The following is a 57,671-nucleotide window of genomic DNA, read 5'->3' as shown; positions in this document are numbered from 1 at the left end:
CCCGCAGCTATCGCTAAAACAAGCGGCGCCCTTTGAAATTTTTCATACTTAGCCATCGAACCGGCCTCTTTTCGTTCCAAAGAATCGCGGTCTGAAATCAAAGAAGGCGCCGACTCCATCAGCGAAGGCGGCGCCTTAAATGATCGGGAGCTGTATCCCAGACCGCTACCTCAAGCTATTACTCAAACCACAGAGGTTGAGCGCGGTCACCTTGATGCAGGCCATAGGTCCAACCTTTAGTCCAGTCGGTACCATCCTGCTCAAGCGCTCCCAAATAGGCGCGACCCAGCTCGGCAGAAACTGTCGGTGCAATGCCATCTATCATTTGAGCAGATTCGTCAACGGTAAATATCGCAGGAGAACCGCCGAGCAAAACAAAGTCTGTATCGGCGTCAGAGGTTGGGTTAACTTCACCGGAGATGGAGGCAAATTGATTGCCCCCATCTACAGCCCAAGTCTCCACATCAAAACTATCTTCATCGGTTTTAGTTCGATCTTCACAAGCAAAAATATTAGAAGTCAGGGCCACCTCGGTGCCTGCAGATGCTTCATCCCGTGTCTGAGAGCTTTCAACACGTAGGCAGTAGTTATCCCCGGCCTCTCCGGTCTCATCAGCGAAGAAGGAAGCAACAATTATGGAGTTGGTGATCATCGGGTAAATTCCCTCACGCAGACGCCAACCTGCGCCTGGATCATGGGTACCCTCTTCTTGAGCGGAAATAATGCAAGTCAGGCCGTCAATTACCGGTCGACTATTTAACCCCTGGCCAATCAACGAGGAGTAGTCAGTAGCATCGCTGTAGGATCCAATTCCATCGGCCTCAATACAGTGATTGCCGTCGGTCTCACTTTGAATCACCAACGCATTGGTAATACTTCCGCGATAACCTTCATCGATATCAATAGAGTCATCGCGAACATACAGCGCAACATAGTTTTCTACGTCTACGGCACCGCCGAAGAATTCGATACCGTCATCATAAGTGGAGTAAGTTTGAAGGTTGCGAATGGTTGTTCCATTACCCACGGCGTCAAATGCAATTCCGTTCAACTCATCACCACTGGCAACTTCAGCACCCGTGTGCTTTACAACAACATAAGAAAGCTCGCCAGAGCTGTCGGCATTATTGTCTCCACCGTAATAGGAGGTGTTGTCATCGGTGGAACCTTCAGCAGCTACGTGACACTCACCAGCAAGGGCTAGATTGCCGCCATCAATAGAGCCTGTGTACTGGCACTTATTGGTTACACCAAAGCCATTTATAACCATCCCCCCCCACTGTGAAACGTCTTCGGGACCTACAGTGCCGAGGACATCAGTCTCTGAGGTGAAGGTGATTGGTGAAGTTTCAGTACCGCGAGCAAATACTTGTGATCCACGGTTTACAACCATAAATGCTGAATTATCTTTAAAAGCGATAGTGGCGCCCGCTTGAATTTCCAGCTTAACGCCATCACCGCCCTCAGAAATCCCTGCTGCAGTCAGGTCAGAGTCGCTGGAATAACTTTCACCAACAAACAGACTGCCACTAAAGATATGAGCCCCATCGTTATCCAGCGCAGCCAAATACAAATCTTCAGTCAAGGGGTTTGCTGCAGAAACAAAGTCAGCAGTGTAATAGCAGTTACTATCGCTATATTCACCTTGTACACTAGAACTTTCTATAGTTGCACATGGATTCTCATCTGAAGAATCACCACCTGGATTGGTGATAGAATTATCCACCGAGTTATCTACTGTTTCCGGCTCGATACTCACACCGCCACCGTCACAACCCGCTAATAGCGCAGCAATCGCAGCTGCCAGTAAGAGCTTATTCTGTACTCGCTTCATGTTTCCCCCTATAGGAATTTCAATCCAAAACTTTAATTGCTTCAACTCCGCCATTTTTAAAAAAAATAAATGACAACAACCAAGCAAATAAAAACTATATTTTTTTGTTTCGCCGTAGCGATTTGGACGGAGGGAAGTTTAGAAATGCACTGTTGCGGATTTGTTACTTATTTAGATATTTCCGTAAATTATCGAATTAATATTCTATTCCTTTCAGAACAAATACACTTATATTTCCATAAGATTTCAAACACTATTTTTTTAATAGAAATGAAATACAGCAACACCACAAATAAATAGTACGGACATGTATATTCCCGGGCTATTTTCCGGATTCAAGCAAGCACCGGCACAGTCAAGTATAAATTCCACAGCGGTAATCAAAATACAGAAGCGATAGTGGCATCCACTAAACAGTTTGACACCAAAGATATAAATAAGGAAAGTTCGTCGAGAAAGTAAAGTCAGGAGCTATAGGGTCAAGCAAGTACTTTCTAAACTCGAACAGTGAGGAGCAAGGCTATGAATTAAAGCCCCAGCTACAAATCAGCGCTGAGGCGCGAGGAATCCGCCAGCAGGAACCGGGAGCTGTCTAATTGCAAGAACCCAGCAGGAAATCTTTTCCGTCACTTTGCACAAAAAGCTTATCGGTATCGCGACCCCCTTCAAGCGCCCAGTCTACCAACTGGTAAAAAACATCACGGGAAACGCGAGCCTGTAACCCCCCTCGAATCTCCAGGTAGGGGATTGGCTGCGGCGGAGCACCAAAGTCTCTCAGTTGCCACTGCCCCTCTTCCGACAGCTCAACAACGTCGCCCACATTTGTGGTGAAAAGTAGCTGTTGATGAGTACTTCCGGGGTTGCGGGCCACCTGAGTGATTACAAATGGAACATCCTCCACTGTGATTCGCAGCTTTTCGACAGGGGTGACAAGGAAGTATTCATCCCCCTCACGCTTCAAAATGCTGGCAAACAATTTCACAAGAGGGTGACGACGAATCTCTGTTCCCTCGTGGATCCAACGGCCATCAGATTTGATGACCATATCCATGTCCCCACAAAGCTCTGGGTTCCACCTTTCTACAGGTGGATGCCCATGAAATTCAGCCTGTAATTTTTGCAGCTGCTGGAACAGGGGCTCAGCCAAGGGCGGACCCCGCAGAATCGCTGTGATGGCTTGTCTGGCTTCCCTCTGGCGTTTTGCGAGAGGACATATCACCGATATGCACACCCACATCCATAATAAACTCCATCAAACCTTCCCTGTCCTCTATTACATTGGCAAAAGACTTGGAGTGATAAAGCTCTACCGCCCCTTGCACAAGCGCCCAGTATGTTGAGTAATAGAAGTATGCAGGAACGTTCTTCAGCATGCCCTGCTCCATACGGCGCTCAAAGACCCGATTGAGAGAGGTGGCATTGGAATTACGAATATTGTGGAGCTCCGCAATCATTTCTGGAGCCAGGTTCAACGCGATAATCTTCTCCTCCAGGCGCTGGAAGAGTCTATCTTTGCCAGGATCGGCCATACGAGATTCAAAATAGGCGCGGGCTGGAGCGGTGATATCACCTTGCTCGGCCAGGGCTACAGCGGTCTTGAGACGTTCAGCGAGGGATTTTTCATAATCCATCAGCAAACGCATGTAGATTTCTGTCTTGGAAATGAAGTGCTTGTAAATCGTGCCCTTACCGATATCCACACGCTCGGCAATCTGTTCGACCGTGACTTTCTCTTCACCGTGCTCCAACAGAAGCTCCAGAGCCGCATCCAGGATACGCTGCTCCCGCGCGCGGAACCGCTGAACCTTCTCTTTTGCCTTATCCATACTTCCGACCTTCTTTGCCCGTAAAAATGGGGACTGAAATTGACTATTCATTCATGAATGATAGGCAATTCAAGTCGGTTGGAAAAGTAAATCGGGGAATTAGACTGCCTAATATTAAAAATATTAGGCCATTTTGCTCAAAATTCACCCAAAATGAGCCAATTTTAAGCTGAGAGCAGACCTTTTATTTTAGCATGTGGTGACGCTTGGCGAGCCCAAGCATTGCACATAACACAGAAAATTCGACGATTGAGTGATTGCGGGGTAGTCCATTACCCCAATACTTCCGAATGAAATCAAGAACTACACCAGAACACAAGAAGCCACTATTAAACGGACTTCAGCTTTAGCTCCAACAGAGGCGCGACTACATCGTTGTCCTGCGTGCGTATCCAGAGCATTTCCTCCTCTGAGTAGAGCTCTGCAACAATCGCATTCGCTAATTCACAATCATGAGAAATCAAATGCTGCGCCAACCACTCTGCAGCAAAGGTACGTTTTTTACCGAGCGTACCCTGTGAACGCTTGTACAGGTTTTTTACTGCCTTGCGCGCATATTCCACTGAGGCAATTCCCGGAGTCGCTTCAACCATCTTGCGATGCAACTTTTTGCTTTTCTGTTCGATGATATAAGGAAGCACTTGGCCAGAAACATAGTCGTGGGCGACCGATCCTTTACAAGGACAGCTATACGACTTCCTGTTTTCGTAGATTTTTTTCAGAGCATTGAGGTGATTATTGGTTTTGTATGCGGATCGGGCCGCCAAACCAGCGTAACCAATGGATAATGCTGTTCCAGCAACAACCAAACCAATACCCGTCGCAGAAGTCGCAGCCGCTGCACCGGTAGCCAGGCCGGTTAGTGTGGCACCCGTAGCCGTCTGTGCACCCCACACCCCATAATAAGCAGCAGAGCCAACCCCTCCAGCCACAGCCTTTGCGGTACGGTGCCGACTGACAACCTTGCCGAAGTTCAGTGGTGGACGTATATCAATATTGTTGTGTGGCACCTGTGGTATCTCCTACTTCTCTTATTCAATCTTTGTTGGATAGCTGCAAACAAATTAGTCCAACTGTCCCAACAACTATTGGCGCTTTATACCACAGAAATAAGTAAGAATTCGACAAGTCGCAATAGTCAATAGCACAGAGTTTCAACTTGACTGAGAAAATCAGTAGCTAGTGTATGGAAAAGAGCTGGACAGCTATACGAGGTGGCACCTGTGACCAAAATGGGCCTAACGTTCAAAATATGAATGGGGTTAAAGGGATTTGCTGTTATTATCCTTTTGATTAAGAGCGCAAAGCTCCCCATCTGCAAACTCTGTTAAGTGGAATAGGTAACGGGCAAAATCCCTTATGTTGGAAAAATTAGGTAAGTTATTGGATGTTGAAGAGCTGGATCGAAATCTCTTCCGCAGTCGTCATCACGTTGAAAATTATCGTAAAGTGCTTTTTGGCGGGCAAGTTCTGGGCCAAGCACTGATGGCAGCAACTCGTACCGTTGAGCATCGCCTACCCCACTCCCTGCACGCCTACTTCCTCCGCCCAGGCTCTAGTGAGCTGCCGGTGATCTACGAAGTAGACCCAATCCGCGATGGCGGTAGCTTTACCACTCGTCGCGTAGTCGCCAAGCAGCGCGGGCGCGCGATCTTCAATATGTCCGCCTCCTTCCAAATTCGGGAACCCGGATTTGACCACCAGGCCGACCTGCCTTGTGTCGAGATTCCCTCTCCTGAGAGCCTGAAAAACACCCAGGAGCTGGCCCTGGAAGCTGGATTGGTTAGCCCGCAGTACGATCAGCGGCGCTATATGATCGATTTTCGTCCGGTAGACCCGCAAAGCTACTTTGGCGCTGAAACCCGCGAAGCCAAATGCATGTTCTGGCTGCGGGCAGAGGGCGAGATGTCGGACGACCCGATGGAGCACCGAGCAGCACTTTGCTATGCATCCGATATGGGACTCCTGGGTACCTCCCTACAGCCGCACGACATATCCTTATTCGACCCCCAATTGATGCCCGCGAGCGTTGACCACGCGATGTGGTTCCACCGCGATTTCCGCCTGGATCAATGGCTTCTCTATGTAACGGATAGCCCTTCGGCAACCGGTGCCAGAGGCTTTACCCGCGGCCAGATTTTCACCCGCGACGGAACGCTGGTAGCGTCTACCTGCCAAGAGGGACTGATTCGACAAATAAAAAATTAAATCAGTGGTTTACAGCAGAAAAATTGCTGCTATAGTGCCGCCCCTTCGCAAATGATGCGAAACAAAAAACGGTGAGTAGCGCAGCCTGGTAGCGCACTTCGTTCGGGACGAAGGGGTCGGAGGTTCGAATCCTCTCTCACCGACCAGATTTTCAAAGCCCGCTTTTAGCGGGCTTTTTTGTGCCTGAACTCTTTAGCTTGAGCTGACGATAAGCCGTTCAGATTGCCCCTTACTTTCCCTCAGCACATCGCACCTGGAAAAAGTGCAAGCAACTCCTACTTGTACCTTGTTGGGGGCCCACCTTAGACCACTTGCTATTCAACTTCGTCAAATCAGGGGCTAATGCGGAAGCAAACTACAAAATTCAGATGCGATGGGGACAAATAAAGAATGGGTTTCAGAAATACCGACGAGGCTTTGAGTATGGCTGACTTAACTATTTATACCGATAAACAACCAAGAGACTACACCCTCAAGGCAGCTGTGTAATTACCCATGTAAACCTTTAGAGTAAAAGCTCTGCCAGGAATGAAATCATAAACACAAAAAAGCCCGCTAAAAGCGGGCTTTTTCTTTTTATATGGTCGGTGAGAGAGGATTCGAACCTCCGACCCCTTCGTCCCGAACGAAGTGCGCTACCAGGCTGCGCTACTCACCGAGGCCGCGAATACTACTCATCCATTTTTCAAAGATCAAGTAATTTTTGGCGCGAATGTCATCATAGGTCATTTTGCCGACACAACTGGTCTTTGAGTTGTCCTCAAAGGCAGTCTAATCCGCATTATAGCTGGACCTCCCCGGCTCCAAGCGCCTCTTTCTACATTGGAGATTCAAGCTTTACGGTTGCTAGTAATTGCCCCAATCTCCGACACATCCATGTAGTCTGCCAACTAACAACCAATCCCTTGTTCTCCCTGGGGTCGAACACTTTCCACCAATCTACCCACTCTCTGAAACCCTCTTCACGTATACGACAAACTATGGTCGCCAAAAAAATACCGATATTACTTCTATCCACTTCTTGTATTTACGCATCTTCAACGACTATCAAGTACTTTTAGTTTTGAGAGCACACGTATAAACAAATGCAAAGCTCTCCACAGAGGATGCAAGAGTTTGGAGCAGAAAAAACCAAGAAGGGCATACAGCGCGAGGCAATAGCAAATTACATTGAAAAGCTGCTAGATATCGTTTTTTGATATTTTGAGTAAGTAGACCTTTACATAAAAGCGAACTGACAAGCTCGTTAAGCTGCTTTTCCAAGACATCGATATAAACAGTTACCTTTAAATTCCAGTTCGCTATTTACGGATATTTCTACAAGTGCCGCTATTTTTCACCGGGCACCCGAGGGGATTTTCCCCGAGCCCTAACACCAACACAAGGGAGCAGCACCCTGCACGCCACAAGAATATTAACCACTCATTTAAGTAGCAAATCCCGAGTAAGACTTTATTTTTTAAAAAATATTCCTTTTGGGAAAATTACAGAATTTTAAGAAAAATGGTGACTACAATTGCGCCCCCATTACCTTTTTGTTTCCCGCTCCATTTTTTTTCAAACTTTCCCTGTGCTTCTGAAAAGCTTCTCTATACTCAGATCAGCCGGCTGAGTGTCCGTCGCAAGATGCAACAACTCGAAAGCTCATTACCGATTTATTATCAGCAGGCTGATCCTAAAAACGGGGCTCTATCAAGCTCCAAAATTCTCACCCGTAAACCATGAAATAACCTGGGCGATAGCCCCCTATCGTCATTGGTCTACTCGAGGAGTACGTTCATGTACCAACCATATGCATATGCTCAAGGGATCTTTGGACAACCACAAAACTATGCCGTACCTCCGATTAATCCGGTCGTCGGACTCACTCCCCCCCAGCCATACCTACCGCTTCAACAGTTAGCACCACAAGGATTGCTGGGAGAGTTTATTAGCCGTGCAGCCCCGGTAGTTGGTGGCATTGTCGGTGGACCACAAGGTCAATTGATCAATGCACTCGGCGGATTGGCCCAAGTACTGCCCTTCCAGGCCGCACCGCAGCTTCCACAACAGTTAGCGCCCCACATTCCTCAGCAGCTTGCTCCACAAATTCCACCTCAGTTCGCTCATCAGTTTGCCCCCCAAAACTATCTCAGCGAATTGATAAACCGCGCGGCCCCAGTTTTGGCCAATTACATCAATAACCCTCAGGCACAGCTAATCAATGCAGCCGCCCAACTAGGGCAGCTCTTACCCTATCAAGCCGCTCCGCAACTGCCACCGCAAGGTCTCCTCGGTGAGTTGATTAGTCGTGCCGCACCTGCTCTTGGCAACTACATTGGCGTACCTCAACAAGGTCAACTCCTTAACAACTTGGCGCGCCTCAACCACCTGCTGCCCTACCAGGCCGCACCGCAATTCACGCCACACCTCGTTCCTCAGACCTACATCGGCCAACCGGTAAATCAACTGGCACCTGTGGCTCCGGAGCAGTATGGATCGGTTCCCCCGCAGGCTTTTGCACCACTGAGCCAACCGGTGCCATTCCAGGCTTTCCCGCAACCACCTCAGCAACCCCTCCAGAATTTGAGTGGCATCGGGCAGCCACTGCCCTATCAGGCAATGCCGCAACCCAACTCAGCCTTTCAGCAACAGGCTTATCTGCACTAAAAATGCAAAAAAAGGGGCTTCACGCCCCTTTTCCTGGGGGTGGGTTCGACCCTGCCCTATTTTGGATGGCGCAGTCACAATGAGAAGAAAATGAAGAAGTTTGAGCAATATGTAGCCGTACCCAATCGTAAGGTATCAGCTAGCACTCTGGAGCTAGAGGAGCTGGTGAAGGAAGCTTCAAATTGCCCCGATGTTAAGGACGTTACTTTGCGCAAAAGCAACGTCACCCTTGTGGCTACACCCGATGCCGTCGACGACCTAAGAAAGAAATTGAGAGGCAAAGTAATTATTGATCCGGATCAACCTGTCCACCCTCTCAACTGAAACTGAAACCCACTCGATTCACCACTTTCAGACGTTTCACACGCGTACTAAATCAGTACCGCACTGAAAGCGAAGGAACATGAACATGACTGAATCCCGACAAGAAAAGGCCGCAGGAGAACCTTCGGTCGAGGTTGCAGAGAAAGTCGAGCTACTTATTTCACCCCGCCGCAGCCTGATGGCTAAATCCATTGGCGTGCAGCCATTGAGCTCGGGCTCAATGCACCATGTGATTTCCACTATTGCCAGGCAGGCAGGTTGTGAGGTGCTTCGTGAAATACGCCCCGGCAGAAAACTAAAAACGCTGTCTTCCGCCGATGAGGCCACCAATATTTACAAAGTCCGTATGGATGTGGATGCTGCTGCGGCACTTTACCAGACCACTCCACCAAACGTCGCCGTTGAACTGGACTCACTTCTCTCTTACGGGCAAGCGAGTTATTCACCGACCTTTTCCGCAGTTTTTGCACAGCAACCCGGACTATTGCGCGAATACCATGTCCAGGCTCAGCAGGTGCACTTCCGCGTTATCGGCGCAAAAGGTGAGCCCATACGCGACGCTCAAATAATTGTTGAAAGCGCGGGCTTTCCCCAGGAGGGGGTCACTAACAATAAAGGGGAAGTTGCGCTCAGTATTTTTGCGCAAAGCGGCGGCGCTCAAGTGAAATCACTTCTGATCCGTCCCGCCAAAGATTTCTGGAACAAATATATTCGCAGCCCTTCCCTGTCGCTCACCGGTGTGAACCTGGTGAAACTCCAACCCCTAAGCGAAGCCATACCTAACTTCCCCAATGATGCTTCCTATGGCTGGGGTCAAAAGTACATGGGCCTGGACCAGCTACCCGATGAATACACAGGCAAAGGTATCAAAATCGCAATCATCGATTCCGGTGCGGACAATAAGCACCCGATACTGAGCCATTTAAAGAATGGTATCGATGTCACCAATAATTACGATACCAATAGCTGGGTAGAAGATATCGTCGGCCATGGAACCCACTGTGCGGGAATTATTACAGGCCAACCCTCTGGCTCCGAGGCAATACGCGGATTTGCTCCTGAGGCCGAAATCTATGTATTCAAAGTTTTCCCCGGCGGGCAATTTAGTAGCTTGATTGATGCGCTCTCACATTGCATAGAGCTCGGCGTTGATGTGGTAAATATGAGCCTGGGCAGCTCTGATTCATCAGAGGCTGTTGAGCAGCAAATCGAGGAAGCGGTCCAACATGGTATCGCCTGTATAGTTGCCGCAGGCAACAATGGCGGGGCAGTCCAGTATCCAGCCAGATCCCCAAATGCTATGGCTGTAGGCGCTCTTGGAATGCTCAATGAATTCCCCAAAGATTCCTGGGAAGCGCAAACAGTAATACCCTCAACAGCATCAGCCGACGGTCTGTTTGTTCCTAGGTTTAGCGCTTTCGGCCAGGAAATTTCTGTTGCCGCACCTGGTGTGGGTATCGTTTCGTCTGTGCCTGACAAAGGCTTCGATGTTCAGTCAGGTACATCAATGGCCGCGCCGCATATTACCGGTTTGGCAGCACTACTACTTGCCCACCATCCATTATTTAAAGGTGCGCTCCGGCAGAAAGATGTATCCAGAGTGACCGCCTTATTCCAACTGATCCAATCCTTGGCCGCACCAATGCCCCTCGGGGCAGAGAGAGTTGGCGCAGGTGTTCCCAAGCTTTTCGGTATCAACTCCGCTTTTGAGTCCGCTAAAGAGCAAGCAAGGGCCGCGGGTACTCATGCCGCAACCGCGCAAGGCCCCTCCCCAGCCACTCCATACTCTGGATTTACCATGAGTCCGTTACAGGGCTACCCCCCTCAAGCTACACCCAGTTGGCAGGGGCAGTTTGTGCCGGGAGGCTATTACCCTTCCGAAATAGCCGCGGTTAACCCCCAGCAACCAATGGTAAGCAGTTTTCCAGATGGATTTGCCCTGAGCGCCTACGGTATGCAGTTCGTTGATCCCCGTGCAATCAGATATTGGTAGCTCTGTCGCCATCATTAGTTAGACTGCAAAAGACTCTTCAAGACCGCAGCTATGCTGCGGTCTTGTTCTTCGTAGCGCTCAATTCCCACTTAGTCAGCATGCCTGCCCACTAACCCAGCCCTCTCAAAAGATGTTTGTGACGGGCCACCCATATCTATCTTCTTGTTTACTTATACGGGAGATGCTCATTAATATGTGCCGTTATATGATAACGACTTTGTAAGTGTATTCTTTTTAAATGGTACATATCTGAAACCAATCCAATGAAACCTGACGGCACAAAACTGTCACCTCATAACTGGCTAGCTTGTGACCAGTTTGCTTGAAGGTGACACAAGGGCACCTGTAGGCTTAGATACTGTCGAAACGACTAATTGTTGGATTTCCCGCTGAAGAAATGATGCTTAAACGATTACTAACACTGCCGCTATTACTCGCCACTCTATCCCCTGCTGTTCAGGCTTATGAGATTCTTTACAGTGCAGAGATCTCACCCAACTCCAAGCTGGCTGAGGTGGAAATGGCGCTCAGCGGTGATGATATGCCAAGTAAGCTCGTTCTAAACTTGCGCTCTGGCCGCTATCAGGACCTGGAAAGTGACACCCCACTAAAGATCGAGGGCGACAAAGCAACCTGGCAACCCGAAGGGAAGAACCCCGTCCTCAAGTACCGCTTTGTCATAAATAACCAGCGCAGCAACGGTGGCTACGACTCACGGATCACCAAAGACTGGGCAATTCTCCGCAGCGATAAATTGATTCCACCGGTATCGGCAACCAGCCGTGGCCGCTCTACCGCCCGCCTTAAGCTGGAACTTCCTGACCAATGGTATTCGGCCCTACCCTACCCTGAGATCGAAGATAACCTATACGAGTTATCTGACCCCAAGCGTAAGTTTGTAAGACCCAAGGGCTGGATGATTGTAGGGAAAATTGGCAGTCGGCAGGATATGATTGCCGGCACTGAAACCCGTGTTGCAGGCCCTAAAAATGAGAACATTCGGCGGCAAGACATCCTGGCCTTCCTAAATTGGAACCTGCCAGAGCTCAATAAAATCTTCCCCCTCTTCCCTGATCATCTATTGATCGTAACCGCTGACGACCCCATGTGGCGCGGTGGACTGTCGGGGACACGCTCTCTATATATGCATGCTGATCGACCATTGATCAGCGGCAACCGCACCAGCAGCATGATCCACGAGCTAGTTCATGTGGGCACTGGAATTCACGGCGACGATGAGAGCGATTGGATTGTAGAGGGACTGGCTGAGTTTTACTCCCTGGAGATTTTAAGGCGAACTGGTGGCATCAGTGAAACCCGCTATCAGGAGGCAATGGATAAACTGATTAAATGGGGTAAGAAGGCTCCCTCACTATTAGTCGAACGCTCGTCCGGCCCCATTACCGCCCGTGCGGCCGGGGTAATGCAGCAACTGGATAAAGAGATTCGCGAGGCCAGCAATGGCAAGGCAAGTATTGATGACGTCGCACGAGAACTGGCTCGAACACGCGGTGAAGTGACTCTGGAAAGGTTTAGATCCCTGTCTGAGAAAGCAGCCGGTAGACCCGTGGATGCATTAGCCACAGAAAACCTGACAGACCGGACAAAAGGCTCCAGTAAATAGCAGACAAAAAAAAGCCCTGACGACGGGGGGGGAGAGCGTCAGGGCCAAGACCATTAGGAGTGAAACTTGGAGGATTTCATCCTTGCTTCCGGGTGGCAGCCATGTGAGCCACCCTACCAGCATTACTAAACACGTTGGGGGAGATGTGTTAGCCAGATAAAGACAGTATCGAACACAGGTCACAGATTGCCAGCACACCTGAAGATTAATTTAGAACAAATGGAAATAGGTTCTTGAGCACCAGCGCTAAAAGTTATTACAGCCCTCCCCCACCATCAGAAGGTAACTTTTCCTACTTTTTTTCACTTGTTTGCAACATTGATGAAAACAATGCTTGACTAATCCTCTAGAGTCCCTAAAATGGCGCCCACTTACACAGCGAAACGCACGTAAGTATAAGAAAACGCTAGGATTTTTCAGATTTATCAGATAGAATTCGCAGCGTTCTTTTCCGCCAAAGGCGGATAAAAAGGCTAGGTGGCAGAGTGGTCATGCAGCGGACTGCAACTCCGTGTACGCCGGTTCGATTCCGACCCTAGCCTCCATTTTCCTCTTCATTGCAGTATCCTGTTGAATGCAATGAAAGTGAGAATGAAGGGCAACTATTAAACATCGCCCTCTCTCGCAAAGGATCTGCCCGGGTGGTGGAATTGGTAGACACAGGAGACTTAAAATCTCCCGGCTTCACGGCCGTGCCGGTTCAAGTCCGGCCCCGGGCACCACTAGATCCTTATAGTTTCACAGTTATAAACCTTACGATATAGGCTTTTTGAGCCGGCACCCCCTCCCTTTATAAATACGAACCTCAGCAGTTAATATTTTTGTTGGCTGGGCAGAGTTCTATAAGTTACCGGCTCCCAACTTTCCCTGTCCGGATTAAGAAACACATTTAGAGAGCGCCCCGCCACCCATCAAAGATTTTCCAGCCGGGCTACCGATCCACGACAACTAACACGACATCGCCATTTACGACCGGGATTTTTCTCACCGCAGGAAGCCAAATATCACCTGTACCTGGGAAAGTAAGATGAAAAGCATTTATTACACTGTGGTTACACTTACCGTTTTCTCGGCAGTCTAGCGAATTTAATACAGGCGCTTAGCCTATATGAGGAGCCCGATTCGAACTAAAGGACGCAGCCGTCGACCAAGGCCACACCAAGAAGGTATTCGTTAATATTGATTGCCGCTCTACCCCACCGCCACTTCAGCTGGCGGCAATCAAACCCATAACGCTTTCACCTGTTTTCAATCTAGAATAACCCTTGAAGACTACAGGGAAAGCGGCAAGCAGATTTACCGGACATCCGAGAAATATCAATCCCGGCAAATAAAACCACTTGAGTTACTACACTCATTGGACATCCGCGGGACTAGATAGACCTGCCTCCAGAACCAGAAATGAAATAGCTTGCACGGATGAGAATAAAAAAAACCGGCTTGGGGGCCGGTTCAAGAAAGGATGGTTGCTGCATAAAAACCAAAGCAGCTACGAATATATTACCCGTCAAATCAAAATACTGTCAATACATACAGCTGTATATAAGAACAGTTTACGGTGATTTATACGCCAATTTAAGGGGCGGGCTTGGGGCATTTAGCATCGAGCTTTACCACTCTTTTGGTGACGGGCTGGGGAGGGCTATCACATTTCAGAACCCAGACACTGTAGTGGGGACAAAATTCTGGCAAACCTATATTTCCTTAAATGAAATGTGTGAACTGGTTTCAATTTAAAGAAATCGGCCCACTCAATACAGCGCTAAAATCTGATTTGTTTAAGGAGGAAAGAGTGCACTTGCATAGCAGCGCTCCGGACTCAGGTATCCCGGAACGCTATTGTTTAACGAGCCAGTATTGTAAAGTGCGAAACTCAGGTAAGCAGTGGAGTGGAGCTACTCTGAGTACAAGAGAGCTTTCGTATCTATCGCCACCTTCAAGGCATACAACTTATATACAGATCTCGCGTAGATTCATCACCTAATATGCACATATGCCCTTTAATGTCTTTGTTCAATTAGCTTGATTTAGCAGGTTATACTTCACCAAAGAGAAAGCGGCTACTCATAAGTTGCAATACACAGTTATCCCAGGAAGCATTTCAAGCTTTGCGTGGTACCCACCAAGGGTAAAAAATGGTCAATCGCAAGATGCAGTGAACCGTGTTTTTATGCATAACTTACAAAAAAGAGATTCCCATGAAGATAAAGACATCACCCATAGAAACGTTAATTTTCGCAATTCTCGCTATTTCACTTTCCAATGCCAGTTATGCAAAGGACGCTGAACAGGTTGAATTTCTGAACCCAACAGGATCAGCCTCAAAGCTACCGTTTTCAGAGGCTGTAAAAGTTGGCAACCAGCTATTTCTTTCTGGCCAAATAGGGCTTTCACCGGAGACTAAGCGGTTAGCCCAAGGGGGATTCGCTGCGGAGACCAAACAGACTCTAGACAACATAAAGCAAACTCTAGAGCGCTACGACTACGAAATGAAAGATGTTGTTAAATGCACGGTCATTTTAACAGATATCAAAAATTTCCCTGAATTCAACAACATCTACCAGAAAGCTTTTGCCTCCCCCTACCCTGCAAGGACTACTTTTGCAGTGGAGTCCCTAGCGCTGGACGCCCAAATTGAAATTGAGTGCATCGCTGCCAAGTAGTCAATATTAAAACTGGGAGTGCCAGACTAATCCCCCTAATTGACTCATTAGGACTTTTACTGCGGTCTAAATTCTCTAGTATACGCTTGCACTTAAACTCAAGGCACAGGGTCGCCTAAGCGACCCTGTGATACCTAGACAATAAAACAACCCCGCTAACTTATCTAAAAGTTGAAATCATCCAGCTTCCACCAGCAGTGCCCATCGCCAGGTATATCAAAGCCAGCTGATGTAATTCGGCCTTAAAGCGGTTGTATCCGTTAAATACAAAGGAACCAAAATTGGGGTCAAAAAGTCTCCAGGTATTACCATTCTGTACTTGAATTGCAATTGCATGGCCGCTGTTGGGGCCCAGGAATCCTATCAATGCAAAGCCTTGATTAAGGCGGGCCATCCCCTGCCGTATCCATCGCAAAAATGTGGAGAAAGGCTCAAATGGATTCAACTGATGCCCACGGGCGATACAGTGCTCGGTATACCCATCTGTCCGACAAATCGTCCTTAACCCTGACGATATACCCATCACATTTCCCTGGATCTGCTGCTGCGCGGAAATTGCCCTTTGCATTGTATAGATAGGCTGCCCAAAGGTGGTGGTCGACCCGCCAACAGCCCTTAAAAACATACCTGGAGTTGCTCTGTTGAGGGCGTTTCCAATTCCCGTATTATGGTAACGCTGTTGCAGTCCTGCCTGGAGGTGCATATTTATATGACCGCCGGGTTGCAAGCCGAGCCTCACCCACATGTAGGATAATGCGTAACAAACTCCGCGCCTGACGTCATTGTGGACACCGGGTTGGATGTAATTTGCCTGATCCAATAGAAATTCTGTTTCTGTTAGTTTCGGATTGAACATGGAGGTCTCCCTATTCTTTAGAGATAGTGGACTTTTGCCTATCCGCGGTATCGCGGCCCATGTTTTATTTTTCTCACCTACAGTTTTATCTCTATCAATTTTCTTGTGGCTTTTTTAGCTTTAAGTCATTTTAAAAAGTAAACCGGAAATTGATTACACTTAATTTCAATTGGCTTTTCAGGACGTTAAGGTCAAAATATGATATAAATTTCCAGTTTAAATTGCGTTTGGATAAGTGCAGAAAGTAAATTTATTTTAATCATATGCGAGCAAGTATTGCGCTGGTAATAACAAACTCATTAGAACAGTGAGCTATCAAATACCAGCGCTAATATATCTGTTGAGAAGGCTGCGGAATCTAAATTCAACCTTCCTATATGATATTAACTGGGAAGTTGAGTAAGGAAGAAATCTCTCAGGTTCTCACCCATTACTTTTCGGATCTCTTCTTCAGTAAACCCTTGCCGAAGCATTTCTGCGGTAAGCACGCCCAGTTCACTTACGTCAAATGCAACCTTTACACTGCCGTCATAATCTGACCCCAATGCGACATGATCCACGCCCAGTGTATCAATGGCATAACGAATGGATTTAACAATGCTCTTGGGGCTTGTATCGCAGACAGCACCAGGCCAGAAACCAATTCCAACCAAGCCTCCTTTACCCGCTATCTCCTTCATTAGCTCGTCACTGATATTCCGGCGTGAGTTACACGCCCCTTGAAGCCCGGTATGGGAAACAATCACTGGGCGCTCGGCAATATCCAAAACTTCGCGGACGACCTGCTCGGAGGAGTGGGCGACGTCAATCACAATAGAGCGCCTTTCCATCTCCTGCACTGCTTCCCGGCCAAATGCGCTCAAACCCTGCCCGCTTTCTCCATGCAGGGAGCCACCCAGCTCATTGTCAAAAAAGTGTTGCAACCCCATCACCCGGAATCCAGCATCGTATAGGTGGCCGATGTTTTCGATCTTCCCTTCCAAAGGATGGGCACCTTCAGTGCCAAGGAGTGCAGCCAAAACCTCTTCGCCCTGCTTCCTTGCTGCAAGCACCTGTTGTAAATCTGCCGCACTTTTGACGATACGTATTTGGTCAGGCGCAGATTGCTGTAGCGCATTAACACGCTCTGCATGATAGAGCGCCCGTTCATACAAGCTGCCCCACGCCTTTACTGGCCACGCCTGAGCAATGGCCAATAAGGTTATATTATCGCCAGCTTTGCTGGAATTCTTTTGATAGTTCTGCCCCCGGGGAGACTTGGTAACTGATGTGAAGACCTGGATACCCAGGTTACCTTCTCGCGCCCGGGGAAGGTCCAGATGACCATAGTCGGCTCGCTTCCTCAAATCCCTGGCCCACAGGAAACTATCTGCGTGGAGATCACCTACCAATAGACTTTGGTGTAGTGCTTTAGCCTCAGGTGACAGCGCTGCAATTTTGCCAGGCTCTACTTTGTTCATCGACTTTTCAATAGCCGGAAGCAAAAGCCATTTCCAGCTGGCGAACAATATCACCACCATTGTTGTCAGAAGAATGAACCACTTGCTCACCTATTGTCTCCATTAGTAGAAATCCATGGGAAAGTTTGCACAGAGGCAACAACCTTCTTCGATCCATCAGGATCGCAGAATGAAGCAATTCGAGGGGCTGCTCAATAAGCAAGCAAGAGAAATAAAACTGTGGTGGTCGTGGAATAAGCGCTGGGACACCAACCTCGTATTTATCAGAAGAGAGAAAAATGAAGGACAAGCAGTGATCAAACTTTTACAACTGAACTTACTCGTATTATTCGCTCTATTCATGGGTGGTTGCGCCGCTTTATCGCCCAATTTTCAGCAGCCCGAGGTTGAGATTATTGGGCTGGAGCCGCTTCCTCCTGCCGTCGGCAGCGATCTACGCTTCAGAATCCATTTGCGCATTTTCAACCCTAACAACCAAGAGCTACCCCTCTCCGGGATCTACTACAAGCTCAGTCTTGCCGGCCACAAAGTGATGACAGGAACCTCAAACAACTTATTGCCCATTGCCCCCTATGGCCAGGATGACATCTCGGTAGACGCAACTGCGAGCTGGATGGGGTCTCTATTCGCCGCCGCTGAATTAGCGAATAGAGGGCAGCAATCGGTACCCTATGAACTTCAGGCAAAAATTGGCCTGAGCAGGTCCATTATGCCTTCCATTACAGTGCAGCGAAGTGGCGAAGTTCGACTAAATCAGAATCTGGGCCTCCACCACTAGTCCAAGCCTACTCACTGTGGAGTTAGCGTTTTAATCTCCCCAGTCGCCGACCTTGTCGGCACCGGGGATCTGATACTCGAGATAGTCTTCAACAGTGAATGGCATCTCACTGATGACTGCGCGCACGCGTTCACCAATAGCCTGTGTCTCAGGGCGCGCATTGGCCAGCCCGGTATAGGGTATGCCTTTGCCGCTGGCTACGTCTGGATATTTACGTTTGAACAAGCGGTGGCGAGCCACCATATGATTGAACTGTCCCTGGGTGTAAATTAACGGCACCAACTGCGGGGACTCCTCCCGGGGGTCCATATATAAATCGTAATAAGCCTCCGGCATCCCCGACCCTGCCACCTCCCCCGCTCCCAGCCAATGCCTCTTATATCGCCCCTTTACTGTTGCCCCCAATTCCTTACCCGTATAAATAAATACATAATCCCGGCGGCCATGAGTATCGCCGTTTAGGAACAGAGCGGTCTGGTCGAGGCCGTCAACGACGCGATCCGTGGGAATAGCATCAGTTGCTCCACCCAAGCGAGCGAAAGTCGTATACAGGTCAGTGATATGAATAATATCTCCTGCCGTTTGTCCCGCTTCGATAGTTCCTGGCCACCAGGCAAAAGCAGGTACGCGAACGCCGCCCTCAGTAAAATCCCCTTTGCCACCCCGATACAACATGGGCAGCATTCCCCACCCCGCCGGCGGACTGTGGACCATAGGGCCGTTATCCGCCATTGCAACGAACAAGGTATTTTCAGCGAGCCCTAAGCTTTTCAATTCTTGCATCAGCACCCCGACAAAGTTATCCATCGCCGGGAAAGCATCAGCAACCATCAGCCCGGCTACCGAGCGCTTGGGGTTGTACATCGCCATGAAATTAAGGAGATTGGGCCAGTAGGCAACGAAAAACGGTTTCTTCTGCTCTGCACTGCGACGAATAAAGGCCAGCGTTCTCTGTTCTGCTTCTGGATCAAACTTAGCGAAGCACTCGTTGGATGTTCCGCACCATTCCCGCCCGGATTGTCCCTTTTTCCCTTCAATATTCATTACCCAGCCAGCGGGAATCAGACCAGGGCTGTCCAACTGGTAGGGATCAGGTGGATAGATTTCGGGGAACATTCCCAGCACCGCATTCGCCACATTTGCCTGGGGGTTAAACAGGGAGGTAATCTGGTTCATCGGAGTGAACAACGCCTCATCGAACCCCTGATTGTGTAAATAACTCTCCTCGATATCTCCAAGGTGCCCCTTGCCGAAAAAGCCTGTCGTATAACCCGCTTGCGAAAGTACCTCGGCAATAGTGACTTCTTCTGCGCGTAGACCGGAAAACTCATGAGGCATACCCACTTCACCCATGCCATAGCGCACCGGTAGCCGTCCGGTGAGCGCAGCAGCGCGGGTTGGTGTGCATGAGGGCTCAGAGTACATGCGGGTGAAGTTGATACCCTCTGAAGCCATCTGGTTTAGATTTGGCGTTGAGTAGCCAAAGTTCTTTTGTAACGCAGGAAAGCCAACAGCTCCAAATGCAGTGTCATCCCACAGCAGAAATACGATATTCGGTGGCTGTCCATATTTCTGCCGCAACTGCTGTAAGCGTTGCTCAAGCTCCGCATCCTCTTGATCCCAACGTTCGCCGTTTTGTATCTTGAGAATATAAAACTCGGCATCGTGTACAACTTGCCCCTCGACATTGAGAGTGATGCAAAGCAGCCAGATCATAATCAGGTGGCTTTTGACGGACATGAGCTTCCTATAGATCGCAGAAAAGTATCTAACAATTTAGAGGAGCGCAGGGGTTTGGAAGAGGAAGAGCGAGTTTAAGCGGGGTAAAGAGCGCCTCGTTTTCCAGCAAATGCCAGAATCGAGGCGCCAGTTTCGTGAGAGAAGTAATTCCCCTCTATCTACTTATCCCGGCTGTCGGCCATAAGGGCCGGCCATGCGGCGCGCAAGTACATCACCATTGTCCACAAGGTGAGGCCGGCAGCGATATAGAGCAGCAGATATCCAATAGTTTCCATCACCGGAAACTCTCTAACATCGAAGGCAAGCAGAACAAGAATTGCTGCCATCTGTGCGGTGGTTTTGACTTTGCCTACATAGGAAACGGCAACACTGCTGCGCTGCCCCAGCTCAGCCATCCACTCCCGCAATCCAGAGACCGCGATCTCTCGACAGATAATCACCGCCGCAGCAATCGCAAACAGCGGATTGTCATGCAGTCCCACCAGCAAGACCAATGCAGTAGCCACCATTAGCTTATCGGCAACCGGGTCCAGAAAGGCACCTAGGGCAGTACTCTGATTTAATTTTCTGGCGAGATAGCCATCAAGCCAATCGGTAATTGCGGCAACTGCAAAAATTGCAGCAGAAGCAATGTAACTCCACTTGTACGGCAAATAGAAAACCAAAACAAAAAATGGGATCAAAGCAACACGTAACAGCGTCAGTTGATTGGCGATTGTCATACTTTTCTCTATTCTTGCGGAGGGCGTACGTTATCAAGCCATCGCGCAAAATGAAACGCTTTGGAAAAAACTGGCCATTTAATCGCCAGCTCAATCCTGTTCTACTCGTGGTGTAGTGCCGAGTATATATCCTGAGCCAATTTCCGGCTGATACCATCCACGCTGGCAATCTCCGTTACTGTTGCGCGCTTTAGCTCCTGCAAACCTCCGAAATGTCGCAGCAGCGCCCTGCGGCGAGTGGGCCCTACTCCTGCAATACCTTCTAAAGGAGACTCCCTGCGTTTTTTATCCCGTTTTGCCCGGTGGCCAGCGATAGCAAAGCGGTGCGCTTCGTCTCGCACCTGTTGAATTAAGTGCAGTGCTGATGAGTCGGCGGAGAGTACAAGCTCTTTGTTACTGGAAACCACATGTAATGTTTCAAAGCCCGCTTTTCGTGTAGTTCCTTTGGCAACACCAATAATTTGCACTCCGACGATGCCCAGCTCATTCAGAGCTTCAACCGCTTGTGTAACCTGGCCCTTCCCCCCGTCGATCAACAGGATATTCGGGAATTTGCCCTCGCCACCGGAAAGGCGCGTATAGCGCCGCTTTAGCGCCTGCCCCATTGCCGCATAATCATCGCCCGCCTGGATACCCTCAATATTGAATCGGCGATAATCCGACTTCACCGGGCCTCCGGTATCAAATACAACACAGGACGCAACCGTGGCCTCACCGGAAGAATGGCTGATGTCAAAGCACTCAAGCCTCTCCGGGAGCTGCTCCAGTTCTAATACTTCCTGGAGCTTCTCGAAACGGTTGTAGAGTTTTTGCTGGGCTGCAGTTCGACTAGTCAAATTCTGTTGCGCTGCCTGTTGCGCCATTTCAACCCAAGTGGCCCGCTTGCCACGCAACTTATGGGTGATACCGACATCGCGACCACACTGCTCGCTAAGAGCCTGCTGAATTGGTTCGAGATCCTGCAAGGCCTCTGACACTAAAATCTCACGGGGGATCTCTCGGGGACTGCCCAGGTAAAATTGCGGGACAAATGCGGAAAGTAGCTCTGGCGGTGTGAGTCCCAGGCGCTCACTGGGAAAATAACTGCGACTCCCCAGAATTCGCCCCTGCCTGACAAACAGAACATGTACGCAACAGCTTCCGCCCTCACTGGCTATCCCCAGCACATCCACATCGCCACTTGCACCCTCAGCTACCTGATCCGCTTGTAGACGACGCAGCGCGGAAATTTGGTCCCGCAGTCTCGCGGCTTTTTCAAATTCCAGCGCCCGGGATGCCTCATCCATTTGATCGGCCAACTCCTGGATAATGCTGTCACTTTTACCCGTGAGAAACATCTCTGCATGGCGAACATCCTGGCGATAGTCTTCGGGAGAAATAAAATCGACACAGGGAGCGGTGCAGCGCTCTATCTGATATTGAAGGCAGGGCCTTGAACGGTTGCGAAAAACACTGTCTTCACAAGAGCGGATTCGAAAAGTTTTTTGCAAAAAGTTCAGGCTGTCGCGAACCGACGATGCATTTGGAAAAGGTCCGAAGTATCGGCCTTTCTTGCGCTTGGCACCACGGTGGAATGCAATACGGGGAAAAGTGTCATTGCTAGAAAGAAAGATATAAGGGTACCCTTTATCATCCTTCAGCATCACATTGTATGGGGGCCGCTGGGACTTGATCAGGCTTTGTTCAAGCACCAGGGCTTCGGTTTCACTGCGCGTAACGGTGACTTCGATGTTGCCAATACGCTGCACCAGCGCCATGGTTTTTGTGGTTAGTCCGGAGCTCCGAAAGTAGCTCGACAAGCGATTGCGAAGGTTCTTGGCTTTCCCTACGTAGAGGATTTTATTTTCGGCGTCGAACATCTGGTAGACGCCGGGTTTGCGAGTTACTGTCGCGAGGAAACGCTTGCTGTCGAACATCTGGCAACCGGCCTCAATATTTTAAGAAATCAGCCACTTTTCAATTAAAGTGCAGCATCTGGGTCGAGAATCTGGTGTTTAACAGCGAGGATCGTCAACTCTACATCACTATTAATATCCAACTTCTCAAAAATCCTGTAGCGGTAGCTATTCACCGTTTTGGGGCTTACCGAGAGAGACTTTGCAATATCCGCAACCTTGGCGCCATTGACAATCATGTCTGCAGTCTGCAATTCCCTTTTAGATAATTTTTCAAACGGAGATTGCTGATCATCCTGGCCACTGACACTGCGCATCGCCATTTTGGTTGCCATGGAATTACTGATAAAAACACCACCTGAAATAACAGTCCGTATCGCTCGAACCATTTCTTCAAGGTCCGCGCCTTTAGTCACGTAACCCATTGCCCCAGCCTGCATCAAGCGGCCCGGGAATAAATCATCATCGAGTGCACTAACGGCAACAACCTTTGCCTCCGGGCACCGCTGCAGCAGCTTCCTGGTCGCTTCAAGGCCGCCCATACCTGGCATTTTTACATCCATCAGAATGACATCAACATTAGACCGGCGAACGAATTCCAGGGCCTCCTCGCCACAGTTTGCCTCTCCGGCGACTTCTATATCCTCAACATCACCCAGCATGCGCGAAATGCCCATTCGCACAAGATCGTGATCATCCACCACTAAGACTTTGATCAAGCTATCCCCAACTACGGATAAGTGCAGTGGCTACGCCGCGTATACATCCCCAACGCACGAGCTCTATAAACTGCGTTCTTCTTTTTAGCTCACGGTGAAACTACCCCGTGTAGGTCCCCCCGGAACCCAACCGCAACATACCAGACAAAAACGCTACTGCAAAGCAGAAGCACCGTTTCAAATGCTGCTGAACAGACATTTGACCACAGGATCTTGCTGCCTTTATAACATTTAATTATAGCGTAAAAACGTACCAATTAATTTTTCTGCGATCAAGATGAGCACTTCCGCAAAATTTGCGATAGAAGATTCATTTTATCGCAGAAAATATTTATGAAAGAAATCGGAATATGAGAAAATGTAAGAGGTTGAATTCGTTATAACAAAATAATCGTCAACAACTAGAACAATTCTCTACTGATATTCAGGCTGAAAACTGCCAACCCCACCCAATAATTTGCACTTTTCTATTGGGTACTTGCTAACTGCAATTCAGTGAAGAATAAAAGAAAGGATTGCCCGCACCCTCATGCAAACAATCTTGAATGGGTTAAGGGTAATAGCGCGGCTCAGGCTCCAGGGTAACACCAAACTTAGCCTGCACATCAGAAGCGATAGCGCGAGCCAATCTTGTCACTTCATCACCTCGGCCCCGGCCGGGATTAACCAAAACCAATGCCTGCTGGTGGTGAACACCAACCGCTTCTTGCCGCCTGCCCCGCCAACCAGCGCGATCAATTAGCCAGCCCGCCGCCAGCTTCCAACCTTCACCGCTGGCATAAGCTACTAAATCGGGATGTTCCAATTTTAGGTTTTGGTAAATGTCCGCATTCACCACAGGGTTTTTGAAGAAGCTCCCCGCGTTGGGAATTTGATCGGGGAGCGGCAATTTACTGTTGCGAATATCGATAACCGCAGCGGCAATTTGCGCGGGTGTTAAGGAGTCACAATCCCATCCTTGCTGGTCAATAAATTGCTGCAGTGCCGGGTAAGCTACCTTGGGCTGCCAATCTTGCGCAAGGTGAAGGTTAACCTGAGTAATAATAAATTGATCGCGCAACTGCCCTTTAAACACACTGTCCCGATAATCAAACTCACAGTCCGATGCGGAAAAGTTATGTAGTGCACCTGTAGAAATTTCCATGGCCTGCAAGCTGCAAAAACAGTCGCGCAACTCTACACCATAGGCGCCGATATTTTGGATTGGGGCTGCACCCACTTTACCTGGAATCAGCGCGAGGTTTTCCAAGCCTCCCATGCCCTGCTCGACAGTAGACATAACCAGCTGGTGCCACCCCTCCCCGGCCGCCGCCTCAATAGTACCGCCACGACCATTGGGAGTAATTGTTAGCCCTCGCAGCCCGACCTGAATGGCAAGCCCGGGAAAGTCTCCCGTCAATACGATATTGCTGCCCCCACCCAACGGCAGAATCGGCAAACGCTTCTGCTGCGCAAAACTCAAAGCCTCACGCAATTCATCCAAGGTTTCCACACGCGCAAAGTAAGCGGTGTTTGCTGAAATTGCGAGAGTATTGTGGGGCTGTAAATCGATATTGACTTCAATCATTAGGTTCTACATCAGGCCAGGGTTTCTCGCATACGCTGAAGATCCTGCTCAGTATCTACGCCACCGGGCACTTCTGCGCAAGCATCTGCTACGTGAATCTCTTGGTCGTGGTAAAGAAAACGCAGCTGCTCCAGAGCCTCGAACTTTTCTAGCGGGGCCATAGGCCAGGAGACAAACTGGCGCAATAGCGCAACACGGTAAGCATAGATACCAATATGGCGACGAGGTTCCAAGCCCCTTGGCAGTTCACTGCTATCCATCGCAAAGGCATCTCTGGGCCATGGGATTGGCGCTCGTGAAAAATACCTGGCCAACCCGGACTCAGTTGTCACTACCTTGACGATATTCGGGTTGCGAAAATCCTCCACTGAGGTGATGGGTTCCGCCAGGGTTGCAACGCCGGCTCGCTTGCTAGCCGCCAGGTTTTCAGCCACTTGATTTATCACCTCGGCGGGTATCAAGGGTTCATCGCCCTGCACATTGACCAAAATGCGGTCCTCGGCAAGGCCCAGGTTCTGAGCCACCTCCTGCAGTCGGTCAGTTCCCGAGGCATGCTCGGCAGATGTCATACACACCTCGGCGCCGAAGCCATGGGCCACCTCCGCTACACGCATATCATCGGTGGCGATAACCACCCTCTGGGCATCGCTCTCACGGGCACGCAAATAAACATGCTCCACCATCGGCTTGCCGCCGATATCAGCCAAGGGCTTGCCTGGCAGGCGGCTCGAGCCATAGCGTGCGGGAATAATGACGTCGAAAGAAGAGTTACTTTTCATTTTCACTAAATTGTTGCAAGTGCTTGTGTACTTTTTGATAAAAAAGGTCTGGCAACTTGGCCCGCACCTCGAGCGCCCACCAGTGACTCTCCCAGAAATCGCGACATTTCACCGCATCTTTCATGGTCATAATCACAGGGGTTTCCCCATCGAAATGCAGTTCCTGGGGGCTGAATTGATGATGATCGTCAAAAGGTTGCTCTGTCACCTCGAACCCTAGCGCTTGCAGTGACCGGAAAAACCGCTTGGGATTACCGATCGCCGCCACCCCGTGGCAAGGCCCCACCTCAGGCCCTGACGGCAGGCGCAATGTGGAGGTTTGATCGAGGTTAAACTGGTGCCAACAGGAAGGCTCGAGCGTCATTTCAAACTCTAAAAGCCCACCGCACTGATCCCTGACTTTGGCTTCTGGCTCTCCATTACTAACCAGCATGTCGACGCTTTGCAGGCGTGTCACCGGTTCCCTCAGAGGTCCTCTGGGCAGCATATGGCCATTGCCCAAACCGCGATGACCATCAACCACACAAATTTCATAGCTGCGCCACAAACTATAGTGCTGCAGCCCATCGTCAGACAAAATAACGTCGCACTGGTGATAGTCGATCAGGGCCTGCGCCGCCTCGGTGCGATTAGGGGAAACCATCACCGGCACACCAGTGATCAAGTGCAGCATCAGCGGCTCATCCCCGGATTCCAGGGGGTGGGATTGGGCAGTCACCTGGTAGGGATATTTTTCTGCGCGACCACCATAGCCACGGCTGATAATCCCCGGATTGCGACCCCGCTCCTTTAGCCAGCGAGCCAGCTCCGCCACCAATGGCGTTTTACCCGCACCGCCAACGGTGATGTTACCGATGACGATGACAGGAACTGATAAGGGCTCCGGTGGCGTGCGAGAACTCATTACCCGGCGCCGCTTGCTCACCCCCCCATAGAGTAATTCCAGCGGGGTGAGCAGGGAGAGCGAGCGACCTTCACCCTTTTCGGGGTACCAGCGCTTGTTAAACCAGTCTTCCAGTGACATCCAGGTGCCCTACCCCATTGTTTGCTGCTGTAACAGAGATGCGTATCGACCACCCTGGGCGAGCAGCTCTGCGTGATTCCCGCTCTCTACAATTCGACCTTTCTCCATCACCAGAATGCGATCGGCATTCTCGATCGTACTCAGGCGATGGGCGATAACAAACGTAGTGCGGTTTTTCATGACTTCAGCCAGAGCCGCCTGAATATGGCGCTCCGATTCATTATCCAGTGCTGAGGTCGCCTCATCCAAGATCAGTATGGGCGCATCCTTAAGCAGGGCACGGGCAATAGACAAGCGCTGGCGCTGGCCGCCGGAGAGCATCTGCGCATTATCCCCCAGAACCGTATTCGCCCCCTCAGGCAGCTCTTCAATAAATTGAGCTGCATGAGCCTGCTCCATAGCACGCAGAACATTTTCCTTGGGTGCATGTTCCAATTCACCGTAGGCAATATTGCGATATACAGTGTCGTTAAACAGCACGATATTTTGGGAAACCATACTGATATGGCGGCGCAACTCTTTAAGTGGCACCTTGGAAATATCAGCCCCATCGACCAGGATACGTCCACCTGTCGGCTCGTAAAATCTAGCCAGCAGACTTACCAGCGTGCTCTTGCCGGAGCCAGATGCACCCACCAGGGCTACCGTTTCTCCAGGATTTACCTCGAAACTGATGTCGGAGAGTACTTTGGGTGCTGCCGGGTCATAGCTAAACTCAAGCCCTTCAAAAGCTACTGTGCCATTCACTGGCTTAGGTAGCTGAGCTTCACCATCCTGAGGTTCTCTGGGAGCATCCATTACTTCAAAGATACTCTCCGCTGCCGCAATACCCTTCTGGATATCGGCAAAAATTTCGGAAAGGCTGCGCACCGGCTTGGCCAGGGATGCAGCCGCACCAATATAGGCGGCAAAAACCCCAGCAGTCATGGACTCAACCATACCCGGTGCCAGAGCCAGCCAGACAATAGTTGCAGTAGACAAACCAACCAGTATCTGAATCACAGAAACACTGGCATTGTTTGCTACTACGAGCTTCATAAACTGCCGACGGTTATTGTCGCTGGCAGAGAGGAAACGGGATTTCTCGTAATCCTGCCCCCCATACATCCGCACCACTTGATAGCCATTGATCGCCTCCTGAGTGACATGGGTAACGTCACCCATGGAATTCTGGATACGATGGCTTAATTTGCGGAAACGCTTACCCACGATGCGCACAATAAAGGCGATCAAAGGGGCAAAAAGGAAGAAGGTTAAGGTCAGCTTCCAGTTCACCAGTAACAGGTAGGTCAAGAGACCGATTACCGTAAACGACTCCCGGAAGAGTACCTTCACCGCCTTGGTGATGGAGTTGGTTACCTGCTCAACATTGTATGAAACCTTTGAGATCAGGTAAGCGCCGGTATAGCGGTCAAAATAGGAGCTGGGAAGCTGGCCAATTCTCTCAAATAGCTGTGTTCGCAATTCGTGGATCACTGCGCGGCCCACATAGGCTAAACCATAGCTGCCGACAAAATTGCCAATAGCCCTAAGGACAATAATCAGCAACATTGCGAGCGGTACAAGCCAACGAGCAGTCTCCTGGGGCATTACTCCGTCGGGGTAATAGGATGCTACAAACTTTGAGAGAAACCCGCGACTCTCCTGGATACCAGCTCCCACTGCATCGAGCAACAGCTCGGTCACAGCAATCAGGCTGACGCCCATGATCGAAAACAGGAAGAAGCCCAGTACCGCAACCCCGAAAATCGCCATGTGCGGGCGGGCATAAGTGAGCAATCGACGGTAAGTTTCCGCCCCATTTTGCGGTTTGCTGGGGGGCGCTTTTACTTTCTTCATACAGACCAATGAATGGACTCGCCCCAACTGGGGCGAGTGGGCACAGAAACCGAAGGTAAGTCAGCTCCCTACAGGGTTCCGCGCTAGTTTTCTTCCGGCTGCCGTGTAGTAATGCTTAGGTTGACAAAGCCTAGCTGTCCAGCGGCATCCATTGCCCGAACCACGGCTTGGTGATGAGCGGTGGCGTCGGCGGTTATCACAAGCGGGCGATTGTACTCGCCTGCGGAAACTTCCGACAGCGCAGATTTGAGGGTGTTGATCTTCTTATTGATCAAAGCTTGTCCATCTACTGAATAAGAACCATCAGCACTGATCAAAATCTCTACAGATTTTGGTTGGTCAACAGACTGAGGACCTGCTGCTTCAGGCAGGTTCAGCTTAAGATGGCTTTCCTTGGTGAAGGTTGTAGACACCATAAAGAAAATCAACAGCAGGAATACCACATCGATAAGTGGTGTCAGGTTAACCCCTTCCTGCTCTGTGGCTTGGCGGCGGAATTGCATCGCTTGCTACCCCGCTCAGGCCGCATCTTCGATTTTACGATCGCTGTGCAGAGCATCCACAAGCTTGACAGCTTCCTGCTCCATTGCCACAACAATCGTGTCAACGCGACGCTGGAAGTATCTGTGTGCCATTAACGCAGGGATAGCGACAGTCAGGCCAGCGGCAGTGGTGATCAATGCCTGGCTAATACCACCGGCCAGTACGCCTGCATTACCGGTACCTTCCACCATAATCGCGGTAAAGACCTGGATCATACCGATCACAGTACCCAGCAAACCAATCAGCGGTGCTACGGCAGCAATCGTGCCCAAAGCACCCAGGAATCGCTCCAGTTCATGCACAACCTGGCTGGCAGTTTCCTCGATGCTATCTTTCATTACTTCGCGACCGTGGCGGGAATTGGACAGGCCCGCAGCAAAAATTTTTCCCAGTGGGCTGGAGTCGCGCAGCTCCTTCAATTTTTCCGCATTGACCTGGTTATTTTTAAGCCAGCCCCATACCTCACCTAATAAAGTACGTGGTGCAATATGCTGCGAGTGCAAAGTCCAGAAACGCTCGACACAAATAGCAATAACCGCTACAGAGCAAAACAGGATTGGCCACATCAGCAGGCCGCCGGATTTTATTATCTCAAACACTTTCTTAGCCCCAGAAAACCAGAGGGAATTTTTGGAAAATTATTACTGCGTCCTCGACGCAGAGCAGCACTTTATCACAGCTGGTGCCGGCGGCTAAGTCCTCCCACGCATCCTTATTCCCTGTTGTGACTCGCATACCAAAACCGTGGTGCCAAACGAGCCTGTAAAATTTGCGGCTCTTGTTCTCCGGCTCGCCAGAAAAATTCTACCGCTCCGCTCTCCGCAGTACTGAAAATGCTGGCACCGAAGTTTTGGTAGCGCTTCACAACATCGGTGTGAGGGTGGCCAAAGTGGTGTCGGAAACCGGCACTAAATACTACCCGTTTAGGCCTGGCCCATTCGAGCAAAGCGACCGATGAGGAAGAGCGGGAACCATGATGGGGCGCAATCAGTACGTCAACAGCGGGAAATTGTGGATACATTTTAGACAGTTGATATTCAACCTTACGACTGATATCCCCAGTAAGCAGTAAACGCACCCCCTGCCACTCAGCCAAAATTACACAGCTGTGATCGTTCTCCTCACCATCCAGTAATTCCTCTCCCTGTGCCGTTAAGGAAGGCCATAACCATCGAAATGATATATCTCCCAGTTGCTCTTCCGTTCCTGCCCGACACTGCTCAGTAATCGTGGCTGGCGATAATGGTAAATTGCTAGCTAAAGTCCCCGGAGCATAGAGCTTTTTTGCTTCAATGTTTCTAAGTAAACCCGCCACGCCGCCGGCATGATCCCTGTCGCCATGGCTGACGATCAGCACATCGAGTTCACTACCTCCGCTACTCATCAAGTAGGGAGCCACTATCGAACCTCCCGCGCTCCAGCCCGAGGGGATTGAAGGCCCTGCATCGTAAACAATACGGCTTTTTCCGGTGCTGATAACTACTGACAACCCCTGACCAACATCCAGCACTGATAATTTCAAACGCTCATCTGCCGGTGCCAATGTAGAAAGCCAGGGCTGAGCAACTGGAAGAAAAAATAACCAGCCCAACTTGCGCCCTGGCAACCCTTTAGGCAGCAAAAGTAGCACTGCGCCAAGCCCGGCAATGACTATCGCCAATGCAGTGGAGGCAATCACAAAACCACGAAACCCCGGTATCGAATGATCGACAATATTGAGCGCAGTCATCAGCAGATCCAATTGCCAACCTGCAAACTGCAGCAGCCAAACACCCGGCTGAGTATCAATAAATACAGCACCTAACATAAGTGATGGCAAAATAGACAGACCCATCCAGGGAATCGCTACAAGATTGACCAATACACCTGAAAGGCTAAAGCCAGAAAAATATATTATCGATGGGATAAACAGGCCAATTGCAATCAGCCACTGGCTTCGCAACAGCTGCCATAACGATAACTGGGAAAATCGGTGCTGCCATGAGGTTACAGCACCAGGGGCCTCAGCCTTCGGCCTCCATTGCGGCTCTCGACTTAAGCTAATTCGCCCACTGAACCCCAAAAGCAGACTCCCGACGGCCACAAAGGACAACCAAAAACCAGCACTGTAAAAAGCGAGTGGCTGCAGGGTAAGCACTATTGCCAGTGCCAATGAAAAAGCAAAACCCGCTCCCAGTCTGCGCCGCCAGTGCCACCCCAGCAATAGCACCCAGGTCATTACAAGCGCACGTTGCGCGGATAGAGGAACGCCGGCGATCAAGGTATAAACAAGGCTCGCCACCAAGGCGAGTCCTATCGCAATACCAAAACGGCTGGTGCCCGTAAAAAGCCCAATCCCTTTTGCCAGTATGGTGCCCATCAACAAAATACAACCGGCCACCATGCCCACATGTAAGCCGGATATGGCAATAAGGTGGCCCGTACCTGTCCTTTTAAGCAGGTCGGTATCACCTTCGCTCAACTGACTGCGATCCCCTAGTAATAGCGCCGCTATCAGGTCCGGTCGTTGGATCGGTAACTGACTAATTTGGGAGCGCAATTCATCCCTTAACTCGATAATGCCATTCCCCAGCCCCAGCCACTGAGGAGGATAGTCGCGGGGGCGAACATACCCTGTTGCCGTAATTCCCTCTCGCAACAGCCAGCCTTCATAGTCGAATGTATGTGGATTCACACTTCCCCTAGGGCTTCTCAATCGCACAGGCAATATCCATTGAGAGCCACCCCGCAGACGAGCCAGAGCCTCACCGTCAACTCGGTACCAGGTTAGGTTGAGAAGGCTTCCGATAGATAGCTCTGGCGGTGCTAACTGGCCACCCTCTTCACCTAAAGAACTGGAAACAATATCCACAACTCGAGCGCGAAAACGCACCGTGTGTGATTCTGAACTAGCGCCAAACCCTCCCCCCTCAGTTAATTCAGGCAGCGAGACCAGGTTCAACTGAAGTACAAAGTCCGCACCGTGTGCACCGAGGGGGAGCCGGCGATCCAGCGATGCTTCATGAGAGTGGAGTGCCCAGGTCGCACCAATAAAGGAGAGAAAGATCAGAGCAAGGGGGCGCCAGCGGCGTATTACCATCCAGGCAAACAAGGCTAGAAAGAGATACAGTGCCCACAGAGTGTTTTCAGCGGGTAATCGGGCAAAACAACCCACCGCGATAATAGAAAGCGAGTAGACCCAAAGGTATATGCTGGGCCCCGTGTAGCCGAGAATGCCTTTCGCCTTAGCCAGCAGGCGAGAAAGCCCGTAAATTCTCTCCCGAAAAGTCCATAATTCCTTCCCCTGCGCCATCCCTTGCACCGCCCTTTTTGTTCAACTATTGACCACCTCTACTTAAATCAACGATGATTGCGGCCCGCCGCTTCAGGCGCCTAAAACCTTACTAAAACTAGCTTACCTGCCATTCATAGCACCGGTCGGTCACATATTTTTAAGAAAAATGCCATTTTTAACATGTTTGTAATATTCAAAACGCAGAATCCGCACCAAATCGAAAGGCAGCCAACTAGGACGACACGGAAGGCACCTTTTAACCCAAAACCATAAACTGTGCGAGACGATTATGAATAAGACCGCTCTCTCTCTGGCCATCGTTGCCATGGTACCTGCTCTGGCCAACGCCCAAGATGAAGGCGATGTACTCGACTTTTACGGCAAAGCCAATGTCACTTTCCAGGCAGCTGACGAAGGTGACGATTCCGTCACTGACGTTCAGAGCAACGCTTCCCGCCTGGGCGTTAAGGGTGAAATAGCCCTGACTGAAGGCGTTAAAGGTATCTACCGTATGGAATACGAAGTAGATATGGACGGTGACGCTGACGATACTTTCTCCCAGCGCAACATCTACGCAGGTCTGGAAGGCGGCTTCGGCCAGGTCATCGCTGGTAAGTTCGACACTCCCCTGAAAGTTGCCCAGAAAAAAGTTGACCTGTTCAACGACCTCGAAGGCGACATCAAGAGCCTGATCACCAACAGCGATAACCGTGAAGAAGATGCGCTTCAGTACACTACCCCTTCTTTCGGTGGCTTCAAAGCTTCCGCTGCTTTCATCAGCAACAAAGAAGAAGTTATTGACGACGAAACTGGCGAAGAACGCAACAACGGCGTATCCATGTCTGTCGCCTACGACAACAACGGTGTTTACCTGGCCTACGCTATGGACCAGGACGTTGAAGATCAGGACGTTGATGTTCATCGTTTCGTAGCCCAGTACAACATCGGCCCCGTACAGGTGGGTGCCCTGTTCGAAGAACAAGATACTGACGACGGCGAAACTGTTGATGGCTGGATGAGTTCTGTTGCTTACAAACTGGACCAGTGGACACTGAAAGCCCAATACGGCCAGTCAGATATCAAAGAAGAAGGCGGTGAGACTTTCAGCCTGGGCGCAGACTACAAATTCAACAGTGCAGCCAAAATTTTCGGCTTCTACACCGACGAAACTGCTGACGACGACTACGATCGCAGCTATGCCGGTGTTGGTGTTGAATACAAGTTCTAATCATTCCTGAGGTGCGGCGATCCAATTTGGGAAGTGCGATTCTGTCGCATAGGGAAGATTGAGCAGTAAAAAAGGCGGCCATTGGCCGCCTTTTTTACTCAGGAATTTCCTAAGGAGCCTTCTAAATAACCAATAGATCCATAAAGCGATTAACTGACAACTGCTTTAATCCTTGAAGATCATTAATAGCTGCAAATATTTTGTTAGCCCGCCCTTGAGGGAATCGCGTAGCTAAATTACTACGGAACTTATCTTCCAATAACGGAATCCCCTCCCGTCGGCGACGGCGGTGTCCCATCGGATATTCAACTTCAATCTTTTCTGATGCGTCACCACTTTTAAAAAATACTTGTACCGCACTGGCTATAGAACGCTTATCTGGGTCTAAATAATCTCTTGAGTAACCTTTATCTTCTATCACTTCAATCTTGTCCCGCAAGATATCGATCTCTTTGTGATCGCGATGAAAATCATCTTCATAAAAACCTGGCTGTAAGTCACCAAAAATAAGCGCCACTGCAACAATATATTGCAAACAGTGATCCCGATCTGCCGGATTATTTAATGGACCTGATTTAGTGATGATGCGAAGGGCTGATTCATGTGTGGTCACTACAACCTTTGTAATTTTATCGATACGCTCTGCAACCTGTGGATGTAAAATAATTGCCGCCTCACAAGCTGTTTGACCGTGAAACTCAGCCGGATAAGAAATTTTGAATAAGATATTCTCCATGACATAGGAGCCAAAACTTCTGGGGAACTGAAAATTGCGCTCTGGTGGTGGTTTCAGTTGCTGCTCAGCATTTGTCTTGCTAAACAGGACATCATAAAAACCCCATTGCTTTGCTGTAAGTACTCCGGGCACTCCCATTTCTCCACTTATCGCCAAATCAGCCAAGCGAACCCCACGGGAACTGGCATCACCTGCAGCCCAGGACTTGCGTGATCCAGTATTCGGGGAGTGCCTATAGGTCCGCAATGCTCCACCATCCGCCCACGCCTGAGACACCGCGGCCATTACTTCCTCCCGCCCAGCACCTTTAAGCCAGGCAGCCACAGCGGCAGAAGCAACCCGCACCAGTAGTACATGATCGAGCCCAACCCGATTAAAGCTGTTAGACAATGCCAAGACACCTTGAATCTCATAGGCTTTGACCATTGCTTCGAGTACCGCGCCCATTTTTATTGGGCTTCCCCCTTTAACTAATCGCCCTTGCGACAGGTGGTCACAAACGGCCAATATTGCCCCAAGATTGTCAGAGGGATGCCCCCATTCAGCCGCCAACCAAGTGTCGTTGTAATCGAGCCATCGAATTGTACAGCCGATGTCCCATGACGCTTTTATCGGGTCCAAGCGAAACCGGGTGCCAGGTACTCGGGCCCCATTCGGCACCCATGTCCCCTCCACCCAGGGTCCTAACAACTTTGTACATTCAGGGAAACTCAACGCCAGAAAGGCACACCCCAAGGAGTCCATCAGGCTTAACCGTGCTGTTTCCCAAGCATCACTGGAACCCACTTTGAAATGAAGCACATAATCTGCGATATCCTGTATCACCTGATCGTAATCGGGGCGGATATTCGGAGCGGGGTCAGCAATCATGATTGAATAGCCCGTAAAATTGTCGGAGGGCAAAACAGATGGAGTAAGATTAGCTGTTTCCTAAACTTCAGATAGCTAAACAAACGACCGAAGAATTCTATATTGTTAGGAATCTCTAAAAACAGGAATCAACCCACTTGCAACGAACTAGCGACCCAATAAAAAAGCTTCGATTCCTCAAAGAAACGGTATTACTCCGACAAGGGGGTTCTGGTTCCCAGGTTTATTTTATTCATGCCGGCTACGTCCTTATCCAAAAAGTGGACTACTGCGGCAACCTAGCCATTATCGATCTCTACGGGCCCGGATCATGGTTTGGACCAGGTCTAACTGGGAAAAATATGGACATTCAAGCAACCGCCAAATCCGGCAGTGAACTGGAAGTTACATCCATTCAACATCTAAACGCCATGATGGAGCGCCAATCACAGACCCACGATGGGCTATTGCAACAACTAGCCACAAGGGAATCTCAGCTTCAGCAACGTCTTTTCCTCCACATCACTGCCCCCTTACCGGTCCGGTTGGCCAATTTGTTAGCACAACTATTTAATTACCGGGGACAACCCTGTGGTCATGGACATCAACTCGACATCAAGTTGACCCAGTCCGAATTGGCCGCCATGGCCGGTGGCAGCAGGCAAACAGTCAGCCAACAACTTAAACAGTGGAAGTCTGATGGAGTTATCGACTATACGCGCCAATATATCTGCCTTCTCGATCAAACCGCGTTAAAAGGCCTGGCAGAGAACCAAATATATGCGCCAGTGTCAGCCAGCTGACAGTTTTACCCTTCCCGCCTTCATATACTTTCCAGCAGCTGAAACCCGGGTATAGCTCTCCCACATCAACAGCAACGGAAAAGGATTATGCGCAGCGCCTACTTATTTACCTCTTTAGTTCTGACACTCGTATTGGGTATTTCTGCAAAGGCCGATGAAAACCTCAATTCAACCTATAAAAGCATGGTTGATAGCCAGGGGAATATTACTTTGCCGGATAATTACCGCCGGGAATGGGTCTTCCTGGGCTCCTATCAGGTAAAGTCCTCGAGTGGCGATGGATGGGATACTCATATTGTTTATACCCAACCCCAGGCAGTAGAAGGGTATCGCAAAAAGGGGAAGTTTCCCGATGGGACAGTTTTGGTAAAGGATGTTAATAGCACCCAATCGGAGCCCTTAACCACAGGGTTGGCTTATTACTCCTCAGACCTTCAATTCACTTTTATGATGGTAAAAGACGATAACAACCGCTTCCCAGAAAACCCGGCTTGGGCAGAAGGCTGGGGATGGGCTTTATTTAAGCCAGGAATAGCCAAAAGTGAAACTGAAACCTGGAAAGGCACCGGGCTTAACAACTGTTTTGGATGTCATTTGCCTGCCAAGAATAATGACTGGGTATACACACAGGGTTATCAGCAGGTCCTGCAGAACTAAAATGTAAACAGCAAAAATCAGAGGTTAGAGGTCTATTATTCGCCTAGAGTAACAGCATAGATTCCCTCCATAACAGCTTATCACCCCCACCCTAGTGCTAATTGATTTATATCAATTAGCGCGATCTTGAATACCGTTAACATGCGGCCGCGTCCGACTATTCCACTATGAGTTTTTCCGTGTTTAAACCTGAGTTACTGTCCCCCGCAGGGACTTTAAAAAATATGCGATATGCGTTTGCCTATGGTGCCGATGCCGTTTATGCCGGCCAGCCCCGCTACAGCTTGCGTGTGCGCAATAATGAATTTAAAAATATTGAAACCCTGCGCCTAGGCATAGAAGAAGCACACCAGCAGGGAAAACAGTTCTATATCGCATCTAACATCGCCGCTCACAACGACAAAGTTCGCAGTTACCTGCGGGACCTGGAAGAAATTGTCGAAATGGGGCCTGACGCCCTGATTATGTCCGACCCAGGCCTGATAATGATGGTAAGGGAGCGTTGGCCTGATCTGCCAGTTCACCTATCCGTACAGGCCAATGCGGTAAACTACGCGACCGTAAAGTTCTGGCATCGCCAGGGGTTATCTCGGGTGATACTTTCCCGGGAATTATCCCTGGATGAGATTGAAGAAATTCGCCAGAGAGTGCCTGAGATGGAGCTGGAAGTCTTTGTCCACGGTGCGCTCTGTATCGCCTATTCCGGGCGCTGCTTGCTATCCGGTTATATGACCCATAGAGATGCCAACCAGGGCGCCTGCACCAACTCCTGCCGCTGGCAATACCAAGCTCATGAAGCCAAAGAGAATGAAGTTGGCGAGTTGATTCATGTGCAAACCCAGGAACCTACCAAGCAACCCACCTCCGCCAGTGAAAGTACTTCCCAGGCCTTTTTACTACAGGAAGAAGGTCGCCCTGGAGAATATATGCCGGCCTACGAAGATGAGCACGGTACCTACATCATGAACTCCAAAGATCTGCGGGCCGTACAGCACGTCAAGCGCCTCACCGAAATGGGCGTTCACTCTTTAAAAATCGAAGGTCGCACCAAATCCCACTACTATGTGGCTCGTACTGCTCAGATCTATCGTCGCGCGATAGACGATGCTGCAGCAGGAAAAGACTTTGACATGAAGATGATGGACGAATTGGAAACCCTCTCGAACAGGGGCTACACGGAAGGTTTCTACCGTCGTCATCCACCAGCAGAATACCAGCAATATGAAAAGGGATTGATATCAACTCCGGGCCAACAGTTCGTAGGCGAGCTTATTGACGGCAGTCCTGAGTATTTGACGATTGATGTAAAAAATCGCTTTGAACGCGGTGATCAATTGGAGTTAATGACTCCCAGCGGTAGCTTGTTCTTCCCCTTGGAGCAAATGGAGAATACGGAAGGCAAAGCGATCGATGTAGCTCCGGGATCCGGGCATATCGTGCAAATACCCCGACCAGAGGGGGTTGATGACGATCAACTTCAACAGGCGCTATTGGTCAAAGCTCTGGGATAACCCTCGGCCTGTAATTTGCACTATGGCTTATCAAGCTCTTCGTTTTGCAAATATATTTTGTTAAAGGTGTAGTGGTTTAGACAATCTACCGGATTCACTAAGCCACGACACCTTTATTCCCACTATATCTCCACAATTTTACTTGTGAACCTATCCTCAAAATGTATTGGGTAATCGTTAAACCTCTCAAGTTACTGCCCACCTCATAATATTCAAACCGTCCTGTATTTCCCCACCATTCACCGCAAGCAACTGGTTCTTGTACCAATTTTCCTGCATTTTCAGCCTCACCTAAAACCCGTTTAAAGCCCTGAGTTTTGATCACAAAAATATGCTCGACAGTACTAATTACAAGATAAAAACCCGCCCTCCCTCGGAGTTCCAACAGGAATACACCCGTTTTAAATAGTTATGATTTTCCACCTCTAACTCGCCCCCGCATCAAGGTTTCACAGTAGAAAAGCGTGCAACGATTGCTTAACCAAGGAAATGCCGCAATATGGATATTATTAAACCTAAGAAACGCCCCCTGATTAAGCACCCTTTAATGCTGGGTGGTGCTGCTCTTGCTTTTGTGGCATTTACCAGCACCCTCCTGTTACTTCCTGACAGCGCCTATAAGGTAGAGCGGGAACAGCTGATGTTGGGTACCGTCCAACGGGGAGACCTGCAGGTTGTGGTAGATGGCTACGGTAGGCTGCGTTCAGACAAGCAGACTTTAATTACCGCCCTAACCGCAGCGAATGTTGAAAAAATCATGTTGCGTCCCGGTGCAGAAGTACAAAGTGATAGCATCATTATGCAGCTGAGTAATCCAGAGTTAATGCGCGACCTGGATGCAGCCGAAACCTCCCTGGAGCAAGAGGAAGCTAATCTGCGCCGGCTTGTTCTGAACAACCAGCGCGATGTTCTCGCGGAGGAAGCCATACTCGCGGAATTGAACTCCAATTACCAAGTGATCAAGTTGCGTCGCGAAGCTGAGGACGAGCTGGTAAAAAGTGGAGTGGTTTCCCAGCTCACCTACCAAACCACCGTCTTACGCCAGGAACAGATGAAAAAACGTGTGGACCTGCAAAAACAGCGTATCAATCACTTGCGCAAAGTCGCCGTCGAATCAGAGTTAATCCAGCGCGAGCAAATCAACCAAGCCCAAACCCAATTGCAAAGTATCCAGCAACGTACAGACCGACTGACAGTACGCGCCGGCCTGAACGGCATACTGCAACGACTACCAGTAGAGCTGGGGCAAGGTGTCGATCCCGGGCAAGAGCTGGCGCTGATCGGCAGCGAGACTGATCTTCTCGCTTTGGTTCAAGTACCACAATCCAAAGCAGAGCAACTGGAGGTTGGCCAGCCCGCTGAAATTGATACCCGCAGAGAAAAGGTCGAAGGTATGGTAACCCGTATTACTCCTGAAGTTCGGGACGGCAATATTGAAGTGGAAATTGCTTTTAGCGCGGGCGCGCCAGAGTCTGCCAGGCCACAGCTCAACGTCGATGCCCGGATATTCACTGCCACGATGGAAAATACGTTGTTCGTCGAGAGACCTATCAATGTGCAGAGGCACAGTGAGGCCAATCTCTTCCTGATTAACGAAAACGGGGAGGAAGCGGCACTCCAGCCCATCAGCTTCGGCGAGGAGTCAGGTCGATATATCCAGATCACCCAAGGCCTCAATGAAGCGGACCGCATCATCCTCTCGGATATGGCCAATTTTAATGAAGCTGAGCATATCCAGATTGTTGACTAAAGCCTGAAACCCAAAGCGAGAACAGGGAGTTCGCTATGTCCAAGCCAATCCTCCATATGGCCGGGATCACTAAGGTGTTCAGCACCGAAGAAATGGAAACTCACGCCCTGCGGGGCGTTGACCTGAGTATTTACCAGGGGGAATTTGTATCTATCTGCGGCCCCTCGGGTTGCGGTAAATCCACACTTCTCTCGATTCTCGGCCTGCTGGACCTCCCCACCAGCGGCAGCTATCAGATTGAAGGCATTGAAGTCGCTCAATTGTCGCTGAGTGAGGCGGCGACTATTCGCAACGAGAAAGTAGGCTTTATCTTCCAGTCCTTTAACCTGATTGACGAACTCTCTGTCTACGACAATATCGCCCTACCCCTGCGATACCGCCACAATCCCATTCCCAAGCCTGAAGCCGACAAAAAAGTGAAACACTGCCTGGAGAAGGTGGGAATGAGTCACCGGGCCTCTCACAAACCTAACCAGTTATCCGGTGGCCAACAGCAGCGAATCGCCATAGCCCGCGCGCTAGTTGGCAATCCATCCCTGCTACTGGTGGACGAGCCCACCGGCAACCTGGATTCCCACAATGGCGATGCAGTAATGGAAATGCTGCGGCAACTCAATAATGAAGGTACCACCCTGTGCATGGTGACCCATGACCCTCGCTATGCAGATATGGCCAGCCGTCAATTGCATCTGCTGGATGGAAAAATCTCAACGCCGCAGCCCATACTAGAGCCCCATGAGATGGCCCTATGATCACCACAAAGGACCTGTCCATTGCCCTCCAGTCCCTCAATCGGGCGCGGAGCTACGCCACCACTATTATTCTGACCCTGGGTATCACTCTCGGCGCCCTGGTAACACTATTTAATCTCAACTACCAACTGTTAGCCGCACCCCTACCCTACCCGGACGAAGATCGGCTGTATGTCGTGAATGGTAATCTCTACCAGAACAAGCAGCTGCGGCTGGAAAACAACAGCCAATACCCTGCCCTGGTTGAAATCTATAAGAACGATAGTTTCTTCGAGTCCAGCGCCCTGGTGTACTTCTGGGAAGATGTGGTTCGCAATTTATCCGGATCACCACGGGTTAATGTTTCCTATGTCTCTCCGGAATATCTCCAGCTGGCTGGAGCACCCCTGGCCCTGGGCAGACAATTCAATGCCGATGAAGGGCTCGACAGCCGAGTCCCTGTGGCGGTTATCAGCTATCAAATCTGGGAGCAGATGTTCCGGCGCAACCCAAATGTCTTGGAGCAAAGCCTGCAATTTGGGGAGGTGGACTTTCGCATTGTCGGCGTCACCGCCAAAGACTTCATTGAACCCCAAATCTATAAGCAGGGCCGGCAAACGGCGGTCTGGCTGCCCTGGGACTTTAACGATACACAAGTAGAGCGCAGAAATAATTGGAGAGGCTTCCTGCCTTTCCGCATGCTCACAGGAAAGCTGAAGCCGGGCATTGACCCCGCCAGTGCGGGGCATGAATTGAGCACATTAATGGATGCTCAGTATCAAGCGGCCCTAGCGGGAAGATCCTCTTCGGTAGAAAGGTCCGTTGAATACCGACTCATCCCCTTCGCCAATAAAATACTTGGCGACAGCGCCACGCGAACCCTAATGGTAATGGGCGGTACACTGGTGCTTCTGTTAATTGCCTGCGCCAATGTTACCAACCTGATTCTTTCTCGCGCAGCCAAACAACAACGCAATATGGCGATACAGGCCGCGCTGGGCGCACATAAAAAACATATCTTTTTGGCCCTGCTATGTGAAATCGGCCTACTTATGTTAGGGGCTGCATTACTTTCTCTACTTTTAGCCCTGGGATCGACGGAAGTATTAAAGGTGATGGCTACGGAACAAATTCCTCGCATTCAAGAGCTCACCTTAAACTGGCAGACACTGGTTTTTGCACTGTTGTGTGCCTTACTGCTCGCCCTGTTCTTCTCAGCCATAGTCAGTCGCCAGGTTAATTACCGCGCACTGAATCAAATGCTGCAGAGCAGCGGCAAAGGTTCCGGCGTACAGATCTCGCCTCTAATCCGCAAAGTCCTCATCAGCAGCCAAGTGGCGATGACCAGTTTGCTTATCGTCGCCAGCTTGCAGATTTTCCTTCAAGCTAACCGACTGATTAACCAGCCCTTTGGCTTCCCCTTGGACAACGTTCAAGTGATGACTCTGAATATCGGCAATCTTAGGAGTGCCCCCACTGCCGAACGAGAGAGTTATCTGAAGGCCATCAGGCAAAGATTGCTGGAGCACCCTAAAGTACAAAATGCCAGCCTGAGCCTAAACACTCCTATCTCCATCAGCCGGCCACTCTGGACCACATCCCTGAGTCATTATGCCAGCCGACAAAACCCGGTGATGGCCAAGACCACAGTGGTCGACGAAAACTACCTTTCCATTTTGCGTATGCCTTTGATAGCTGGCCGCCATATCAATGCGGCTGAATTTTCCGATAACAATCGCATGATGCTCGTCAACGAAACCCTGGCCCAGCAACTGGAGCCGGATGGAGAAGTATTAGGCAATCGCTACTACTGGCGAGGTGACTTGCCCTACCAAGTGGTCGGTGTAGTACGCAACGCAAGCCTGCCCGGCAAAAAGGAACCCGCCCGCTTATTTGTGCGCGGTATCAACGTGAGCTATCCCCTACTCGTACTTAGACATAAGCCTCACCAACCGCTCAGCACCACAGAGATTAATCGGGAGTTTGCCGAAGTAAACAGGCAGTACAAAGTTTCTGAGCTATTCACCCTGGAGCAGGCGCGAGACCTACTCCTAAGCAATGACCGGGTCTCAGTTTGGGTAACCACCGCCCTGACATTACTGGCACTTAGCCTCGCTGCCATCGGTATCTTTGGAGTGCTCAGTTACAGTGTACAACTGCGGCGTACTGAGCTTGGCGTGCGCATGGCAATCGGCGCCCGCCCAGCGACGATTTTCTATCACACCCTGATCGATAGCCTGATTCCCGTCGTTATCGGTATCGCTGTAGCGACTTTGGTCCTCGTCCCTCTGGCGCTTTGGCTTGAGCAAAGCGAGTTCAGTATTGAAACCAGCCTATGGGGCTGGCTGCTACCACCATTGCTTATTATCGGCCTAACCGCCTCGGTGACCCTGCTTTCAGTATGGAAGATAATCAACAAGCCCGCGATTTACGCATTGCAAGGAACAGGATAATTACTTTCCACCTGTAGCCGCTGCTTGAGGTTGCGCGCTCATCGTGCAATCTTTACAGCAAATACAACAATAAGAAATGGAACAGCCAATGCAGCCTCAGCAGTGGTTATCAAACGGAAAGATTTTTGATTATCAAAACCACCAACTCTTCTATGTCGATAGCAACCCAAGCTGCCGACATAAACCAGTGCTGCTTTTGATTCACGGTTTTCCAACCAGTAGTTATGACTGGCAAAAGGTATGGGCCCAACTGACAGCGCACTATCGCTGTATTGCTATGGATATGCTGGGATTCGGTTACTCAGACAAACCCAAGCAGCATAACTACAGTATCCACGGGCAAGCTGATTTACATGAAGCTCTTCTGCAACATTTAAACATCAACAAGGTCCACCTGCTGGCCCATGACTATGGGGATACCGTTGCCCAGGAGTTACTCGCCAGAGCCAATAGCGGTGGTACCACGAGGTATGCCTCAGCATGCCTGCTAAACGGAGGTCTATTTCCAGAAACTCATCAAGCGCGTTTCGTACAAAAACTGCTGCTCTCTCCCGCAGGCTTCCTGATCAATAAACTGATGAATTACCGGCAGTTTTGCCGCAGCTTCAGTGCCATTTTCGGACCAGAGACACAACCCTCTGACAGAGAGTTGCGAGACTTGTGGCAAATTCTCCAATATAAGAATGGCAACCGGCTCCTTTATAAACTAATCAGCTATATGCGCGACAGGCGCCAACATCGTCAGCGCTGGGTCGACGCCCTAAAGCAATACCCCGGCCCCCTATTACTAATCAATGGCTCATTAGACCCAGTTTCAGGTAAGCATATGGTGGATCGATTTCGGCAACTGATAGATCGGCCAACGGATATTGTAGAGCTGGGAACGATTGGGCATTATCCGCAGTGGGAAGCTCCTACTCTTCTAGTCTCGACATATCTAAAGTTTATTGAGGCCTATTCAAACAAAGAGTCTCAAGTCAGCCTATAAACAAAGCCTGGACTGCCAAAACCCACCCAAGTTGATTAAAGGCCAGAATCAATGAAAGAGTTTCCGAGGAATATAGCTCCATATAAGAAAACCCCTGAATTCACTGAGGAGAATATCCCTCCAGGGCTATTGAAAGATCATACTACCAAGGAAGGCGTATGGGGGAAGATAGTGATCCTCTCCGGATCATTGGAATATACGATTCAAGAGCCCGAAGTGGAGATTATTGAACTGAGCCCTAAGAAGTTTGGTGTCGTAGAGCCAACTATAAGGCATCACATAAGACCGTTAGGGGATGTAAAATTTTATGTTGAATTCTATCGATAGAATCAAACTATCAAGTTAGCTAGACCTGGCTAACACTTTACTTCCTCAAGTTTCAGAAAGCTGATAGGCTCAGAAGGTATTTAGTGGCATACAACAAGGTGCGACCTACTATTGGTTAAGAAGGAAAGAATACACTACATTCAGGGGACGCTGTGGATACTTTTCTGTAAGCTTGTAATCGGCATCTATGCCCCATGCAAGTCAAGCGTGGGGCATTCTTTCCTTTCGCCTATCTACCACAAGTATCTTTGTGTAACGAAACATAATAGGTAAGGTTGATTTTAGATTACTACGGACTTGCTATCCCAATAACACATCCTATGTCTAGCACCCTTAGCTGGATAAATTAAATCTAGCTCTTCTTGAGATTTAGGACCTTTATAGATATGCATATTATATCCAAAATTATCCAAGATCTTGGGAGAATATAAGATCATAGAGGTACCCATCGGACAAAACTTAACCCTGTCGGACTCGTCCATTTGGTCAAACAGCATCATCCAAGAAAAAAAGTAAGGCTTTATTCCAGCACTCTTCAAGAGCTCTTCTTGTTTTTTTAAGAAACTTACCTGATACCGAATAGAATCCACACGAGTATCGTTTGTGACATCATAATAATCATTACTTTTAACCTCCAAAATATTTACCAAACCTTGATAGGACGGCGCCCCATGAAAAAGAAGCAGTGCATCATCATGCACGATTCTCTTTTTGGCGGCGGCCATAATATAATTCGCACAAGCAGATGCACATAAATCAAAGCCAACAACTGTGCTTCTTAACCTTGAAATTTCCTCAGCAATATTCACTGCGGGACGACCTTCACCACCAGGGGACCTCACAACAACAATTAAGTCGGAGCCATCTACCAAATTGGAGGTTTTAGATTTAAATTTTAGCTCGGCTTCATTGCGATGTATGGGTCCATCCATACAAATTCCACCAGGGACCTCTTTGATCTCAAACTTAGAGTCTCTTGCATTATCAAAAGTAAACTCCTTTGAATCAAACCAAGCCCCACAATGATTTACTATCTTTTTCTCTATCGCACTATAAGTCGCTTCAACAGCATGGACCTTAACTCCGCCTATACAATACAGCATCGAAAGAACAGCAATATATTTGTTAATCAACAGCGTGAACTCCAACAAAAAAGTTAGTGATAAATATTCTCACAAGCATAGAACCGTTTACTTGTATTGAGTTCAATATTTCTTCAGGCTTTCTTGCGCTGCACACAGAAAAAACATGGCAACCGCCAGCCATCAATATCCGGCCGCAATTGGCCACAGGTAAAGGCTAATTTTTAATTCCCGCTTTTTCCTTATACACCTGTTCCTGCACCTCTTTAATAGCACTGCCGCACCATGTAAAACTCTGTGTTACATTTGGAACCCTCTCAAAACAAGCTGTAATACTCTGCATGCCTGCATAATTGATACAAGCAAGCCAAGTAATGACTTTGACTAGCCTGGCTGCAACAGCAAAGTGATAGTGTGTGAAAGACGGGGCAAAGGCAGATATTCTCCGTGGAAGTAGATTGCTTGTTTCTCCATAATTTACTAACTGAACATACCTGCAACTGCAAATCCTTTGTAACGACTTAATACCTTTCATGTGTTTATGGCATATTTATTCTTTCTCTGTAATTAAGTCACGTGGTTGAATCACAAGGAATTACAGCAGCTACTTACGGCTGGTGGTCAGATCTGTAATATTTCTTAGTTTGGAAAGATCCCTGTCGGAGGTGCCCGATAGTGTGGTGAGTTCGTACCCTTGTTTCATTAAGGTCCCCTCTCTTAAATATCTAAGTAGAGTCAACTCACCACTTATCAAAAAACGAACACCTTGGTTGAATTTTGCTCAGGACTACCAATTTTAGCCAAGCCTATTTGCCATCAATGACACAGAGTTTGGGCGGTCTAAGAATCATATGGTTGCCAAACTTACAAAATTTCTGGATAGTCGTTGGATATCAATAGTCATCAGAGAGCTTCTAGGTCAAAGCTCGCCGACTTTATACTCGGAAACAGTTTAACTACAGTAATAATTTGACTCAGCCATCCAAGATAGCAGTGTTCAAGCCCAAGGAAAAAATGACAACGAAATTAATATTATCTGCTCTAGTATCCCTAACTCTTACTAGTTGCGCACACCAAGAGGACACACTGAACAATGAGCTGTGGCCTGGGGATCTAAGTATGTATCAACTTAGCTACTCTGAAGAGTTGCATCCTGTCAACATTCTGCCTCCTTATAGACAGCCCAGAGTCAAAGAGCGCGATTATGAGAAACACCTTATCTCCGATCTTATAAATTGGTACATCACACCTAGATATATAAAAATCATTTTTTAGTGGCAATTATAGATTTCAACCTTACATTTTACTATTGAACGGAATTTTACTTTAGTGAATAGAACGATAGCCCTTACAGTAATCGCATCGGTTTTCCTTTGTTCGCCCTATTCGCATGCGGAAAAGTGTGATAAAAAATATTTAGAGGAGATGGAATATACAGATATTGAGTGTCAGTTCTACATAGGAACAGCTGCGTATCGACATGAAATTTATTCAGTAGCAGCCTCGCATTGGAAATATATCTTAGAGACGCCTATAAAATATGCAAGAGATGCAGAGATAAAGGCAATGGCGCTAAGTACATTAACTTTTCTCACTTATAACGGTTTAGGTGTTGAGCAGGACCGGGCCGCTGCTGTCGACACATGGAAGCAAGTCGTAAAAAAAGGGGGTTTTGAAGCACGAAGGCACCTCGGTGCTGCCTACTCAGACGACAACTTTAAATACAGAGACCCTGTTCAGGCACTGGGCTGGTATGAGTCTATATTTTTACTCTATCCAAACCATAAAGATCTCAGTGAATCCGATCAGAGTATTTATCTGGATGCGAAGAGAGAGGTTAAAAGATTGAAAGCGCTTCTGAGCTCAGAGGAACAATCAAAAGCTTTACACTTTGCAAAATCAACCATGTAAAACCAATCCGGACTTGCTATGCACCTTTCACTATTGATATATGGTTCTTAAAGAAGAGCATAAAGCTGCAGTGATAATTAATGAATATCAAGTCTGCCCTTTTTGGAGGAAGAGGAAGCTTCCCTAAAGAATTATCACACACATAGAAACTACCAGTTGCCATCACTCCGATGGCCAGACGTGTAGAGTTCAATATGAAATATATCCCACTTAAATATCTATCTCTTTTTCTTGGATTTGTCGCTCATACCTCCCTCGCTGTTGGGACAGAGGAGGGTTACGATTCTCACAACAACAAAGCTACGCCGGAAAATATCCAACTAGCAGAACTATTTAACCAGGATCAAAATGCACGCAATATACCTCACAGTGAAATTGACTGGAGTTCACTCAATAAAGAAGACGAGGATCGACGAAAAAAAGTCTCAAAAATGCTAGCAGAAGGCCGAATCAGAACCTCAAAGGATTACTATAATGCGGCACTTATCTTCCAGCATGGTAATAAATCAGAAGATATAAGACTGGCCCATGCTCTTGCCACTATTGCAGCAACCCTGGCAGAGGATAAGAATAAAGCTAATTGGCTAAAAGCGGCCACTTGGGATCGCTTAATGATGAATCTTGGTCGGCCACAGTGGTACGGCACTCAGTTTGTTAAAGATGACTCTGGGATCTGGAGCCTGTATAACATTGATTCTGATATAATCTCTGATCAGCAGCGAATAGATTGGTCCGTTCGTACACTAGAAGAATCAAAGGCCATGGAAAAGTCGCTAAATAGTAAAAAGAAAAGTAAGCATTAATACAGCTTTACAGAGCCAGCCAGCGGGTATCTGGCTAGTCAGTTCACCACCAATCTCTGGCCAATGCTATCAACCATAGGGAGAGACAACAGTATGATACGAGCAGTTAAGGCTTCTGACTCTGCTGGGATTGCTAAAATCTACAATTACTATGTGGAGAATACCTGTATCACTTTTTAGGTAGAGCCAGTTTCTGCAGAAATTATCGCCGACCGAGTCGAAGAATGCTCAAAAAACAATCTTCCCTGGTTAGTTGCTGAGAATGAGGGCCGTTTAATTGGCTATTGTTATGCCAGTAAATGGAAAGGACGCTGTGCTTACCAGTATTCGGTGGAGGCTACCGTGTACTTGGACACGAACTATTCTTCTAAAGGCTGGGGTTCGAAGCTCTATAATGAACTGTTTAAACAGTTAAGTGAACTCAATGTCCACGCAGTAATCTGCGGCATAGCTCTACCAAATGCAGGCAGCGTAGCACTTCATGAGAAGTTTGGAATGGAAAAAGTTGCTCATTTCAAAGAAGTCGGCCGAAAATTTAGCCAGTGGATAGATGTTGGTTATTGGCAGTGCTTACTCCCCTTAAGAAAGGAGAAAGCATGAAATAAGCACATCATGAGGGAGTACATTTTAAGCAACTTTTATATACCCACATTAACCCCACTAGGGATTTTTAACCTAAATTTTACCATATCCTCTCTAATCTAAGGTCATACTGCGCGCTTTTGCGCAGCAAGGGCTATTACATTGAGTAGCCGAGACTTTATTGAGGGCACTGATTTCCCTCCCAATTTATACCAAAATAAAAGTGGACAACTTACTATAGAGAAAGTTGCAGCAATTACTGGATTGCTTTTAATTTAGCTCATATTCCATCAAAAGTTACTGGCCTATATGATCATTACACTTTTCACCCCGGAACCCTACCTCATTTAATGTAAGATAAAAGCTAAAACCCAGAAAAGGTACGGTAGCTAAAAACAAACATTCGACCACCATCAAACAATTAAATACATTCGCATAACGGATCCAGGTTAGGGTAAGATCACCAATAGAGCCAAAAATATAGGTAATTATAATTAAGGAAGTGATATGATTTTTTCAACTACAGAAACAGTACCAGGAAGAGAAATATCGGAGGTGCTAGATATCGTTACGGGCAACGTTGTTCAATCAAAACATATCGGCCGTGACTTAATGGCAGGTATAAAGAGTATTGTCGGTGGAGAGATACGAGGCTATACGGAGATGCTGACCGAAGCGAGAAACAAAGCTTTTCAAAGATTGAGTGACAGTGCCCAGCAAAAAGGCGCTGATGCCGTGGTAGGAATTCGTTTTACTACAAGTGCAATTATGGATGGCTCTTCAGAAATTCTTGTTTTTGGTACAGCTGTAAAACTAAAAAAATAGGTTGGAATGCCCCTAAAGTTCTACCGCAAACTGCCCCAGTTTTCTCCGCACCGCAGGAATAGAACTGGCGGCAGCGATTAACGCTCGAAATTCAAATCTTGCTTTCAGGGATTGTCCAGTAATCATTTTCCGGCCACGCTCAGTTACTTCAATAACCTTTTTATCTTCTTGATGGCGCAATTCAGAGTAGCCTAGGAGCTGCCCCTCAGTGATTCGTTTTGCCAATTCGGCTGCATCAGCTATCCCAAGGTTCATACCTCGACCTCCAACCGGAGAGTGGCAGTGAGCAGCATCCCCAGCTAGATGTATCCTGCCCTTTGAGTAAGTTTCCGCTTGCCGAATTGAGATTTTAAAGGTTCCCTCCCGCCTAACCCTCTTAACATCCACCTCCATCGGAAATGCTTTAATTGCATTATCACAGCTAGCTACCAGACGGTGTCGACCTTCTCCCAATGGCACCGCAACAGCGACCACGCCAGATTCCATTTTGACCAAGGTAAACTTTCTTTTAGGAGGCCAATCCCCTGTATCAACATCCGCGATTGACCACACTTCTTCCAAATCAAATCCAGGATAACTGATACCTGCAGCTTCACGAACAGTACTGCGAATACCATCCGCTCCTATGACTAGGTCAAATCGCTCCTCTTCACCATTGTCAAAAAAAGCCACTACCCCACTCTTTTCCTCGGTAAGGGTTTTGAGTTCTTTCTTGTATTCAACTTCGACTCCCATACCAGATAAAACCTGAGCCATGAGAGCTTCAGTTCTGTCTTGAGGAAGTCCAAGAATTGCAGGAAAATAGGTCCGATTGGAATGGAGGGGAAACTCTAGTGCTAAATGCGTATTTAGGTAAATGCATGCGCCCTGAACCGCGATCCCCTCAGCAATCAACTTTTCAGAAACGCCAGAGTGTGAAAGCAACTCAAGGCTGCGAGAAGTAACTCCCACCGCTCGACTAAGGGTTGAAGCGCTATCCCGGCGGTCCACAATTCTTGGCAATAGCCCTCGCCGAGCAAGCTCGACCGCTGTTGTAAGGCCCGTGGGCCCAGCCCCAACAATCAGTACTTTCACAGGCTACCTCAAATAACCCCACCTAAAAGTAAGATAGTACATATGAAAGAGTAAGGGTGACTGGCTGGTCCGAGACTCTTAATAAAAAACCTCGGTCGCCATCAGTGATCTCTTCACAGCAATACCAGTCACCGCTTGGTGAGGACGTACTTAAACTTGCGAAGTCGAAACCTCTAATATCTGGTAACGATAGACAAAAGACTCGTCTTGCCGATAATTACCCAATGTCATATCGATATTTTTATATTTCATCTCTTGGGTATAATTTCTAAATGATTACACCACTTTACGATGATGTACATGGACTCGCACTTGAGATAGTCAATAAATCCGCCTCTGGGGATAAAGCTGGGTGCCAAGACTCCCTCAACTCGCTAGAGAGACTATGCGCAAAATATGCCGGAGGCGAGCTAGATCATCCCCTACAGTGGGAGGCTCTGGGTGATTTTTCAGAAAGCTGTGAGGATGCAATACAGGCATACACCCAGGGACTTAACTGCTCCATAAAATTAGATCTCCCTTTGTATTCAGCTTCAATTGCCCTGGAAATGGCTGAACGTTTTTTGATGCTAAACAAACAAGATGAAGCCTTGGAATTTTCCCATAAAGCACGTATCTATTGTGTCAGTGCAGAGGATTACGAACTACAAGAATCGATTAATAATTTCCTTAGAAATCTAACACAGGTTTAGTTTATCCTTAAAAGCCATCCAAATTGAGTTATCATAGTTACCTAAAACAATGATTCTAAGATCACTGATCACTTCTATAATAGTCAGCCTAAGTTATACTCTGGCTACACATTACATCTACGATAGCTATTTTGGTGAAGGTGAAATTCTGAAGCTCCAGGCCTCTATATTGATGTTTCAAGCTTCAGTCGTTTTCATACCTACATTAGCTGCCTGCTTACTAGTCACATTCTGGCAAAGCAAACTCAATAGAGAGACAAAATAAGATATTCTGTATGCCCCCAACTTCAAGCATCATGGCTACCGCTTCAAAAATCAGCCTTTGCCTTATAGCAAGTTCAATAGCAACTCTTATTTCCATTATGGAGTACTGGCGAGGGCTTAATGGTAACGAACTGCTTCTAGCCAAAAGTGTCTCCGCTGTAACAGCTGCCAGGCAAAGCGGCCCCAAGTATTTAGAACCGACGCTAGTTGCCGGAAATGATGGTATTACTGAAGTTCAAGTCATCTTAATGGCTTTAGGCTTATCGGCACTTTTGGCCTTAAGTTCGCTGATAGTGGTGACGATTTACAGGGTCAGGCATGGCCATCACAAACTTTATCTGCCTTTAGCTTTCTGTTCCACAGTTCTATGCTTGGGTATTATTTATGTTGGGTTTAAGTCCGGTATTCAGTATAGTCTTTGAAGTAGGACAAGCTTAGGCTAGAACTGAGGCATAACAAAGGAATATCAAAGTGAAAAGAATTGCCACCGCACTGCTATTTTTATTTGCGGCGATTGCCTGCTACGCTTTCGGAGTCCCTGTGGGAGGAGTAATCTTCCTTGCTCTTGGCATTATCTTTGAGGGAATCTTCTGGATTAAGCTATTTAAACGTAAAAAGAAGCCAACATAGGTGTAGTGATACAACGTTATTTCGGCTAGATTCAATTAAGCTAGTGATTATCGAATAAACTACACGCCTCAACCTGGTACCATAGAGCAGGAAGGTCGCTTACTCCCTAAGCCACCTAATTGCCATCCCATCATTCCATAAATTTATTTTCCAGCCATCAGTAATCCCCACCTCACTATTGGTACGCACTTGCATCAGGAATAGATACCGAGCACGGAAACTATGGAGGAAACTTGAGACATATTTAAAGACGGACTAAATTGTGCGTCGTTAAATGGATTCTATAAGGAAATACCCATGTCCCTTCACCGCTCACCACGCTGGATTGCGGTCATTCTTCTTTGTCTTATTGCTATGGCTTGCTCACAAGAAAAGTCAGAGAAGAAACTCGCTGACACTCCCAAGCTTGCGGAAGGCGGGAGCGTTGAAGAGGGTAACAACCAGGCACAAGCTCTCAGCGCCACTGAGAAAGTGCATAAAAAAGAAGCGGCCTCTTCTAGTGAAATAAGCTCGAAAGCTGATGAAGTTCGGCGCACTTCTGAAACTAATTCTACTGAGCTGACAGAGAATGATGCTACCCCTGCACAAGTCACAGCCAGTGCCAGTACTCAAATCTCCGGGGATCACTTTCTAAAGGTCCTCCATGTTGGGGAGCGGACGTTTAAAGATGCACGGGCCATCGCTGTTATCTTTTCTGAACCTTTACTGGGCAATGCCCATTTTGGCTCCTACTTGAATCTATCCCGTGACGATGGCGAGCGTGTAGATGGTGGTTGGGTTCTCTCCGATAACCAGAAAATTCTCTATTTTCCTCATATTGAACCAGATACTCGCTATAAACTCACCGTGCTCCCGGGTCTGCCCGGCGAAAACGGCTTGGAGTTACAGGAAGAGAAACAGGAGAGGCTTCGCACCCGACGGATTGAGCCCAGTATCAGCTTTGCCAGCAATGGAAGTATTTTTCCCGCGACGGTAACTCCCGGCCTACCTGTTACTGCAGTCAGTGTTGAGGCCGCACAGATTCACTTCCATAGAGTGAAACCTGAACATTATTCCGAGTTCTTCAGGCTGATCAAAAGCCAGTCACTAAAATACTACTACCGCTTAAAGTCCCTCAATCAAGTGGCCGATTTTGTCTATAGTGCCCAGTTCGATCTCACCAAGGAGAAATATGTCCAGCGAGATTTCGACCTCTCTATCGGGCATATAAAGCCCCTGCAACAACCAGGTATCTATGTCGCGGTTATGCAGCCGGCAGGCATGTATGACACCAACCTCTATGATGTCACCCACTTCTCTATCTCAAACTTAGGCCTTCATGCGCGGTACTACCCAAACAGTGTGGACCTCTATGTTTCATCTCTGGATGAAGGGCAGGCTCTTAAGGGCATTGAAGTTGAGCTGCTCAACAACAAAGGGGAGCTAATCCAGCAATACACAACCGACCAAGACGGCCAGGTGCGCTTTGCTCTGACGCAGGAACAGGAAGACTCACAGCGCTTCTTTATCGCAAGAGATCCTGATACCGGTCACTTCTCCATACTAGACCTGCGTGAACCTGCGTTGGACCTTTCGGATTTTCAGTTGGGCCAGCGCCCTTCGAGACCGATGGAGTTTTTCATGTATGGCCCGCGAGATCTGTATCGCCCCAATGAATCGATCCAGGTGAGCGGGCTGCTGCGCAATTATGATGGTCGCTATATCAAAGACCTGCCGATCAAGGCAGAACTCATAAAGCCGGACAATACCAGCGCGCGCGCATTCACATGGCACGCCAGCGCGCCCGGATACTACGAAAAGCTTATCCCACTTCCACAAAATGCACCTACCGGTGACTGGCGCCTGGATGTTGAGCTAGCCGATGGGCGCAAAGTGAAATATCCATTTAAGGTAGAAGAATTCTTGCCAGAGCGAATGAAGCTGGTTTTGCAAGACGGTGAAGAGCGCAGTCTGGTAGAGGGCCATAAAGAATCTTTCGAACTTCAAGTAGAAGGTAGTTATCTCTATGGTGCGCCAGCGGCAAATAACCGCCTGGAAACTCTGGTGCAAATTAGCCACTATCGCGAGCCCTTCCCCCAGTGGAAAGGGTTCTTATTTGGGAACACTAATGAATCTTTGCCCACAAGACAGTTTCATGCCCCAACGATTGAGCTCAATGAGGAAGGGTTGAGCAATCTGACCTTGCGCTCTCGTTGGAAACGAGCAAAGAGCCCGCTGAAAATCAACTTGGTTTCCAGCCTGTTCGAATCCGGCGGCCGCCCGGTAACTCGCCAACATCCAGTCCTGGTATGGCCCACACACCCGGTGGTAGGTATTCGCCCAAATTTTGGAGAGGAAAACCCATCGGCCAACAGCAGGCCTGAATTTGAAATAGTGGTTGCCGACGCACAGGGCGAGCCTGTTATTGGGCGGGATCTCAAAGCGGTGTTAATTTCCGAAGACCGCCAGTACTTTTGGGTGTACTCTGCAAATCGGGGCTGGCACTATGAATACTCAAGTGCTGAATTTGAAACTTTCAGTCGCCAGCTCCAATTCACCGAAGAGCAGCCCCTGAAGCTCACAGTCCCAGTGGAACATGGCCACTACCGCTTAGAAGTCACTGATACCAATACGGGGGCAACCAGCAGCTTACGCTTCCACGCCGGCCGGGACTGGTATTACTGGTGGCGTAAGGATCAAGTAGCCAAAGGCCAGGCTGCGCGTCCGGATACCGTGGCCCTATCACTGGATAAACCTAGGTACTCTTCTGGAGATCTGGCGCAACTCACCATAGTACCGCCCGCTGACGGAGAGGCGTTGGTGTTGGTGGAGAGCGACCAACTATTGTGGTCCAAACGACTACCTGTAGAAAAGTCGGGCACCAATATCGAAATCCCAATCTCTCCTGAGTGGGATCGCCACGACACCTATATTTCTGTTACTGCTCTGCGCCCTGCGGACAAAAATGAGCGTATCGCCCCCAATCGCGCTTTTGGTCTCGCCCACCTGCCCCTGGATCGCGATCCTCGGCGTCTGCCCATTTCACTCGAAGCGCCCACGAATGCCCTGCCCGGCTCGGAAGTTGAAGTTACCATTTCTACTGACGAAAATTCTATCGAACAAAACGGAGACAAAGCCTGGGCCACCCTGGCCGCCGTCGATGTCGGTGTACTCAATATCACCCGCTTCGAAACCCCGGATCCCTTCGAGGCCTTTTTTGGACAGCGCCGTTATGGTGTGGATGTAAGGGATATCTATCATCGCATTATTGAATCCAACAGTGGCAAACTAGTAGAGCAACGTTTTGGCGGCGATGCGGAACTGGCCCGAGGCGGCGACGAGCCCAACTCCGACGTTCAAATAGTATCTTTATTCTCAGGACCCGTTGAATTTGATACTCAGGGCCAAGCAAAGGTCGCGCTACAACTACCGGAGTTTAACGGACAGCTGCGCCTGATGGCGGTTTCTTTCAGCAAAGACCGATTCGGTAGCACCGACGGAGAAGTAACAGTCGCCTCACCGGTTGTCACCCAAGCCGCCTTGCCTCGCTTTATGGCCCCTGGTGATAGCAGCACACTGGCCCTTGACCTCAATAACTTAAGTGGCCGCTCCCAGAAACTCACTGTAAATATGCAATCAGTGGGCGCGGTAGATTTGGAAATGGGTGAGCGGATGCTGGAACTGGCGGATGGTGAACGCAAAACTTTGCGCTTCCCTATCACCGCCAAAGATGCCACCGGAGATGCGGAGTTCAAACTGGTCGTGCAGGGTGCCGTCGATAAAGATGGAAATAATATCGATATCGAACAGCAGTGGCGCCTGGGCGTGCGCCCCGCTTGGCCGGCAACCACACGCAACCAGCGCAGACTCCTGTCCCAGGGCGAGAGCTTCAGTGCCGATAGCAGCTTCCTGGATTCCCTAATGCCTGGAACTGTTCAAACCCTGGTATCCCTGGACAGCCGACCGCAACTGCAGTTACAGGATCACCTATCCAACCTCCTGCAATATCCTTACGGCTGCCTGGAACAAACCTCCAGCCGGACCTTCCCGCTAGTCATGGCAACGCCGCAGCGACAGCAAAAACTGGGCCTTGAACCTCTGGATGAGAATGAGCGGGCCGAGCGTATCGACGCAGGTATTGAACGCATTTTCAGCATGCAAAAAGGGAACGGCAGCTTTGGCCTATGGAATTCCGAGTCTTCCGAAAGCCAGTGGCTAACCGCCTATGTAGTCGATCTTCTATTGCGGGCCCGGGACCAGGGAATCGTATTTGACGATAACCGCCTGGAATCCGCACTCAAGCGCCTGCAGGACTATGCCCGTGAGCGCGGTGCTTTCTATCAGCAACGCTATAGCTATAGTCCCGATTTCTATGCCTATGCCTCAAGAGCTTACGCTGCCTATGTGCTCTCACGAGTACAGAAAGTGTCTCTCGGGCAACTGCGTACCCTTTATGAAAGCGGCTCTAGCCTGACCCAATCTCCCTTGCCAAATCTGCATATGGCAATCGCTTTGCACACCATGGGCGATGCCACCCTGGCCCAGGAGGCCCTGCAAAAAGCGCTTAAAATCGAGCGCAAACGCCGCAGCTACTATGGCGATTATGGATCAGACCTACGGGATACGGCCCAAATGATCTCCCTACTCCTAGAGCACAATTTCGCAGGTGATAAAGCGGAATCCCTGGTGTTCGAACTGGCAGATCTTCTCCACGGCCGCCAATATCTCAGCACCCAGGAGCGCAATAGTGTGTTTATGGCTGGAGCACAGTTGCAACTCAATAGCAGTGCAAACTGGTCTGCGACTATGGCCAGTATTGATGGCTTGCGCGAGCTCAATAGCGATAACCCGCACAGCGCATTATTACGTGGGCGCGAAGCCGCCAGCGCACTTGAGGTAACTGCACAGATAGAAAAGCTCTATGCAGCAATCACTATCAATGGTTACAGCAAGGAGTCGCCAGAGGCGGAGATGGGTAAAGGTGTCAGAATTAAACGCAGCTACCACAATTTGGATGGCACGGAAGTCATTCCCAATCAAGTTCGTGAGGGCGAGCTTTACCTGGTGCGTTTGCAAATTGATGCGGACCAACGCCTGCCCGACCTACTTGCAGTGGACCTATTGCCCGCAGGTTTTGAGCTGGAGAATCAAAACCTGGCCGACAGTGTCAAAGTGGATGAACTCGAGTTCGATGGCAAAAGTATTGCCCAGTGGCAGGACACCCAGGACAATATCCAACACACTGAATATCGCGATGACCGCTTTGTGGCGGCACTGGATCAGCTGAGATACAAAACCACCAATCTCTTCTATATCGCCCGCGCAGTAACCCCCGGCAACTATCAGGTGCCCCCACCCTACGTAGAGGATATGTACAAACCGGAACGCTTCGCTATCGGTGAAAATCCCCTAACGCAATTGCGGGTAATCGGTAAACAGTGAAGCTGTTGGCCACTATCCGGAGAGCCTGGCAAAGCAG

At 48.9% G+C, this 57,671-nt stretch carries 48 protein-coding genes and 4 tRNA genes (2 of these 52 running past the window's edge); 29 read left to right on the top strand and 23 right to left on the bottom strand.

Features of this window, described 5'->3' with window-relative positions; genetic code table 11:
* The 5 genes from ACJJIM_RS08545 to ACJJIM_RS08525 all read right to left on the bottom strand — a co-directional run.
* A protein-coding gene (locus ACJJIM_RS08545; RefSeq protein ID WP_444912987.1) for a TonB-dependent receptor domain-containing protein crosses the window boundary here: on the bottom strand, positions 1–56 show its 5' end (the start). 2,665 nt of this gene lie to the left of the window's left edge; 56 of the gene's 2,721 nt are visible here — the first part of the coding sequence; its start codon is at positions 54–56; the stop codon falls past the left edge of the window.
* 122 nt (positions 57–178) lie between these two features.
* Positions 179–1,834: a serine/threonine protein kinase gene (locus ACJJIM_RS08540; protein ID WP_444912986.1), complete on the bottom strand. Its 1,656-nt coding sequence runs from the start codon at positions 1,832–1,834 to the stop codon at positions 179–181.
* A 592-nt stretch (positions 1,835–2,426) separates the two neighbouring features.
* Positions 2,427–2,981, bottom strand: a complete 555-nt coding sequence (locus tag ACJJIM_RS08535; RefSeq protein WP_444912985.1) for a DUF1285 domain-containing protein — start codon at positions 2,979–2,981, stop codon at positions 2,427–2,429.
* Positions 2,974–3,660: a TetR/AcrR family transcriptional regulator gene (locus ACJJIM_RS08530; protein WP_282932697.1), complete on the bottom strand. Its 687-nt coding sequence runs from the start codon at positions 3,658–3,660 to the stop codon at positions 2,974–2,976. The genes ACJJIM_RS08535 and ACJJIM_RS08530 overlap by 8 nt, the downstream gene beginning before the upstream one ends.
* A gap of 329 nt (positions 3,661–3,989) precedes the next feature.
* A complete protein-coding gene (locus ACJJIM_RS08525; RefSeq protein ID WP_413665686.1) occupies positions 3,990–4,670 on the bottom strand; it encodes a hypothetical protein in 681 nt (226 codons plus the stop codon).
* A 349-nt stretch (positions 4,671–5,019) separates the two neighbouring features.
* On the opposite strand from ACJJIM_RS08525, the gene ACJJIM_RS08520 reads away from it, so the two are divergent.
* Both ACJJIM_RS08520 and ACJJIM_RS08515 read left to right on the top strand, forming a co-directional pair.
* Entirely contained in the window at positions 5,020–5,868 is an 849-nt protein-coding gene (locus ACJJIM_RS08520) for an acyl-CoA thioesterase (RefSeq protein WP_282932695.1), read from the top strand.
* A gap of 69 nt (positions 5,869–5,937) precedes the next feature.
* Positions 5,938–6,014 (top strand) — tRNA-Pro (locus ACJJIM_RS08515).
* 435 nt (positions 6,015–6,449) lie between these two features.
* Here the strand turns inward: ACJJIM_RS08515 and ACJJIM_RS08510 are convergent.
* Positions 6,450–6,526, bottom strand: a tRNA-Pro gene (locus ACJJIM_RS08510).
* A 1,121-nt stretch (positions 6,527–7,647) separates the two neighbouring features.
* Here ACJJIM_RS08510 and ACJJIM_RS08505 point away from each other — a divergent pair.
* The 8 genes from ACJJIM_RS08505 to ACJJIM_RS08470 all read left to right on the top strand — a co-directional run bounded on the left by ACJJIM_RS08505 (position 7,648) and on the right by ACJJIM_RS08470 (position 15,121).
* On the top strand, positions 7,648–8,517 hold the full coding sequence (locus ACJJIM_RS08505; RefSeq protein WP_444912984.1) for a hypothetical protein: 870 nt from the start codon (positions 7,648–7,650) through the stop codon (positions 8,515–8,517).
* A 90-nt stretch (positions 8,518–8,607) separates the two neighbouring features.
* Positions 8,608–8,841, top strand: a complete 234-nt coding sequence (locus tag ACJJIM_RS08500; RefSeq protein WP_282932693.1) for a hypothetical protein — start codon at positions 8,608–8,610, stop codon at positions 8,839–8,841.
* An 85-nt stretch (positions 8,842–8,926) separates the two neighbouring features.
* Positions 8,927–10,834, top strand: coding sequence for a S8 family serine peptidase (locus tag ACJJIM_RS08495; protein ID WP_444912983.1), 1,908 nt, complete (start codon positions 8,927–8,929; stop codon positions 10,832–10,834).
* Between the two features lie 397 nt (positions 10,835–11,231).
* A complete protein-coding gene (locus tag ACJJIM_RS08490; RefSeq protein WP_444912982.1) occupies positions 11,232–12,458 on the top strand; it encodes a hypothetical protein in 1,227 nt (408 codons plus the stop codon).
* Positions 12,459–12,929: 471 nt separating this feature from the next.
* Positions 12,930–13,003 (top strand) — tRNA-Cys (locus ACJJIM_RS08485).
* A 90-nt stretch (positions 13,004–13,093) separates the two neighbouring features.
* Positions 13,094–13,180: transfer RNA gene (locus ACJJIM_RS08480), tRNA-Leu, on the top strand.
* Between the two features lie 697 nt (positions 13,181–13,877).
* Positions 13,878–14,195 (top strand): hypothetical protein, encoded by a 318-nt coding sequence (locus ACJJIM_RS08475; RefSeq protein ID WP_444912981.1) that lies wholly within the window; start codon positions 13,878–13,880, stop codon positions 14,193–14,195.
* Between the two features lie 461 nt (positions 14,196–14,656).
* On the top strand, positions 14,657–15,121 hold the full coding sequence (locus ACJJIM_RS08470; protein WP_444912980.1) for a RidA family protein: 465 nt from the start codon (positions 14,657–14,659) through the stop codon (positions 15,119–15,121).
* 160 nt (positions 15,122–15,281) lie between these two features.
* On the opposite strand, the gene ACJJIM_RS08465 is transcribed toward ACJJIM_RS08470, so the two are convergent.
* On the bottom strand, positions 15,282–15,977 hold the full coding sequence (locus tag ACJJIM_RS08465; RefSeq protein ID WP_444905356.1) for a YopT-type cysteine protease domain-containing protein: 696 nt from the start codon (positions 15,975–15,977) through the stop codon (positions 15,282–15,284).
* A 383-nt stretch (positions 15,978–16,360) separates the two neighbouring features.
* On the bottom strand, positions 16,361–17,527 hold the full coding sequence (locus tag ACJJIM_RS08460; protein ID WP_444905357.1) for a dipeptidase: 1,167 nt from the start codon (positions 17,525–17,527) through the stop codon (positions 16,361–16,363).
* A 79-nt stretch (positions 17,528–17,606) separates the two neighbouring features.
* On the opposite strand from ACJJIM_RS08460, the gene ACJJIM_RS08455 reads away from it, so the two are divergent.
* Complete coding sequence (locus ACJJIM_RS08455; protein ID WP_444912979.1) at positions 17,607–18,215, top strand: LEA type 2 family protein; 609 nt, start codon at positions 17,607–17,609, stop codon at positions 18,213–18,215.
* A gap of 30 nt (positions 18,216–18,245) precedes the next feature.
* Here the strand turns inward: ACJJIM_RS08455 and ACJJIM_RS08450 are convergent, their stop codons facing one another.
* The 11 genes from ACJJIM_RS08450 to ACJJIM_RS08400 form a co-directional block, all read right to left on the bottom strand.
* Positions 18,246–19,955: a sulfatase-like hydrolase/transferase gene (locus tag ACJJIM_RS08450; RefSeq protein WP_444912978.1), complete on the bottom strand. Its 1,710-nt coding sequence runs from the start codon at positions 19,953–19,955 to the stop codon at positions 18,246–18,248.
* A 158-nt stretch (positions 19,956–20,113) separates the two neighbouring features.
* Complete coding sequence (pgsA, locus tag ACJJIM_RS08445; RefSeq protein ID WP_413665675.1) at positions 20,114–20,677, bottom strand: CDP-diacylglycerol--glycerol-3-phosphate 3-phosphatidyltransferase; 564 nt, start codon at positions 20,675–20,677, stop codon at positions 20,114–20,116.
* Positions 20,678–20,778: 101 nt separating this feature from the next.
* A complete protein-coding gene (gene uvrC / locus ACJJIM_RS08440; protein ID WP_444912977.1) occupies positions 20,779–22,593 on the bottom strand; it encodes an excinuclease ABC subunit UvrC in 1,815 nt (604 codons plus the stop codon).
* Between the two features lie 44 nt (positions 22,594–22,637).
* Positions 22,638–23,291: a response regulator gene (locus ACJJIM_RS08435; protein ID WP_413665673.1), complete on the bottom strand. Its 654-nt coding sequence runs from the start codon at positions 23,289–23,291 to the stop codon at positions 22,638–22,640.
* 550 nt (positions 23,292–23,841) lie between these two features.
* A complete protein-coding gene (gene murB, locus ACJJIM_RS08430) occupies positions 23,842–24,858 on the bottom strand; it encodes a UDP-N-acetylmuramate dehydrogenase (RefSeq protein ID WP_444912976.1) in 1,017 nt (338 codons plus the stop codon).
* Between the two features lie 11 nt (positions 24,859–24,869).
* The gene (kdsB, locus tag ACJJIM_RS08425; protein ID WP_444905363.1) at positions 24,870–25,637 is read right to left on the bottom strand and encodes a 3-deoxy-manno-octulosonate cytidylyltransferase; all 768 of its coding nucleotides are present in this window, start codon (positions 25,635–25,637) and stop codon (positions 24,870–24,872) included.
* A complete protein-coding gene (gene lpxK, locus ACJJIM_RS08420; protein WP_444912975.1) occupies positions 25,627–26,661 on the bottom strand; it encodes a tetraacyldisaccharide 4'-kinase in 1,035 nt (344 codons plus the stop codon). Before lpxK ends, kdsB begins: the two co-directional genes overlap by 11 nt.
* A gap of 9 nt (positions 26,662–26,670) precedes the next feature.
* On the bottom strand, positions 26,671–28,500 hold the full coding sequence (gene msbA, locus ACJJIM_RS08415; RefSeq protein WP_444912974.1) for a lipid A export permease/ATP-binding protein MsbA: 1,830 nt from the start codon (positions 28,498–28,500) through the stop codon (positions 26,671–26,673).
* A gap of 83 nt (positions 28,501–28,583) precedes the next feature.
* Positions 28,584–29,003, bottom strand: a complete 420-nt coding sequence (locus tag ACJJIM_RS08410; protein WP_444897173.1) for an ExbD/TolR family protein — start codon at positions 29,001–29,003, stop codon at positions 28,584–28,586.
* 15 nt (positions 29,004–29,018) lie between these two features.
* Positions 29,019–29,642, bottom strand: coding sequence for a MotA/TolQ/ExbB proton channel family protein (locus ACJJIM_RS08405; protein ID WP_413665667.1), 624 nt, complete (start codon positions 29,640–29,642; stop codon positions 29,019–29,021).
* Between the two features lie 113 nt (positions 29,643–29,755).
* Positions 29,756–32,335: a DNA internalization-related competence protein ComEC/Rec2 gene (locus ACJJIM_RS08400; protein WP_444912973.1), complete on the bottom strand. Its 2,580-nt coding sequence runs from the start codon at positions 32,333–32,335 to the stop codon at positions 29,756–29,758.
* 271 nt (positions 32,336–32,606) lie between these two features.
* Between ACJJIM_RS08400 and ACJJIM_RS08395 the strand changes: the two genes are divergently transcribed.
* Entirely contained in the window at positions 32,607–33,545 is a 939-nt protein-coding gene (locus tag ACJJIM_RS08395) for a porin (RefSeq protein ID WP_444912972.1), read from the top strand.
* A gap of 121 nt (positions 33,546–33,666) precedes the next feature.
* On the opposite strand, the gene ACJJIM_RS08390 is transcribed toward ACJJIM_RS08395, so the two are convergent.
* On the bottom strand, positions 33,667–35,151 hold the full coding sequence (locus ACJJIM_RS08390) for a bifunctional 2-methylcitrate dehydratase/aconitate hydratase (RefSeq protein ID WP_444912971.1): 1,485 nt from the start codon (positions 35,149–35,151) through the stop codon (positions 33,667–33,669).
* A 137-nt stretch (positions 35,152–35,288) separates the two neighbouring features.
* On the opposite strand from ACJJIM_RS08390, the gene ACJJIM_RS08385 reads away from it, so the two are divergent.
* The 3 genes from ACJJIM_RS08385 (at position 35,289) to trhP (ending at position 38,101) form a co-directional block, all read left to right on the top strand.
* Positions 35,289–35,933, top strand: coding sequence for a Crp/Fnr family transcriptional regulator (locus tag ACJJIM_RS08385; protein WP_444912970.1), 645 nt, complete (start codon positions 35,289–35,291; stop codon positions 35,931–35,933).
* Positions 35,934–36,020: 87 nt separating this feature from the next.
* Complete coding sequence (locus ACJJIM_RS08380; protein WP_444912969.1) at positions 36,021–36,590, top strand: cytochrome P460 family protein; 570 nt, start codon at positions 36,021–36,023, stop codon at positions 36,588–36,590.
* A gap of 167 nt (positions 36,591–36,757) precedes the next feature.
* Entirely contained in the window at positions 36,758–38,101 is a 1,344-nt protein-coding gene (trhP, locus tag ACJJIM_RS08375; protein ID WP_444912968.1) for a prephenate-dependent tRNA uridine(34) hydroxylase TrhP, read from the top strand.
* Between the two features lie 97 nt (positions 38,102–38,198).
* Here trhP and ACJJIM_RS08370 read toward each other — a convergent pair whose 3' ends face one another.
* Positions 38,199–38,426 (bottom strand): hypothetical protein, encoded by a 228-nt coding sequence (locus ACJJIM_RS08370; protein ID WP_444912967.1) that lies wholly within the window; start codon positions 38,424–38,426, stop codon positions 38,199–38,201.
* 174 nt (positions 38,427–38,600) lie between these two features.
* Between ACJJIM_RS08370 and ACJJIM_RS08365 the strand changes: the two genes are divergently transcribed.
* From ACJJIM_RS08365 to ACJJIM_RS08345, 5 genes are all read left to right on the top strand, one after another.
* On the top strand, positions 38,601–39,851 hold the full coding sequence (locus ACJJIM_RS08365) for an efflux RND transporter periplasmic adaptor subunit (RefSeq protein ID WP_444912966.1): 1,251 nt from the start codon (positions 38,601–38,603) through the stop codon (positions 39,849–39,851).
* 35 nt (positions 39,852–39,886) lie between these two features.
* The gene (locus ACJJIM_RS08360) at positions 39,887–40,603 is read left to right on the top strand and encodes an ABC transporter ATP-binding protein (protein WP_444912965.1); all 717 of its coding nucleotides are present in this window, start codon (positions 39,887–39,889) and stop codon (positions 40,601–40,603) included.
* Entirely contained in the window at positions 40,600–43,035 is a 2,436-nt protein-coding gene (locus ACJJIM_RS08355; protein WP_444912964.1) for an ABC transporter permease, read from the top strand. Before ACJJIM_RS08360 ends, ACJJIM_RS08355 begins: the two co-directional genes overlap by 4 nt.
* Before the next feature lie 88 nt (positions 43,036–43,123).
* On the top strand, positions 43,124–44,023 hold the full coding sequence (locus ACJJIM_RS08350) for an alpha/beta fold hydrolase (protein ID WP_444912963.1): 900 nt from the start codon (positions 43,124–43,126) through the stop codon (positions 44,021–44,023).
* A gap of 51 nt (positions 44,024–44,074) precedes the next feature.
* Positions 44,075–44,350, top strand: a complete 276-nt coding sequence (locus ACJJIM_RS08345) for a DUF1971 domain-containing protein (protein WP_413665657.1) — start codon at positions 44,075–44,077, stop codon at positions 44,348–44,350.
* Between the two features lie 281 nt (positions 44,351–44,631).
* Here the strand turns inward: ACJJIM_RS08345 and ACJJIM_RS08340 are convergent, their stop codons facing one another.
* Positions 44,632–45,483, bottom strand: coding sequence for a hypothetical protein (locus ACJJIM_RS08340; protein ID WP_413665656.1), 852 nt, complete (start codon positions 45,481–45,483; stop codon positions 44,632–44,634).
* 1,278 nt (positions 45,484–46,761) lie between these two features.
* On the opposite strand from ACJJIM_RS08340, the gene ACJJIM_RS08335 reads away from it, so the two are divergent.
* The 4 genes from ACJJIM_RS08335 to ACJJIM_RS08320 all read left to right on the top strand — a co-directional run bounded on the left by ACJJIM_RS08335 (position 46,762) and on the right by ACJJIM_RS08320 (position 49,553).
* The gene (locus tag ACJJIM_RS08335; protein ID WP_444912962.1) at positions 46,762–47,343 is read left to right on the top strand and encodes a hypothetical protein; all 582 of its coding nucleotides are present in this window, start codon (positions 46,762–46,764) and stop codon (positions 47,341–47,343) included.
* A 194-nt stretch (positions 47,344–47,537) separates the two neighbouring features.
* Complete coding sequence (locus ACJJIM_RS08330) at positions 47,538–48,146, top strand: hypothetical protein (RefSeq protein ID WP_444912961.1); 609 nt, start codon at positions 47,538–47,540, stop codon at positions 48,144–48,146.
* A 201-nt stretch (positions 48,147–48,347) separates the two neighbouring features.
* Positions 48,348–48,746 (top strand): GNAT family N-acetyltransferase, encoded by a 399-nt coding sequence (locus tag ACJJIM_RS08325; protein WP_444913387.1) that lies wholly within the window; start codon positions 48,348–48,350, stop codon positions 48,744–48,746.
* A gap of 489 nt (positions 48,747–49,235) precedes the next feature.
* Positions 49,236–49,553, top strand: coding sequence for a heavy metal-binding domain-containing protein (locus tag ACJJIM_RS08320; protein ID WP_444912960.1), 318 nt, complete (start codon positions 49,236–49,238; stop codon positions 49,551–49,553).
* 12 nt (positions 49,554–49,565) lie between these two features.
* On the opposite strand, the gene ACJJIM_RS08315 is transcribed toward ACJJIM_RS08320, so the two are convergent.
* The gene (locus ACJJIM_RS08315) at positions 49,566–50,627 is read right to left on the bottom strand and encodes an FAD-dependent oxidoreductase (RefSeq protein WP_444912959.1); all 1,062 of its coding nucleotides are present in this window, start codon (positions 50,625–50,627) and stop codon (positions 49,566–49,568) included.
* A gap of 272 nt (positions 50,628–50,899) precedes the next feature.
* Here ACJJIM_RS08315 and ACJJIM_RS08310 point away from each other — a divergent pair, with 272 nt between their 5' ends.
* From ACJJIM_RS08310 to pbpC, 5 genes are all read left to right on the top strand, one after another.
* Complete coding sequence (locus tag ACJJIM_RS08310) at positions 50,900–51,319, top strand: hypothetical protein (protein ID WP_444912958.1); 420 nt, start codon at positions 50,900–50,902, stop codon at positions 51,317–51,319.
* Between the two features lie 275 nt (positions 51,320–51,594).
* Positions 51,595–52,005: a hypothetical protein gene (locus ACJJIM_RS08305; protein ID WP_444912957.1), complete on the top strand. Its 411-nt coding sequence runs from the start codon at positions 51,595–51,597 to the stop codon at positions 52,003–52,005.
* 49 nt (positions 52,006–52,054) lie between these two features.
* Positions 52,055–52,213, top strand: a complete 159-nt coding sequence (locus ACJJIM_RS08300; protein WP_282932647.1) for a hypothetical protein — start codon at positions 52,055–52,057, stop codon at positions 52,211–52,213.
* A 297-nt stretch (positions 52,214–52,510) separates the two neighbouring features.
* Positions 52,511–57,634, top strand: a complete 5,124-nt coding sequence (locus ACJJIM_RS08295) for an alpha-2-macroglobulin family protein (protein ID WP_444912956.1) — start codon at positions 52,511–52,513, stop codon at positions 57,632–57,634.
* Positions 57,631–57,671 carry the 5' portion of a penicillin-binding protein 1C gene (pbpC, locus tag ACJJIM_RS08290; protein ID WP_444912955.1) on the top strand. The gene runs 2,326 nt beyond the window's last position, so 41 of the gene's 2,367 nt are visible here — the first part of the coding sequence; its start codon is at positions 57,631–57,633; the stop codon falls past the right edge of the window. Before ACJJIM_RS08295 ends, pbpC begins: the two co-directional genes overlap by 4 nt.

The sequence above is a fragment of the Microbulbifer maximicatervae (SeqCode) genome (genome assembly GCF_052467615.1).
Note: the sequence above shows the minus strand (reverse complement) of the source record. Positions and strands in the feature narration are given on the sequence as shown.

Bases quoted from the DNA above. Each gene is read 5' to 3' on its own strand.
- ACJJIM_RS08490 (WP_444912982.1), top strand. From the start codon at position 11,232: ATGATGCTTAAACGATTACTAACACTGCCGCTATTACTCGCCACTCTA.
- ACJJIM_RS08505 (WP_444912984.1), top strand. From the start codon at position 7,648: ATGTACCAACCATATGCATATGCTCAAGGGATCTTTGGACAACCACAA.
- msbA (WP_444912974.1), bottom strand. From the start codon at position 28,500: ATGAAGAAAGTAAAAGCGCCCCCCAGCAAACCGCAAAATGGGGCGGAA.
- ACJJIM_RS08395 (WP_444912972.1), top strand. From the start codon at position 32,607: ATGAATAAGACCGCTCTCTCTCTGGCCATCGTTGCCATGGTACCTGCT.
- ACJJIM_RS08390 (WP_444912971.1), bottom strand. From the start codon at position 35,151: ATGATTGCTGACCCCGCTCCGAATATCCGCCCCGATTACGATCAGGTG.
- ACJJIM_RS08345 (WP_413665657.1), top strand. From the start codon at position 44,075: ATGAAAGAGTTTCCGAGGAATATAGCTCCATATAAGAAAACCCCTGAA.
- kdsB (WP_444905363.1), bottom strand. From the start codon at position 25,637: ATGAAAAGTAACTCTTCTTTCGACGTCATTATTCCCGCACGCTATGGC.
- ACJJIM_RS08450 (WP_444912978.1), bottom strand. From the start codon at position 19,955: ATGTCCGTCAAAAGCCACCTGATTATGATCTGGCTGCTTTGCATCACT.
- ACJJIM_RS08455 (WP_444912979.1), top strand. From the start codon at position 17,607: ATGAAGCAATTCGAGGGGCTGCTCAATAAGCAAGCAAGAGAAATAAAA.
- lpxK (WP_444912975.1), bottom strand. From the start codon at position 26,661: ATGTCACTGGAAGACTGGTTTAACAAGCGCTGGTACCCCGAAAAGGGT.
- ACJJIM_RS08365 (WP_444912966.1), top strand. From the start codon at position 38,601: ATGGATATTATTAAACCTAAGAAACGCCCCCTGATTAAGCACCCTTTA.
- uvrC (WP_444912977.1), bottom strand. From the start codon at position 22,593: ATGTTCGACAGCAAGCGTTTCCTCGCGACAGTAACTCGCAAACCCGGC.
- ACJJIM_RS08540 (WP_444912986.1), bottom strand. From the start codon at position 1,834: ATGAAGCGAGTACAGAATAAGCTCTTACTGGCAGCTGCGATTGCTGCG.
- ACJJIM_RS08305 (WP_444912957.1), top strand. From the start codon at position 51,595: ATGCCCCCAACTTCAAGCATCATGGCTACCGCTTCAAAAATCAGCCTT.
- ACJJIM_RS08500 (WP_282932693.1), top strand. From the start codon at position 8,608: ATGAAGAAGTTTGAGCAATATGTAGCCGTACCCAATCGTAAGGTATCA.
- ACJJIM_RS08495 (WP_444912983.1), top strand. From the start codon at position 8,927: ATGACTGAATCCCGACAAGAAAAGGCCGCAGGAGAACCTTCGGTCGAG.
- ACJJIM_RS08295 (WP_444912956.1), top strand. From the start codon at position 52,511: ATGTCCCTTCACCGCTCACCACGCTGGATTGCGGTCATTCTTCTTTGT.
- ACJJIM_RS08350 (WP_444912963.1), top strand. From the start codon at position 43,124: ATGCAGCCTCAGCAGTGGTTATCAAACGGAAAGATTTTTGATTATCAA.
- trhP (WP_444912968.1), top strand. From the start codon at position 36,758: ATGAGTTTTTCCGTGTTTAAACCTGAGTTACTGTCCCCCGCAGGGACT.
- ACJJIM_RS08360 (WP_444912965.1), top strand. From the start codon at position 39,887: ATGTCCAAGCCAATCCTCCATATGGCCGGGATCACTAAGGTGTTCAGC.
- ACJJIM_RS08320 (WP_444912960.1), top strand. From the start codon at position 49,236: ATGATTTTTTCAACTACAGAAACAGTACCAGGAAGAGAAATATCGGAG.
- ACJJIM_RS08475 (WP_444912981.1), top strand. From the start codon at position 13,878: ATGAGAATAAAAAAAACCGGCTTGGGGGCCGGTTCAAGAAAGGATGGT.
- ACJJIM_RS08330 (WP_444912961.1), top strand. From the start codon at position 47,538: ATGAAATATATCCCACTTAAATATCTATCTCTTTTTCTTGGATTTGTC.
- ACJJIM_RS08530 (WP_282932697.1), bottom strand. From the start codon at position 3,660: ATGGATAAGGCAAAAGAGAAGGTTCAGCGGTTCCGCGCGCGGGAGCAG.
- pgsA (WP_413665675.1), bottom strand. From the start codon at position 20,677: ATGACAATCGCCAATCAACTGACGCTGTTACGTGTTGCTTTGATCCCA.
- ACJJIM_RS08355 (WP_444912964.1), top strand. From the start codon at position 40,600: ATGATCACCACAAAGGACCTGTCCATTGCCCTCCAGTCCCTCAATCGG.
- ACJJIM_RS08310 (WP_444912958.1), top strand. From the start codon at position 50,900: ATGATTACACCACTTTACGATGATGTACATGGACTCGCACTTGAGATA.
- ACJJIM_RS08400 (WP_444912973.1), bottom strand. From the start codon at position 32,335: ATGGCGCAGGGGAAGGAATTATGGACTTTTCGGGAGAGAATTTACGGG.
- murB (WP_444912976.1), bottom strand. From the start codon at position 24,858: ATGATTGAAGTCAATATCGATTTACAGCCCCACAATACTCTCGCAATT.
- ACJJIM_RS08410 (WP_444897173.1), bottom strand. From the start codon at position 29,003: ATGCAATTCCGCCGCCAAGCCACAGAGCAGGAAGGGGTTAACCTGACA.
- ACJJIM_RS08470 (WP_444912980.1), top strand. From the start codon at position 14,657: ATGAAGATAAAGACATCACCCATAGAAACGTTAATTTTCGCAATTCTC.
- ACJJIM_RS08520 (WP_282932695.1), top strand. From the start codon at position 5,020: ATGTTGGAAAAATTAGGTAAGTTATTGGATGTTGAAGAGCTGGATCGA.
- ACJJIM_RS08465 (WP_444905356.1), bottom strand. From the start codon at position 15,977: ATGTTCAATCCGAAACTAACAGAAACAGAATTTCTATTGGATCAGGCA.
- ACJJIM_RS08380 (WP_444912969.1), top strand. From the start codon at position 36,021: ATGCGCAGCGCCTACTTATTTACCTCTTTAGTTCTGACACTCGTATTG.